Source organism: Streptomyces sp. NPDC054842 (assembly GCF_053611025.1).
Window position 1 is genome coordinate 171189 of record NZ_JBSGZN010000003.1, and the last position, 55492, is coordinate 226680.

Annotated in this window: 62 protein-coding genes and 1 tRNA gene (2 of these 63 only partly in view); 4 read left to right on the forward strand and 59 right to left on the reverse strand. The window is 68.6% G+C overall.

What is annotated here, in order from left to right; all coding sequences use genetic code 11:
* From alr to ACWGIS_RS03830, 5 genes are all read right to left on the reverse strand, one after another.
* Window positions 1-809: the 5' portion of an alanine racemase gene (gene alr, locus ACWGIS_RS03810; protein ID WP_453360807.1), read on the reverse strand. 343 nt of this gene lie to the left of the window's left edge; only the first 809 of its 1152 coding nucleotides appear in the window; the start codon lies at window positions 807-809; its stop codon lies beyond the left edge, outside the window.
* A gap of 327 nt (window positions 810-1136) precedes the next feature.
* Window positions 1137-2567, reverse strand: coding sequence for an NAD(P)H-hydrate dehydratase (locus ACWGIS_RS03815; RefSeq protein ID WP_453360808.1), 1431 nt, complete (start codon window positions 2565-2567; stop codon window positions 1137-1139).
* Between the two features lie 385 nt (window positions 2568-2952).
* Window positions 2953-3324, reverse strand: a complete 372-nt coding sequence (locus tag ACWGIS_RS03820; protein WP_453360809.1) for a holo-ACP synthase — start codon at window positions 3322-3324, stop codon at window positions 2953-2955.
* 49 nt (window positions 3325-3373) lie between these two features.
* Window positions 3374-5221: a glutamine--fructose-6-phosphate transaminase (isomerizing) gene (glmS, locus tag ACWGIS_RS03825; protein WP_453360810.1), complete on the reverse strand. Its 1848-nt coding sequence runs from the start codon at window positions 5219-5221 to the stop codon at window positions 3374-3376.
* Window positions 5222-5299: 78 nt separating this feature from the next.
* Window positions 5300-5539, reverse strand: coding sequence for a hypothetical protein (locus tag ACWGIS_RS03830; protein ID WP_453360811.1), 240 nt, complete (start codon window positions 5537-5539; stop codon window positions 5300-5302).
* A 170-nt stretch (window positions 5540-5709) separates the two neighbouring features.
* Between ACWGIS_RS03830 and coaA the strand changes: the two genes are divergently transcribed.
* Both coaA and ACWGIS_RS03840 read left to right on the forward strand, forming a co-directional pair.
* On the forward strand, window positions 5710-6699 hold the full coding sequence (gene coaA / locus ACWGIS_RS03835; RefSeq protein WP_453360812.1) for a type I pantothenate kinase: 990 nt from the start codon (window positions 5710-5712) through the stop codon (window positions 6697-6699).
* A 16-nt stretch (window positions 6700-6715) separates the two neighbouring features.
* Window positions 6716-7660 carry a DUF389 domain-containing protein gene (locus tag ACWGIS_RS03840; RefSeq protein WP_453360813.1) on the forward strand — a complete coding sequence of 315 codons (945 nt, stop codon included), beginning with the start codon at window positions 6716-6718 and terminating at the stop codon, window positions 7658-7660.
* An 11-nt stretch (window positions 7661-7671) separates the two neighbouring features.
* On the opposite strand, the gene glmM is transcribed toward ACWGIS_RS03840, so the two are convergent.
* From glmM to ACWGIS_RS03860, 4 genes are all read right to left on the reverse strand, one after another.
* A complete protein-coding gene (glmM, locus tag ACWGIS_RS03845; RefSeq protein ID WP_453360814.1) occupies window positions 7672-9030 on the reverse strand; it encodes a phosphoglucosamine mutase in 1359 nt (452 codons plus the stop codon).
* Between the two features lie 226 nt (window positions 9031-9256).
* Window positions 9257-9778 carry a 30S ribosomal protein S9 gene (gene rpsI / locus ACWGIS_RS03850; protein ID WP_355780867.1) on the reverse strand — a complete coding sequence of 174 codons (522 nt, stop codon included), beginning with the start codon at window positions 9776-9778 and terminating at the stop codon, window positions 9257-9259.
* 42 nt (window positions 9779-9820) lie between these two features.
* Complete coding sequence (rplM, locus tag ACWGIS_RS03855) at window positions 9821-10264, reverse strand: 50S ribosomal protein L13 (RefSeq protein ID WP_010986363.1); 444 nt, start codon at window positions 10262-10264, stop codon at window positions 9821-9823.
* A gap of 269 nt (window positions 10265-10533) precedes the next feature.
* A complete protein-coding gene (locus ACWGIS_RS03860; RefSeq protein ID WP_453360815.1) occupies window positions 10534-11745 on the reverse strand; it encodes a glycosyltransferase 87 family protein in 1212 nt (403 codons plus the stop codon).
* Between the two features lie 74 nt (window positions 11746-11819).
* Here ACWGIS_RS03860 and ACWGIS_RS03865 point away from each other — a divergent pair, with 74 nt between their 5' ends.
* Complete coding sequence (locus tag ACWGIS_RS03865; RefSeq protein ID WP_453360816.1) at window positions 11820-12686, forward strand: hypothetical protein; 867 nt, start codon at window positions 11820-11822, stop codon at window positions 12684-12686.
* 15 nt (window positions 12687-12701) lie between these two features.
* Here the strand turns inward: ACWGIS_RS03865 and truA are convergent, their stop codons facing one another.
* From truA to ACWGIS_RS04115, 50 genes are all read right to left on the reverse strand, one after another.
* Window positions 12702-13565 carry a tRNA pseudouridine(38-40) synthase TruA gene (gene truA / locus ACWGIS_RS03870; protein WP_453360817.1) on the reverse strand — a complete coding sequence of 288 codons (864 nt, stop codon included), beginning with the start codon at window positions 13563-13565 and terminating at the stop codon, window positions 12702-12704.
* Between the two features lie 91 nt (window positions 13566-13656).
* A complete protein-coding gene (gene rplQ / locus ACWGIS_RS03875) occupies window positions 13657-14175 on the reverse strand; it encodes a 50S ribosomal protein L17 (protein WP_453360818.1) in 519 nt (172 codons plus the stop codon).
* A 179-nt stretch (window positions 14176-14354) separates the two neighbouring features.
* On the reverse strand, window positions 14355-15377 hold the full coding sequence (locus tag ACWGIS_RS03880) for a DNA-directed RNA polymerase subunit alpha (RefSeq protein WP_003966937.1): 1023 nt from the start codon (window positions 15375-15377) through the stop codon (window positions 14355-14357).
* A gap of 139 nt (window positions 15378-15516) precedes the next feature.
* Window positions 15517-15921 carry a 30S ribosomal protein S11 gene (gene rpsK, locus ACWGIS_RS03885; RefSeq protein ID WP_003956432.1) on the reverse strand — a complete coding sequence of 135 codons (405 nt, stop codon included), beginning with the start codon at window positions 15919-15921 and terminating at the stop codon, window positions 15517-15519.
* Window positions 15922-16020: 99 nt separating this feature from the next.
* On the reverse strand, window positions 16021-16401 hold the full coding sequence (rpsM, locus tag ACWGIS_RS03890) for a 30S ribosomal protein S13 (protein ID WP_121405509.1): 381 nt from the start codon (window positions 16399-16401) through the stop codon (window positions 16021-16023).
* Window positions 16402-16614: 213 nt separating this feature from the next.
* On the reverse strand, window positions 16615-16728 hold the full coding sequence (gene rpmJ / locus ACWGIS_RS03895; protein ID WP_003998809.1) for a 50S ribosomal protein L36: 114 nt from the start codon (window positions 16726-16728) through the stop codon (window positions 16615-16617).
* A 57-nt stretch (window positions 16729-16785) separates the two neighbouring features.
* Window positions 16786-17007 carry a translation initiation factor IF-1 gene (gene infA, locus ACWGIS_RS03900; RefSeq protein WP_003948620.1) on the reverse strand — a complete coding sequence of 74 codons (222 nt, stop codon included), beginning with the start codon at window positions 17005-17007 and terminating at the stop codon, window positions 16786-16788.
* 143 nt (window positions 17008-17150) lie between these two features.
* On the reverse strand, window positions 17151-17987 hold the full coding sequence (gene map, locus ACWGIS_RS03905) for a type I methionyl aminopeptidase (RefSeq protein ID WP_453360819.1): 837 nt from the start codon (window positions 17985-17987) through the stop codon (window positions 17151-17153).
* 99 nt (window positions 17988-18086) lie between these two features.
* Window positions 18087-18737: an adenylate kinase gene (locus ACWGIS_RS03910; protein ID WP_453360820.1), complete on the reverse strand. Its 651-nt coding sequence runs from the start codon at window positions 18735-18737 to the stop codon at window positions 18087-18089.
* Window positions 18737-20056: a preprotein translocase subunit SecY gene (secY, locus tag ACWGIS_RS03915; protein WP_453360821.1), complete on the reverse strand. Its 1320-nt coding sequence runs from the start codon at window positions 20054-20056 to the stop codon at window positions 18737-18739. The genes ACWGIS_RS03910 and secY overlap by 1 nt, the downstream gene beginning before the upstream one ends.
* A 384-nt stretch (window positions 20057-20440) precedes the next feature.
* On the reverse strand, window positions 20441-20896 hold the full coding sequence (rplO, locus tag ACWGIS_RS03920) for a 50S ribosomal protein L15 (RefSeq protein ID WP_453360822.1): 456 nt from the start codon (window positions 20894-20896) through the stop codon (window positions 20441-20443).
* A gap of 2 nt (window positions 20897-20898) precedes the next feature.
* Window positions 20899-21081 carry a 50S ribosomal protein L30 gene (gene rpmD / locus ACWGIS_RS03925; protein ID WP_033319647.1) on the reverse strand — a complete coding sequence of 61 codons (183 nt, stop codon included), beginning with the start codon at window positions 21079-21081 and terminating at the stop codon, window positions 20899-20901.
* A 2-nt stretch (window positions 21082-21083) separates the two neighbouring features.
* Entirely contained in the window at window positions 21084-21689 is a 606-nt protein-coding gene (gene rpsE, locus ACWGIS_RS03930; protein ID WP_006376045.1) for a 30S ribosomal protein S5, read from the reverse strand.
* A gap of 41 nt (window positions 21690-21730) precedes the next feature.
* A complete protein-coding gene (gene rplR, locus ACWGIS_RS03935; RefSeq protein ID WP_121405505.1) occupies window positions 21731-22111 on the reverse strand; it encodes a 50S ribosomal protein L18 in 381 nt (126 codons plus the stop codon).
* 3 nt (window positions 22112-22114) lie between these two features.
* Window positions 22115-22654 (reverse strand): 50S ribosomal protein L6, encoded by a 540-nt coding sequence (gene rplF, locus ACWGIS_RS03940; RefSeq protein WP_121405504.1) that lies wholly within the window; start codon window positions 22652-22654, stop codon window positions 22115-22117.
* Window positions 22655-22678: 24 nt separating this feature from the next.
* Window positions 22679-23077, reverse strand: coding sequence for a 30S ribosomal protein S8 (gene rpsH / locus ACWGIS_RS03945; RefSeq protein WP_010986352.1), 399 nt, complete (start codon window positions 23075-23077; stop codon window positions 22679-22681).
* Window positions 23078-23286: 209 nt separating this feature from the next.
* Window positions 23287-23472: a type Z 30S ribosomal protein S14 gene (locus ACWGIS_RS03950; protein ID WP_003948630.1), complete on the reverse strand. Its 186-nt coding sequence runs from the start codon at window positions 23470-23472 to the stop codon at window positions 23287-23289.
* A 5-nt stretch (window positions 23473-23477) separates the two neighbouring features.
* Complete coding sequence (gene rplE, locus ACWGIS_RS03955) at window positions 23478-24035, reverse strand: 50S ribosomal protein L5 (protein ID WP_121405503.1); 558 nt, start codon at window positions 24033-24035, stop codon at window positions 23478-23480.
* Window positions 24035-24358: a 50S ribosomal protein L24 gene (gene rplX / locus ACWGIS_RS03960; protein ID WP_052839850.1), complete on the reverse strand. Its 324-nt coding sequence runs from the start codon at window positions 24356-24358 to the stop codon at window positions 24035-24037. The genes rplE and rplX overlap by 1 nt, the downstream gene beginning before the upstream one ends.
* Before the next feature lie 2 nt (window positions 24359-24360).
* Window positions 24361-24729, reverse strand: coding sequence for a 50S ribosomal protein L14 (gene rplN / locus ACWGIS_RS03965; RefSeq protein ID WP_003998823.1), 369 nt, complete (start codon window positions 24727-24729; stop codon window positions 24361-24363).
* A 135-nt stretch (window positions 24730-24864) separates the two neighbouring features.
* Window positions 24865-25152, reverse strand: a complete 288-nt coding sequence (gene rpsQ / locus ACWGIS_RS03970) for a 30S ribosomal protein S17 (RefSeq protein ID WP_095748091.1) — start codon at window positions 25150-25152, stop codon at window positions 24865-24867.
* Complete coding sequence (gene rpmC, locus ACWGIS_RS03975) at window positions 25149-25373, reverse strand: 50S ribosomal protein L29 (protein ID WP_003998824.1); 225 nt, start codon at window positions 25371-25373, stop codon at window positions 25149-25151. The genes rpsQ and rpmC overlap by 4 nt, the downstream gene beginning before the upstream one ends.
* A complete protein-coding gene (gene rplP, locus ACWGIS_RS03980) occupies window positions 25373-25792 on the reverse strand; it encodes a 50S ribosomal protein L16 (RefSeq protein ID WP_099500627.1) in 420 nt (139 codons plus the stop codon). Before rplP ends, rpmC begins: the two co-directional genes overlap by 1 nt.
* 5 nt (window positions 25793-25797) lie before the next feature.
* Entirely contained in the window at window positions 25798-26640 is an 843-nt protein-coding gene (gene rpsC, locus ACWGIS_RS03985) for a 30S ribosomal protein S3 (protein WP_356167229.1), read from the reverse strand.
* Window positions 26640-26987, reverse strand: a complete 348-nt coding sequence (rplV, locus tag ACWGIS_RS03990) for a 50S ribosomal protein L22 (RefSeq protein ID WP_003974262.1) — start codon at window positions 26985-26987, stop codon at window positions 26640-26642. The genes rpsC and rplV overlap by 1 nt, the downstream gene beginning before the upstream one ends.
* A gap of 41 nt (window positions 26988-27028) precedes the next feature.
* Window positions 27029-27310: a 30S ribosomal protein S19 gene (rpsS, locus tag ACWGIS_RS03995; protein WP_015035577.1), complete on the reverse strand. Its 282-nt coding sequence runs from the start codon at window positions 27308-27310 to the stop codon at window positions 27029-27031.
* A gap of 12 nt (window positions 27311-27322) precedes the next feature.
* Entirely contained in the window at window positions 27323-28159 is an 837-nt protein-coding gene (gene rplB, locus ACWGIS_RS04000) for a 50S ribosomal protein L2 (RefSeq protein ID WP_307027061.1), read from the reverse strand.
* A gap of 39 nt (window positions 28160-28198) precedes the next feature.
* The gene (gene rplW / locus ACWGIS_RS04005) at window positions 28199-28615 is read right to left on the reverse strand and encodes a 50S ribosomal protein L23 (protein ID WP_453360823.1); all 417 of its coding nucleotides are present in this window, start codon (window positions 28613-28615) and stop codon (window positions 28199-28201) included.
* Entirely contained in the window at window positions 28615-29271 is a 657-nt protein-coding gene (rplD, locus tag ACWGIS_RS04010) for a 50S ribosomal protein L4 (RefSeq protein ID WP_033280017.1), read from the reverse strand. The genes rplW and rplD overlap by 1 nt, the downstream gene beginning before the upstream one ends.
* Window positions 29272-29276: 5 nt before the next feature.
* Window positions 29277-29921, reverse strand: a complete 645-nt coding sequence (gene rplC, locus ACWGIS_RS04015; RefSeq protein ID WP_010986342.1) for a 50S ribosomal protein L3 — start codon at window positions 29919-29921, stop codon at window positions 29277-29279.
* Between the two features lie 17 nt (window positions 29922-29938).
* Window positions 29939-30247, reverse strand: coding sequence for a 30S ribosomal protein S10 (gene rpsJ, locus ACWGIS_RS04020; RefSeq protein WP_003948644.1), 309 nt, complete (start codon window positions 30245-30247; stop codon window positions 29939-29941).
* Window positions 30248-30857: 610 nt separating this feature from the next.
* Complete coding sequence (locus tag ACWGIS_RS04025) at window positions 30858-31211, reverse strand: DUF4333 domain-containing protein (protein WP_453360824.1); 354 nt, start codon at window positions 31209-31211, stop codon at window positions 30858-30860.
* 71 nt (window positions 31212-31282) lie between these two features.
* Window positions 31283-32467, reverse strand: coding sequence for a type VII secretion-associated serine protease mycosin (mycP, locus tag ACWGIS_RS04030; RefSeq protein WP_453360825.1), 1185 nt, complete (start codon window positions 32465-32467; stop codon window positions 31283-31285).
* A gap of 70 nt (window positions 32468-32537) precedes the next feature.
* The gene (locus tag ACWGIS_RS04035) at window positions 32538-34076 is read right to left on the reverse strand and encodes a translation initiation factor IF-2 (RefSeq protein ID WP_453360826.1); all 1539 of its coding nucleotides are present in this window, start codon (window positions 34074-34076) and stop codon (window positions 32538-32540) included.
* 47 nt (window positions 34077-34123) lie between these two features.
* Window positions 34124-34654 carry a hypothetical protein gene (locus ACWGIS_RS04040; RefSeq protein WP_453360827.1) on the reverse strand — a complete coding sequence of 177 codons (531 nt, stop codon included), beginning with the start codon at window positions 34652-34654 and terminating at the stop codon, window positions 34124-34126.
* A gap of 335 nt (window positions 34655-34989) precedes the next feature.
* A complete protein-coding gene (gene tuf, locus ACWGIS_RS04045) occupies window positions 34990-36183 on the reverse strand; it encodes an elongation factor Tu (protein WP_093905285.1) in 1194 nt (397 codons plus the stop codon).
* A 144-nt stretch (window positions 36184-36327) separates the two neighbouring features.
* A complete protein-coding gene (gene fusA, locus ACWGIS_RS04050) occupies window positions 36328-38454 on the reverse strand; it encodes an elongation factor G (RefSeq protein WP_453360828.1) in 2127 nt (708 codons plus the stop codon).
* 39 nt (window positions 38455-38493) lie between these two features.
* Window positions 38494-38964 carry a 30S ribosomal protein S7 gene (gene rpsG / locus ACWGIS_RS04055; RefSeq protein ID WP_003974303.1) on the reverse strand — a complete coding sequence of 157 codons (471 nt, stop codon included), beginning with the start codon at window positions 38962-38964 and terminating at the stop codon, window positions 38494-38496.
* Window positions 38965-38966: 2 nt separating this feature from the next.
* Window positions 38967-39338: a 30S ribosomal protein S12 gene (gene rpsL, locus ACWGIS_RS04060; protein WP_003948652.1), complete on the reverse strand. Its 372-nt coding sequence runs from the start codon at window positions 39336-39338 to the stop codon at window positions 38967-38969.
* A gap of 510 nt (window positions 39339-39848) precedes the next feature.
* Window positions 39849-43748 (reverse strand): DNA-directed RNA polymerase subunit beta', encoded by a 3900-nt coding sequence (locus tag ACWGIS_RS04065; RefSeq protein ID WP_453360829.1) that lies wholly within the window; start codon window positions 43746-43748, stop codon window positions 39849-39851.
* Window positions 43749-43847: 99 nt separating this feature from the next.
* A complete protein-coding gene (gene rpoB, locus ACWGIS_RS04070; RefSeq protein WP_355788069.1) occupies window positions 43848-47333 on the reverse strand; it encodes a DNA-directed RNA polymerase subunit beta in 3486 nt (1161 codons plus the stop codon).
* Between the two features lie 612 nt (window positions 47334-47945).
* Window positions 47946-48329, reverse strand: coding sequence for a 50S ribosomal protein L7/L12 (gene rplL, locus ACWGIS_RS04075; protein ID WP_453360830.1), 384 nt, complete (start codon window positions 48327-48329; stop codon window positions 47946-47948).
* A gap of 109 nt (window positions 48330-48438) precedes the next feature.
* Window positions 48439-48969, reverse strand: a complete 531-nt coding sequence (gene rplJ / locus ACWGIS_RS04080) for a 50S ribosomal protein L10 (protein WP_358852973.1) — start codon at window positions 48967-48969, stop codon at window positions 48439-48441.
* Between the two features lie 352 nt (window positions 48970-49321).
* Window positions 49322-50182, reverse strand: coding sequence for a DUF1396 domain-containing protein (locus tag ACWGIS_RS04085; protein WP_453360831.1), 861 nt, complete (start codon window positions 50180-50182; stop codon window positions 49322-49324).
* A 123-nt stretch (window positions 50183-50305) separates the two neighbouring features.
* The gene (locus tag ACWGIS_RS04090) at window positions 50306-51142 is read right to left on the reverse strand and encodes a hypothetical protein (protein ID WP_453360832.1); all 837 of its coding nucleotides are present in this window, start codon (window positions 51140-51142) and stop codon (window positions 50306-50308) included.
* 181 nt (window positions 51143-51323) lie between these two features.
* Entirely contained in the window at window positions 51324-52049 is a 726-nt protein-coding gene (gene rplA / locus ACWGIS_RS04095; protein ID WP_453360833.1) for a 50S ribosomal protein L1, read from the reverse strand.
* 79 nt (window positions 52050-52128) lie between these two features.
* Window positions 52129-52563: a 50S ribosomal protein L11 gene (rplK, locus tag ACWGIS_RS04100; protein WP_030359033.1), complete on the reverse strand. Its 435-nt coding sequence runs from the start codon at window positions 52561-52563 to the stop codon at window positions 52129-52131.
* A 190-nt stretch (window positions 52564-52753) separates the two neighbouring features.
* Window positions 52754-53656 carry a transcription termination/antitermination protein NusG gene (nusG, locus tag ACWGIS_RS04105; protein ID WP_453360834.1) on the reverse strand — a complete coding sequence of 301 codons (903 nt, stop codon included), beginning with the start codon at window positions 53654-53656 and terminating at the stop codon, window positions 52754-52756.
* A 77-nt stretch (window positions 53657-53733) separates the two neighbouring features.
* Complete coding sequence (gene secE, locus ACWGIS_RS04110; RefSeq protein ID WP_121405488.1) at window positions 53734-54021, reverse strand: preprotein translocase subunit SecE; 288 nt, start codon at window positions 54019-54021, stop codon at window positions 53734-53736.
* 107 nt (window positions 54022-54128) lie between these two features.
* Window positions 54129-54201 (reverse strand) — tRNA-Trp (locus ACWGIS_RS04115).
* Window positions 54202-54414: 213 nt separating this feature from the next.
* Between ACWGIS_RS04115 and ACWGIS_RS04120 the strand changes: the two genes are divergently transcribed.
* Window positions 54415-55492 carry the 5' portion of a pyridoxal phosphate-dependent aminotransferase gene (locus ACWGIS_RS04120; RefSeq protein WP_453360835.1) on the forward strand. Its footprint extends 149 nt past the window's final position, so only the first 1078 of its 1227 coding nucleotides appear in the window; its start codon is at window positions 54415-54417; the stop codon falls past the right edge of the window.

The following is a 55492-nucleotide window of genomic DNA, read 5'->3' on the forward strand; positions in this document are numbered from 1 at the left end:
CTGACGCCGTGACCGCCCGGTACGTGCTTCACCAGCGCGAGCGACGCGCTGAGCGTCATCACCGGACGCAGTCCGAAGTCGGCGGGCGTACCGATCTCGGGGCTGGGCGAGATCCCGTACACCGCGATCCCGGTGCGGACGAGGTCGAAGTGGCTCTCGGGCAGCGTCAGCGTCGCCGGCGAGTTGGCGATGTGCCGCACCTCGGGGTCGGCGCCGCGCTCCTCCGCGTACGCCACCATCTCGCGGAAAAGGGTGAGCTGGGCCTCGATCGAGGGGTGGCCCGGTTCGTCGGCGCGGGCGAAGTGGGACCAGAGCCCGGTGATCCGGACGAGGCCCGCCCGCTCGGCCCGCAGCGCCTCGGCGACCAGTTCGGGCCAGTCGGCGGGCTGGCAGCCGTTGCGGCCGAGGCCCGTGTCGGCCTTCAGCTGCACGCGTGCGGCGGCACCCGCGTCCCGGGCGGCCTCGACGACCTCCCGCAACGCCCACATCGCGCTCACCGACACGTCGATCCCGGCCTCCACCGCCTGCCGCCAGGGCCCGCCGGGAGTCCACAGCCAGCACATGATGCGCCCGTCCAGCCCGGCCGCGCGCAGCGCCAGCGCCTCCTCCGGCGTGGCGGTGCCGAGCCAGTCGGCCCCCGCCTCGGACGCGGCCCGGGCACAGCGCACCGCCCCGTGGCCGTACGCGTCCGACTTGACGACGGCCATGAGGGCCGCGCCGGGCGCGTGGGCGCGCAGGGTCCGCACGTTGGCCCGCAGTGCGGCCAGGTCGATCTCGGCGCGGGCGCGCAGATGTGCTGTCTCAGTCATGGCGCCCCCAGTGTCTCAGAGCCGACCCCCACCGCTGCCGCAGCCCCGACGAGCGTGGTTCAGCCGGTCCGGTTCGAGGACGAGCGCATGCCAAGAGCCCGCGGGGGCGGCTGTCAGCCCATCCGGCGTTTGAGGACGAGCGCGCAGCGCGACAGGGGGGTCCGGGGGCGCAGCCCGCGGGGACGGGAAGGGAAGGGGCGGAGGGGGCGAGACACCCTGTCCCGGCCCCGTTCACCGGGGGAAACTCGCCCGACGCTCGGGCACCTTCGCCCACCCCGGGGGACCTTCACCCACCTCGGGCGAAGGGACCCCCGGCAAGGCGGGCGGCTAGCCCCGTACGTCCCGCCACGCGTCCGGAATCGCGTCGGCGACATCGTGCGCCCCCGCGGGAGCCCCGCCGGAGGCGAACCTCCCCGCCAGCCCGTGCAGATACGCGGCGACACTCCCCGCGTCCACCGCGGAGAGCCCCGACGCGAGCAACGACCCGGCCAGCCCCGACAGCACGTCCCCGCTCCCGGCGGTGGCCAGCCACGACGTCCCCGTGGCGTTCACCCGCACCGCCCCGCCCGCCGCGTCGGCGACCAGCGTCGTCGACCCCTTGAGCAGCACCGTCGCCCCGTAGAGCCCGGCGAGTTCCCGCACCGAGGTCAGCCGGGACCGCTCGACCTCCTCGCGGGCGACCCCGAGCAGCGCGGCGGCCTCCCCGGCGTGCGGGGTCAGCAGGGTGGGCGCCGTACGCCCCCGTACGGCCTCGCGGTCGGCGAGCCGCAGCCCGTCCGCGTCGATCAGCACGGGCACGTCCGCCGCGAGCACCTCGGTCACCGCGGACGCGTCGTCCCCGGCGCCGGGGCCCACCACCCAGGCCTGGACCCGGCCGGCCTGCCGGGGCCCCCGGTCGGACACCAGCGTCTCGGGGAACCGGGCGATCACGGCGTCCCCGGCCGCCCCGACGTACCGAACGGCCCCCGCGCCGCCCCGCAGCGCGCCGGCCACGGCCAGCACGGCGGCGCCCGGATAGCGCGCGGAGCCGGCGGCGATGCCCACGACACCGCGCCGGTACTTGTCGCTCTCCGCGGAGGGCGCGGGCAGCAGGGCCGCCACGTCCGCGTGCTGCAACGCCTCCAGTTCGGGCGTGACGGGCAGGTCGAGCCCGATGTCGACGAGCCGTACGGAACCGGCGTACTCGCGCGCCGGATCGACCAGCAGGGCGGCCTTGTGGGTCCCGAAGGTCACCGTCAGGTCGGCGCGCACGGCCGCCCCGGACAGCTCGCCGGTGTCGGCCTCGACCCCGCTCGGCAGGTCCACGGCGACGACGGCCGCCCGGGACCTCGCGGCGTGTTCGGCCAGCACGGCGGCCTCGTCCCGGAGACCGCCCCTGCCGCCGATGCCGACGATGCCGTCGACCACCAGGTCGGCCCGCCGGATCAGCGGTTCGGCGGCACCGGGGGCGACCGTGCCGCCGCCCGCGCGCCGCAACGCCGTCAGGCCGTCCGCGTGGGTGCGTCCGGGTGCCGTCAGCACGGCGGTGACACCGGCGCCGCGGCGGGCGAGCCGGGCCCCCGCGTACAGGGCGTCCCCGCCGTTGTCCCCGCTCCCGACCAGCAGCACGATCCGGCTGCCGTACACCCGCCCCAGCAACTGAGCGCAGGCGGCGGCGAGTCCGGCCGCCGCGCGCTGCATCAACGCTCCTTCCGGGAGCCGCGCCATCAGCTCCCGCTCAGCAGTCCGCACGGTCTCCACGCTGTACGCAGTACGCATACGTCGAGTGTCCCGTACCGCCGTCGCCCCCGCGCCCTGCCCCGCCCGGCCGGCGTACGCAGACCAGGCCACCGGCCACAACCCACCGCCGTACAGGGCCCACACCACTACCGGACCCATCGCCGTGCGCGACCCGGCACCCCCACGTCGCACCGCGGTGCGCGCCCCTGCCCCGCCCGGCCGACGTACGCGACCCGGCCGACCACGACAACTCACCGCCGTACGCAGCCCGGCATCCCCACGCCCCACCGCCGCACGCAGCCCGGCACCACCACGCCCCACCGCCGCACGCGACCCGCCCCATCAGCAGGCACCGCTGGAGTCCGGACCCCCGGACGGGGAACCGGCACGATGACGCCCCGCCGGAGCGGTGCCGCCCTGCCGGCTATCCCTCCGCCACCACCACCGCCGACGCCACGCCCGCGTCGTGACTCAGCGACACATGCCAGGACCGGACGCCCAGTTCGGCCGCCCATGCCGCCACCGTCCCCGTCACCCGCAGTCGCGGCCGGCCGCTGTCCTCGACGTAGACCTCGGCGTCCGTCCAGTGCAGGCCCGCCGGGGCGCCCAGCGCCTTGGCGAGCGCCTCCTTCGCCGCGAAGCGCGCCGCCAGGGACGCGATGCCCCGGCGCTCACCGCTCGGCAGGAGCAGCTCCCGTTCCAGGAACAGCCGTTCGGCCAGTCCGGGCGTCCGCTCAAGCGACACCCGGAACCGGTCGATCTCGGCCACGTCGATGCCGACCCCGATGATGCTCATGCCCCGCACCCTAAGGCGCGGGGCACCGGCGCCGCCCGCGGGCCCCGCGTCACTCCACCGTCACGGACTTGGCGAGGTTGCGGGGCTGGTCGACCTCGTTGCCGCGGGCCGTGGCCAGCTCGCAGGCGAACACCTGGAGCGGGACCGTCGTCACCAGCGGCTGGAGCAGGGTCGGGGTGACCGGGACCCGGATCAGATGGTCCGCGTACGGCACCACCGCCTCGTCCCCCTCCTCCGCGATCACGATCGTGCGCGCCCCCCGCGCCCGGATCTCCTGGATGTTGGAGACGATCTTGTCGTGCAGGACCGAGCGGCCGCGCGGCGAGGGGACGACCACGACGACCGGCAGGTCCTCCTCGATCAGCGCGATCGGCCCGTGCTTCAGCTCGCCCGCCGCGAAGCCCTCGGCGTGCATGTACGCCAGCTCCTTCAGCTTCAGGGCGCCTTCGAGTGCCACCGGGTATCCGACGTGCCGGCCCAGGAACAGCACCGTGTTCTTGTCGGCGAGCGAACGGGCGAGCTCCCGCACCGGCTCCATGGTCTCCAGCACCCGTTCCACCGAACGGGCGATCTCCGCCAGGTCCCGGACCACCGCGCGGATCTCGTCGCCCCACTTGGTGCCGCGCACCTGGCCGAGGTACAGCGCCACCAGGTAGCAGGCCACGAGCTGGGTGAGGAACGCCTTCGTGGAGGCGACGGCGACCTCGGGGCCCGCGTGCGTGTAGAGCACCGCGTCCGACTCCCGCGGGATCGTCGACCCGTTGGTGTTGCAGATCGCCAGCACCCGCGACCCCTGCTCACGGGCGTGCCGCAGCGCCATCAGGGTGTCCATGGTCTCGCCGGACTGCGAGATGGCGATCACGAGGGACCGCGGGTCGAGGATCGGGTCGCGGTAGCGGAACTCGCTGGCCAGCTCCACCTCGCAGGGCACCCGGGTCCAGTGCTCGATGGCGTACTTGGCGATCAGCCCCGCGTGGAAGGCGGTACCGCAGGCCACGATGACGACCTTGTCGATCTCGCGCAGCACCGAGGCGGGGATCCGCACCTCGTCCAGCGACAGCGAACCGGACCCGTCGATGCGCCCCAGCAGGGTGTCGGCGACCGCCTTGGGCTGCTCGGCGATCTCCTTGAGCATGAAGTAGTCGTAGCCGCCCTTCTCGGCCGCCGAGGCGTCCCAGTCGACGTGGTACGACCGCACGTCGGCGGTACTGCCGTCGAAGCCGGTGACCGTCACCCCGTCCCGGCGCAGCTCCACCACCTGGTCCTGGCCCAGCTCGATCGCCGACCGGGTGTGGGCGATGAACGCGGCGACGTCCGAGGCGAGGAACGCCTCGCCCTCCCCCACGCCCACCACGAGGGGCGAGTTCCGCCGCGCCCCGACGACCACGTCCGGCTCGTCCGCGTGCACCGCGACCAGCGTGAACGCGCCCTCCAGCCGGCGGCACACCAGCCGCATCGCCTCCGCGAGGTCGGCGCACGAGGAGAACTCCTCGGCGAGCAGGTGCGCCACCACCTCGGTGTCCGTCTCCGAGGTCAGGTCGTGCCCGCGCTCGGCCAGCTCGGCGCGCAGCGCGGCGAAGTTCTCGATGATGCCGTTGTGCACGACCGCGACGCGGCCGGCGTTGTCCAGGTGAGGGTGGGCGTTCGCGTCCGTGGGGCCGCCGTGCGTGGCCCAGCGGGTGTGCCCGATGCCGGTCGAACCGCTCGGCAGCGGCCGGTCGACCAGCTCCTTCTCCAGGTTGACCAGCTTCCCGGCCCGCTTCGCGGCGGCGAGCCCGCCGTCCGCGAGCACGGCGACGCCCGCCGAGTCGTATCCCCGGTACTCCAGCCGCTTCAGGCCGGCCACCACCACATCGAGTGCCGACTGCGACCCCACGTATCCCACGATTCCGCACATGGCTGGCAGCCTAAGGGCCCGCCCCGGTCCCGGCCCGGCAGCGCGTGCCCGATATCGGAGATTGCGGCCCCGGCCGGGTCAGTCCCCGCGCTCGATCCGTTCGATCGCGTCCTGGACCATCCCCAGGTACTCGACCTCCTCGCAGCGCGGTTTGCTGCCCAGCTCGTACAGGGCGAGACAGTCGCCGAGGTCCTCGCCCAGGTCCTCGTCGGGCAGGTCGACGGCCAGTTCGCTCCACACGCGCCCGGCGAGATCGGCGGACGCCGCCGTAGTGGCGGGCGGCGCGGTCCTGCGGCGTGCGAAATCACGGATGTGCATGGCGTTCGCCACTCCCAACCCCCGCGCTTCCGGAGGGCGGCTCTGCCTCCCGGATGGCGGGAACCTATCCCCGCGGACGGCTCCGGTCCAGACCTGGGACAGGGCAGTCACCCGGGAGTGCGTGACGGATCCCACCTCACGCCCCGTTCAAATGCCCGTAACAATGGACTGTGATCTCTCCGGTCCCCGCGTCGCCGCGGAGCGCCCACCGGCCCAGGCCGGAGGCGACTCCCTACGTCGACCTCACCCGTGCCGAGTGGAGTGTGCTGCGTGAGAAGACGCCGCTCCCGCTGAACGCCGAGGAGGTCGAGAAGCTGCGCGGTCTGGGCGACGTCATCGACCTGGACGAGGTCCGGGACATCTACCTCCCGCTGTCCCGACTCCTCAACCTGTACGTCGGGGCCACCGACGGGCTGCGCGGCGCCCTCAACACGTTCCTCGGCGAGCAGGGCTCCCAGTCCGGCACGCCCTTCGTCATAGGCGTCGCGGGGTCCGTCGCGGTCGGCAAGTCCACGGTGGCGCGTCTCCTCCAGGCGCTGCTGTCCCGCTGGCCCGAGCACCCGCGGGTCGAGCTGGTGACCACGGACGGGTTCCTGCTCCCCACGAAGGAGCTCCAGGCGCGCGGCCTGATGTCCCGCAAGGGCTTCCCGGAGTCCTACGACCGGCGCGCCCTGACCCGCTTCGTCGCCGACATCAAGGCCGGCAAGGCCGAGGTCACCGCGCCCGTCTACTCGCACCTCATCTACGACATCGTGCCGGACCAGAAGCTGACGGTCCGACGCCCCGACATCCTCATCGTCGAGGGCCTGAACGTGCTGCAGCCCGCCCTCCCCGGCAAGGACGGCCGCACCCGCGTCGGACTCGCCGACTACTTCGACTTCAGCGTGTACGTGGACGCGCGTGCCGAGGACATCGAGCGCTGGTACCTCAACCGCTTCCGCAAGCTGCGCGCGACCGCCTTCCAGAACCCCTCCTCGTACTTCCGCAAGTACACCCAGGTCTCGGAGGAGGAGGCCCTCGACTACGCGCGCACGACCTGGCGGACCATCAACAAGCCCAACCTGCTGGAGAACGTGGCGCCCACGCGGGGCCGCGCCACCCTCGTCGTCCGCAAGGGCCCGGACCACAAGGTGCAGCGCCTGAGTCTGCGCAAACTCTGACCGTTACGCTGCCGCCATGCTGCATCTGCGCCTGATCACGCCCTCCGACGCGACCGACGACGTGGTCCGGCTCATCGAGCGGACGGTCGGCACCACGCATCTCGTCGTGGTGCCCGGCGCCGCGCGCAACCCCGCCGGGGACGTGGTGCTGTGCGACGTGGCGCGCGAGGCCGGTGACGGACTGCTCAGCGCGCTCCAGGGGCTGGGCCTCGACCGGAGCGGTTCCATCGCGGTGGAGAACATCGACCTGTCGCTGTCCAAGCGCGCCGACAAGGCGGAGGACGAGGCTCCGGGCGAGGGCGCCGACGCGGTGCTGTGGGAGCACCTGACCGACGCGACGCACGAGGAGTCGACGCTGTCGGTCACCTACGTCGCGTTCATCACGCTGGCGACGATGATCGCGTCCTGCGGTGTCGTGCTGGACAACGCGATCCTCATCGTGGGCGCCATGGCGGTGGGCCCGGAGTTCGGGCCGCTGGCCGGCATCTGCACCGCGATCGTGCAGCGCACCCCGCGTCTGGCGCTGCGTTCGCTGGTCGCGCTGCTGGTCGGGTTCGCGGTGGCGATGGCGGTGACGGTGGGCTTCAGCCACTTCATGGACGCCGTCGGCCTGTTCACCGAGGCGCAGTTGGAGGGCAAGCGGCCCAACACCGGCTTCGTGTACGCCCCCGACTGGTTCTCGTTCGTCGTGGCGGTCCTCGCCGGGGCGGCCGGCACGCTCTCGCTGACGTCCGCGAAGTCCGGCGCCCTGGTCGGCGTCGCCATCTCCGTGACGACCGTCCCGGCAGCGGCGAACGCGGCCGTGGCGCTGAGCTACGGGGACACCGGCCAGACCTGGGGATCGACGGAGCAGCTGCTGCTGAACCTGTTCGGCATCGTGGTGGCCGGCACGCTCACGCTGCTGGCCCAGAAGTGGTTCTGGGCCAGGCAGCGTGAGCGGGAGCCGGCGTCGATCGGCTGAGAGGTCGTGTCCTAGCCGAGCGCGGACTTCACCGCGTCGGCGAGGCGTCCGGCGACGGACCGGGCGTGGTCGATGTCGGCGGCCTCGACCATCACGCGCACCAGCGGCTCGGTGCCGGACGAGCGGAGCAGCACCCGCCCGGTGGAGCCGAGTTCGCGCTCGGCCTCGGTGACGGCGGCGGCCAGCTCGGCGGAGGTGTTCACGCGTGACTTGTCGACGTCCGGCACGTTGACGAGCACCTGCGGCAGCCGCTCCATGACGGACGCGAGGTCCCGGAGCGTACGGCCGGTCTCGGCGACCCGCGCGGCCAGCAGCAGCCCGGTCAGCGTGCCGTCGCCGGTGGTCGCGTGGTCGAGGATGATGACGTGGCCCGACTGCTCGCCGCCCAGGGCGTAGTCGTGCCGCTTCATCTCCTCCAGGACGTAGCGGTCGCCGACCGCCGTCTGCACCAGGGAGACCCCCTCGCGTTCCATGGCGAGCGTGAAGCCCAGGTTCGACATGACCGTCGCGACCACGGTGTCGGACCGCAGGGCCGAGCGCTCCCGCATCGCGAGCGCGAGCACGGCGAGGATCTGGTCGCCGTCGACCTCCGCGCCGGTGTGGTCCACGGCGAGGCAGCGGTCGGCGTCACCGTCGTGCGCGATGCCCAGGTGGGCGCCGTGCTCCAGGACGGCGGCCTTCAGCAGGTCCAGGTGGGTGGAGCCGCAGCCGTCGTTGATGTTGAGGCCGTCCGGCTCCGCGCCGATCGTCACGATCTCCGCACCGGCGCGCGTGAAGGCCTCCGGCGACACCCGGGCCGCGGCGCCGTGCGCCTCGTCCAGGACGACCTTCAGCCCGTCGAGCCGGTTCGGGAGCACGCTGATCAGGTGGGCGACGTACTTGTCGAAGCCCTCCTCGTACGACGACACCCGGCCGACGCCGGCGCCGGTCGGGCGGTCCCAGGGAGCGCCGGTGCGGTGCTCCTCGTAGACGGCCTCGATCCGGTCCTCCAGCTCGTCGGCGAGTTTGTGCCCGCCGCGGGCGAAGAACTTGACGCCGTTGTCGGGCATCGCGTTGTGGCTCGCCGAGAGCATCACGCCGAGGTCGGCGCCGAGCGCGCCGGTGAGATACGCCACCGCGGGGGTGGGCAGCACACCGACCCGCAGGACGTCCACGCCCGCGCTGGCCAGGCCCGCGACCACGGCGGCCTCCAGGAACTCCCCGGACGCGCGCGGGTCCCGCCCGACGATCGCCACCGGCCGGTGGCCCTCGAACGTACCCGCCTCGGCCAGTACGTGAGCCGCCGCGACGGAGAGACCGAGTGCCAACTCGGCCGTCAGATCCGCATTGGCGACACCGCGCACGCCGTCCGTGCCGAAGAGTCGTCCCACTTGCTGTCCTCCGAACTATCGGAAATCCCGAAGAAACCGTCCGAGACCCTCGACCCTGACGAGGACTCAGAAAGTAAGGGAAGCCGTTATGAGGCTTCTATAAGCATCCGAGCAGCCAAAGCTTTGAACGCCTTATGCCGTTATACGCCCACGGCTGTGATAAACGAACGCCCCGGCGGCACACAGCGTGCCGCCGGGGCGAACGAACGTACGAAGCAGGCAGCGATTAACGCTTGCTGTACTGCGGGGCCTTGCGGGCCTTCTTGAGACCGGCCTTCTTGCGCTCGACCGCACGGTCGTCACGCTTGAGGTAACCGGCCTTCTTCAGCGCCGGGCGGTTGTTGTCCACGTCCGCCTCGTTCAGCGCGCGGGCCACGCCGAGGCGCAGGGCACCGGCCTGACCGGAGACGCCGCCACCCGAGATGCGGGCGATGACGTCGTAGCGGCCGTCGAGCTCGAGCACCTTGAAGGGCTCGTTGACTTCCTGCTGGTGGACCTTGTTCGGGAAGTAGTCCTCGAGCGTGCGCCCGTTGACCTTCCACTTGCCGCTGCCCGGCACGATGCGCACACGCGCGATGGCGTTCTTGCGGCGGCCCAGGCCGGCGGCCGGCTGCGGGTCACCGAAGCGGGACGCCATCGACTCGGAGGTGTACTCGCCCTCGACGGGGACCTCGGACTCGGTGGTGTAGTTCTCGACGTCGACGAGCTCAGTCTCTTCGACCGGCTGCTCAACAGTGGTCTCGGCCACGATTCTCCTCAGATTCTCTTCAGTCTTAGGGGGTGGCCGGAACTACTGCGCGACCTGGGTGATCTCGAACGGCACCGGCTGCTGGGCAGCGTGGGGGTGCTGGTCGCCCGAGTAGACCTTCAGCTTCGAGAGCACCTGACGGCCCAGGGTGTTCTTGGGGATCATGCCCTTGATGGCCTTCTCGACGGCCTTCTCGGGGTTCTTCGCCAGCAGCTCGTCGTAACGGACGGAGCGCAGACCACCCGGGTAACCGGAGTGGCGGTACGCCAGCTTCTGGGTCTTCTTGTTGCCGGAGAGGTGCACCTTGTCGGCGTTGATGATGATGACGAAGTCACCAGCGTCGACGTGGGGCGCGTAGATCGGCTTGTGCTTGCCCCGCAGGATGTTCGCGGCGGTGGTCGCCAGACGGCCCAGGACGACATCCTGGGCGTCGATGACGTACCACTGGCGAGTGATGTCGCCGGGCTTGGGGCTGTACGTACGCACGGTCGTAGCCTTCGCTTCTTCAGTGAGTGGGTCCTGACATGGCCACCACGGACGATCACGACAGCCCTGACCGCACTGCGGTGACGCAAACCGCGTGCTGGTCGCTGGTCATCGGCCCGGTGGACCGGTGTAAGGGCCCCTCACGTGAGAATGAGCAAGCCAATACACATAACGAACTGCAAGAGTACCGTCCTGCCCCGGACGGGTCAAAACGCGCGTGCACCACCCGTCCGGCGGCTGTCGCCGCGACCGTGCCGGCCACTATGACGCTACCGCTGCGGACAGTCCTCCCGCCGCGCGGGGCGGACCGCGCCGACCCGCGTCGCCGGGCGCCCGGCCGGGGTCCGTGGGAGGAGCTCCGGCCGCACGGCCACCGAGGCGGCCAGCACGCACAGCGTGAGGCAGTCCTTGAAGGCCCGCCTGGTCTCCGGCTCCAGGTGGGGCCAGACGACGCCGGGGAGCTGCGGCACCAGCGCCAGCCAGAACCAGGGCCCGCGCGCCACCGACCCGGCCGACAGCGCCCCCGCCAGCAGCAGCGGCACCACGACCAGCAGATAGTGGTCGTAGGACGGCCGCGAGACCAGGAACGCCGACAGCATCAGCAGCACCGCCGTCTCCACCATCCGCAGCGGCCCCGCGTCACCGAGCCGCCACCGCCGGTACGCGCACCAGGTGCCGCAGGCCGCCGCCGCCGGCCCCAGCAGCGCCGCGACCCCGGCCGGCACCCCGAGCCGCGGCAGCACCGCCCCGGGCGACGCCTCGTAGAGCCGTACGAAGTCGTCGCCCCCGCCCAGCAGGAACGGCAGCGTCCGGGTGAAGAAGCCCGCCGGGTCCGGCATCAGCAGCGCCGCTCCGCCGGAGAGCACCGCAGGCACCAGCACCGCCGCGGCCAGCGCCCGCCATCGCCCGGCGAAGACGAACAGCAGGGCCACCGGCGCGAGCAGCGGCTTCAGCGCCACCGCCGCCCCGATCACCGCACCCGCCGCCACCCACCGCCCGCGCACCGCGCACAGCAGCGCCAGCGGCAGCGCCGCGGCCGCCGTCACCGTCCAGTTCCCGAGCCGCACCAGGTGCCCGAACGGCGCGAAGCCCACCGCGAGGGCCGTCAGGCCGAGCACGGCGAAACGGCTGCGCAACGGCACCCCGTGGATCCGCAGGGCGCACGCCCACCCCGCCGCCAGCAGCGCGGTGACCACCAGCGGGACCAGCACCGCCAGCACCCGCGCCGGGAGCAGCGCCTGCGGCACCGCGGCGAGGACCGCGCTCGGGAGATAGAGGAAGTGCGGGTCGGCGTACGGCGAACCGCCGTCCAGCCAGGTGCGCGCGGCCCGTACGACGATGGCGTTGTCCATCCCGCCGTCCGGCCGCCGCCGCACGACCCCCAGCACGCCCGCGCCGAGCACCGCCGCGAGCACCGCCCACGCGTGCCAGGACGCCCTGTGCACCAACCACCCGGAGATGTCACTTTTGCCCGTGTGCATTCAGGTCACGCTAGGGGCTCGGGTGCCCTCCGGGGCGGAACGGCACCCCCCGCGGCACGTCTAAGATGCGGCCCATGAGTTATGGGCAGGGGGAGCCCCCGTGGGATCCCTGGAAACCGGGTTCTCAGCAGCCGCAGTGGGACAACTCGACGCCCGACTGGGCCGCACTCGCCGAGGCGTCCGAGTCGCGCAACCGACGCCGCAGGCTGCTGCTCGTCGGCGGCGCGGCCCTGGCCACCGTCGCGGTGGGCGCCGCGGTCGCGGTGGCCATCGTCTCCTCGGACGGCGACAGCAGTGCCTCGCAGTCGCCCAGCGGGCTGCCCGCCACCGCGGACATCCCGAGCGGCACCGCCGAGCCGACGCCCTCGTTCGAGCCGACCTCGGCCCCTCCCCCGCTGGATCCGAAGGACTTCATATCCAGCGCGAAGAAGGACACCGCGCCACTCAGCCCGGACATCCTCTTCCCCGGCTCGCAGCTGACGATGGGCGAGCGCGTCTACCGCAAGGGCCCGACCGCCTCCACGACGAACTGCGCGTCCGCCGCCCAGAACACCCTCCCCGCGGTGCTCACGAAGAACGGCTGCACGCGCGTCCTGCGGGTCACCTACGCCAAGGACGGCGTCGCGGTGACCGTCGGGGTCGCCGTCTTCGACACCGAGGCGCAGGCGGCCAAGGCCAAGACCGACGCGGACAAGAAGAGCATCGTCGCCTCCCTGTCCGGCCAGGGCGTCCCCACGTTCTGCCGCACGGCGATCTGCCGCTCGACCACCAACTCCTTCGGGCGCTATGCCTACTTCACCCTCGCCGGGTTCACCGACGGCAAGGACGTGACCACGAAGGACGCCAAGGTCTTCACGACCGGCGACGACCTCGCGGAGTTCACGTTCCGTCAGATCCGGCGCCGCGGTGAGGCCCAGGCGTCCGCGGCGGCCAACCGGTAGCGGGGCGGCGGGAGTTCAGCAGCAGCCCGGCCCGCCGCCCGGCAGCGTACGGCGGTTGCGGGCCTCCTTGCTGCGCGCGGCGAGCAGCTCGTCGGCCGGGTAGCCGACCTCCTCCAGCGTCAGCCCGTGCGGCCGTACGACGTGCACGGCGGAGTCCCGCACACCGGCGGCCAGCACCTTCCCCGGCCACTCGGGCCCGCGGTGCCCGTCCCCCACGAACAGCAGCGCCCCGATCAGCGAGCGCACCATGTTGTGGCAGAACGCGTCGGCCCGGACGGTCGCCGTGATGACCCCGTCCTCGTCGCGCACCAGGCTCAGCTCCTGCAGCGTACGGATGGTGGTCGCGCCCTCCCGCTTCTTGCAGTAGGCGGCGAAGTCGTGCTCACCGACGAGCCGGGCGGCGGCCTCGTTCATGGCGTCGACGTCCAGCGGCCAGTCGTGCCACAGCACGTGTCCCCGCAGCAGCGGGTCGACGCCCCCGGGGTTGTCGGTGACCCGGTACGCGTAGCGCCGCCAGACCGCCGAGAAACGGGCGTTGAAGCCGCTCGGCGCCTCGGTCAGGGACCACACCCGGACGTCCTTGGAGAGCCGCCCCGCGAGCCGCTTGAGGAGCTTCTCGCGGTGCTCCTCCCACAGCTCCCCGGGCAGGTCGACGTGCGCCACCTGTCCGCGGGCGTGCACCCCGGCGTCCGTCCGCCCGGCCACGGTCAGCTCGTACGTGGTCTCCCCCGACCGCGTGACCGTGCGCAGGGCGTCCTCGATCTCGCCCTGCACGGTCCGCCGGCCGCTGGCCTGCTTGGCCCAGCCGGAGAAGGCGCTGCCGTCGTACGACAGATCCAGCCGCACCCGTACGAACCCGGGCTGTACTTCGTCACTCACTCGCTGATCCTCTCAGGGCCGGATCCTGTCCGGACACAGGGAAGCGGGCCCGCCCCCGAAGGGACGGACCCGCTCACAGCCAGGCTGAGCCTCAGGCGTCCTTGGACTCCTCGGCGGCGGCCTCGTCGGCCGGCTTGGCGTCCTCGACGGTCTCGTCGGACGTGGCCGGGGCCTCGTCCTTCTTGACCGCGTCCTCCTTGACGGCACGCTTGGTCGCCGCCTCGGCCTCACCGGTGGCCTCCTGGGCCACGGTCAGGGCCTCCACCAGCTCGATGACGGCCATGGGCGCGTTGTCGCCACGGCGGTTACCGATCTTGGTGATACGGGTGTAGCCACCCGGGCGGTTCTCGTAGCGCGGGCCGATCTCGGTGAAGAGCGTGTGCACGATGCTCTTGTCCGTGATCACCGAGAGCACCTGGCGGCGGTTGTGAAGGTCACCCTTCTTCGCCTTGGTGACCAGACGCTCCGCGTACGGGCGCAGGCGACGGGCCTTCGCCTCGGTGGTCGTGATGCGGCCGTGCTCGAAGAGCGACTTCGCGAGGTTCGCGAGGAGCAGCTTCTCGTGCGCGGCGCTGCCGCCCAGACGGGCACCCTTGGTGGGCTTCGGCATGGTGTTTCTCCTAGGTGTCTGCCCCGGCCGTATCAGGTACCGAGGTCAGTGTCCGAGCAGGCGATCGCCTGTCGAAGATCCGGGGCGGCCTCGGAGGAGGCGCCCCGGAGGAGGTGCGGGGAGCCGCGCGTACTGCCACAGCGCACCCGCACCGGGTACGGACCGTCGGGTCCGAGCCGTCAGTACTGCTCGGTCTCGACGAATCCGGCGTCCGCGTCGTCGTCGGCGCCGAAGGCGTCGGCGGCGGCGGTCGGGTCGAATCCGGGCGGGCTGTCCTTGAGGGCCAGGCCCATGCCGGCGAGCTTGGCCTTGACCTCGTCGATGGACTTCGCACCGAAGTTGCGGATGTCCAGGAGGTCGGCCTCGGAGCGGGCGACGAGCTCACCCACGGAGTGGATGCCCTCGCGCTTGAGGCAGTTGTACGACCGAACGGTGAGCTCCAGCTCCTCGATCGGCAGGGCGAGATCGGCGGCCAGGGCGGCGTCCGTGGGGGACGGGCCCATGTCGATGCCCTCGGCGTCGATGTTGAGCTCGCGGGCCAGACCGAACAGCTCGACCAGGGTCTTTCCGGCCGACGCCATGGCGTCACGGGGACGCATGGCCTGCTTGGTCTCGACGTCGACGATCAGCTTGTCGAAGTCGGTGCGCTGCTCGACACGGGTCGCCTCGACCTTGTACGTGACCTTGAGAACCGGCGAGTAGATCGAGTCGACCGGGATGCGCCCGATCTCCTGACCGACCTGCTTGTTCTGGACGGCGGAGACGTAGCCGCGACCGCGCTCGACGGTCAGCTCCATCTCCAGCTTGCCCTTGCCGTTGAGCGTGGCGAGGACGAGGTCGGGGTTGTGGACCTCGACACCGGCCGGGGGCGCGATGTCGGCGGCGGTGACCAGACCCGGGCCCTGCTTGCGCAGGTACATCACGACCGGCTCGTCGTGCTCCGAGGAGACGACCAGCTGCTTGATGTTGAGGATCAGGTCGGTGACGTCCTCCTTGACGCCCGGCACGGTGGTGAACTCGTGCAGGACACCGTCGATGCGGATGGACGTGACCGCCGCACCCGGGATCGAGGAGAGGAGCGTACGGCGCAGGGAGTTGCCGAGGGTGTAGCCGAAGCCCGGCTCCAGCGGCTCGATCACGAACCGGGAGCGGAATTCGTCGACGACCTCTTCGGTCAACGAGGGGCGCTGAGCGATCAGCATGTGTGAATCAGATCCTTCTTTCGTGGACGCCCGCTATTTGACGTCCGACGGTCCGCACGTTCGACGGTGCGGTTACTGCAAGGGTACGGGCGGCACGGCCGAAGAGCCGTACCGCCCGAATCCTCAAGACGACCGAGCCTCAGACGCGGCGGCGCTTGGGCGGACGGCAGCCGTTGTGCGGGGTGGGGGTGACGTCCTGGATCGAGCCGACCTCGAGGCCGGTGGCCTGGAGGGAGCGGATCGCGGTCTCACGGCCGGAGCCGGGACCCTTGACGAAGACGTCGACCTTGCGCATGCCGTGCTCCTGCGCGCGGCGGGCGGCCGACTCGGCGGCCATCTGCGCGGCGAAGGGGGTGGACTTGCGCGAGCCCTTGAAGCCGACGTGGCCGGCGGAGGCCCAGGAGATCACGTTGCCCGAGGGGTCCGTGATGGAGACGATCGTGTTGTTGAACGTGCTCTTGATGTGCGCGTGGCCGTGAGCGACGTTCTTCTTTTCCTTGCGGCGCACCTTCTTGGCGGCGCCCTGACGTCCCTTGGGGGGCATGTCTTGTTCTCCTACGGGAGGTGGTCGGTCCTACAGCGAAGACCGCTGGAATGCGGGCGTCCGGGACGCACCCGGACGCTCCGCAGCGTCCGCTGAGGACTACTTCTTGCCCGGCTTCTTCTTGCCGGCGATGGCGCGACGCGGGCCCTTGCGGGTACGGGCGTTCGTGCTGGTGCGCTGACCGTGGACGGGCAGGCCACGACGGTGGCGCAGACCCTGGTAGCAGCCGATCTCGACCTTGCGGCGGATGTCGGCCTGAACCTCACGACGGAGGTCACCCTCGGTCTTGATGTTGTTGTCCACGAACTCGCGGATCTTGACCAGCTCCTCCTCGGAGAGGTCGCGAACGCGGGTGTTCGGGTTGACGCCGGTCTCGGCCAGCGTCTTCTGCGAGAGGGTCCGGCCGATGCCGAACACGTAGGTGAGGGCGACCTCCACGCGCTTGTCGCGCGGGATGTCAACACCGGAAACGCGTGCCATTCAATGGCTCCAGTTGTCGTTCGGAGGTCTTCCGCAGAACCGGATCCCGCCCGCCGTCGTCCTCCCTCGGGAAGAGTCGGTACGGCCCGGGTCCCCGGCCTCCGACCGGGGGTGTCAGGGTCCCGTTGAGACTCGGGCCCTGGGCTCTGCGTATGAACATGTACTGCTTGCGTCGCGCGAAGTATCTGCGGATGCAGAAGGTGCGGTCGTGCGTCAGCCCTGGCGCTGCTTGTGGCGCGGGTTTTCGCAGATGACCATGACCCGGCCGTGACGGCGGATCACCCTGCACTTGTCGCAGATCTTCTTGACGCTCGGCTTGACCTTCATTGGTGAGGTTCTCCGGGTCAGTGCCACCGCCCCGCGGACACGGGGCACAGGCAAGATCTACTTGTACCGGTAGACGATCCGGCCACGCGTCAGGTCGTACGGAGACAGCTCCACCACGACCCGGTCGTCAGGGAGGATGCGGATGTAGTGCATACGCATCTTGCCGCTGATGTGTGCCAGGACCTGGTGGCCGTTCTGGAGCTCGACCTTGAACATGGCGTTCGGAAGAGACTCGACGACAGTGCCCTCGATCTCGATGGCACCTTGCTTCTTGGCCACGCTTCGCCCTTCGAATCGACTACCTTGATCGGCTCGCGTGGTGAGCGCATGCAGGCATGCGGGTGCACGAGAGCCGACGAGTCAGTCTACGTCAGCGCACCCGGAAAGACGAATCGAGGAAGTTTGCCCCACAGGGGTGATCTTTAAGCAAGGGGATCGGGAGCAGCTGTCACGCCGAGCTCGGCGAGCTTCGCCCGGCCGCCGTCGGGAGCGGTGAGCACCAGCGGGCCCTCCTCGGTCAGCGCGACGGAGTGCTCCCAGTGCGAGGACCAGGTGCCGTCGGTCGTGATGACCGTCCAGTCGTCCTCAAGCACCTCGGTCCGCGGGGTGCCCAGCGACACCATCGGCTCGATCGCCAGGCAGAAACCGGGGACGAGCTTGGGACCCTTGCCGCGCCGGCGCTCGACGTAGTTCAGCAGGTGCGGGTCCATGTGCATCTCGGTGCCGATGCCGTGGCCGCCGTAGTCCTCGACGATCCCGTACTTGCCGCCGCCGGGCTTCGGCTGCCGGCGGATGTACGTCTCGATGGCGCGGGAGACGTCGACCAGGCGGTTGCCGAGCTTCATGGCCGCGATGCCCGCCCACATCGACTCCTCGGTCACCCGGGAGAGCTCCACCAGCTCCGGGGCGTGCCCGGAGCCCACGAACGCGGTGTACGCGGCGTCGCCGTGCCAGCCGTCGACGATGGCGCCGGCGTCGATAGAGATGATGTCGCCGTCCTTGAGGACGGTCTTCTCGTCCGGGATGCCGTGGACGACGACCTCGTTGACCGAGGTGCAGATCGTCGCGGGGAAGCCGCCGTACCCGAGGAAGTTCGACTTGGCGCCGTGCTCCTCCAGGACCTTGCGGGCGACCTCGTCCAGGTCCTTCGTGGTGGCGCCGGGCACCGCCGCCTCGCGGGTGGCCGCATGGATGGCGGCGACGACCAGGCCCGCCTCACGCATCTTGGCGATCTGCTCGGGGGTCTTGATCTGCACCATGGCGGCCTGCGCCCTCCGTCTTCTGCGACATCCGTTACGTACACAACACTACGGCCGCGACGCCCGTCGAGGGCACCGCGGCCGCAGCAGCGTTCACATCTACTTGCTCTTGAGCGCGTCCATCGCCCGTGCGGTGACGTCCTCGACCTTGCCGAGCGCCGAGATCGTGACGACCAGGTTCTGCGCCCGGTAGTAGTCGATGATCGGCTCGGTCTGCGTGTGGTAGACCTCGAGTCGCTTGCGGACGGTCTCCTCGGAGTCGTCGTCGCGCTGGTACAGCTCGCCGCCGCAGACGTCGCAGACGCCCTCGGCGGCCGGCTTCTTGTACTGCACGTGGAACACGTGGCTCGAGTCCTTGCGGCACACGCGGCGGCCGGCGATGCGCTTGACCACCTCGTCCTCGGGGACCTCCAGGTCCAGGACCGCGTCCAGCTTCATGCCCTCGGCCTTGAGCATGGCGTCCAGCGCCTCGGCCTGCAGCACGTTGCGCGGGAAGCCGTCCAGCAGGAAGCCGTTCTCGGCGTCCGGCTGCTCCATGCGGTCCTTCGCCATGGCGATCGTGACCTCGTCCGGCACCAGGTTGCCCGCGTCCATGTAGGACTTCGCGAGCTTGCCCAGTTCCGTCTGCCGACTGATGTTGGCGCGGAACAGGTCGCCCGTCGAGATGTGCGGGATCGACAGGTTCGTGGCGAGGAACGCAGCCTGCGTTCCCTTGCCGGCACCGGGCGGCCCGACGAGGACGATTCGCATCAGCGGAGGAACCCTTCGTAATTGCGCTGCTGAAGCTGGCTCTCGATCTGCTTCACCGTCTCGAGACCGACACCCACGATGATCAGGATGCTGGTGCCACCGAACGGGAAGTTCTGGCTTGCCCCGAAGCCAACCAACGCCATCGTCGGTACGAGAGCGATCAGGCCCAGATACAGCGAACCCGGCCAGGTGATCCGGTTGAGTACGTAGCTGAGGTACTCAGCGGTCGGCCGGCCAGCCCGGATGCCCGGGATGAAGCCACCATACTTCTTCATGTTGTCCGCGACTTCCTCGGGGTTGAACGAGATCGCCACGTAGAAGAACGCGAAGAAAACGATCAGAAGGAAGTACATAGTGATGTAAATCGGGTGGTCGCCCTTGGTCAGATTCTGCTCGATCCACGTCTTCCAGCCGGAGTTGCCGTTGGAGAACTGCGCGATCAGAGCGGGAATGTAGAGCAGCGACGACGCGAAGATGACAGGAATCACACCTGCCTGATTCACCTTCAACGGGATGTACGTGGACGTACCGCCGTAGGACCGGCGACCGATCATGCGCTTCGCGTACTGGACCGGGATGCGGCGCTGCGCCTGCTCGACGAAGACCACCAGGCCGACCATGACCAGTCCGACCAGGATCACGGTGCCGAACTCGATCCAGCCGTCGGCCAGCGAGCCCTGCTGCTTGATCGCCCAGAGGGCGGCCGGGAAGGTGGCGGCGATCGAGATGAACATCAGGATCGACATGCCGTTGCCGATGCCGCGGTCGGTGATGAGCTCACCGAGCCACATGACGACGGCGGTACCGGCGGTCATCGTGATGACCATGGTGATGGTCACGAAGATCGACTGGTCCGGCACGATCTCGTTGGCGACCGGGCACGTGCTGAACAGCGCGCCGCTGCGGGCGGTGGCCACCAGGCCGGTGCCCTGCAGGATGGCCAGCGCCACCGTCAGGTATCGGGTGTACTGCGTGATCTTCGCGGTGCCGGCCTGGCCCTCCTTCTTGAGGGCCTCCAGGCGCGGGATCACCACCGTCAGCAGCTGAAGGATGATGCTCGCGGTGATGTACGGCATGATGCCGAGCGCGAAGATCGTGATCTGCAGCAGCGCGCCACCGCTGAACATGTTGACCAGACCGAACAGACCCTGGCTGCCGCCTTGCGACGCCGCATCGATACAGGTCTGGACGTTCTTGTAGTCGACTCCCGGGATCGGAATGTGGGTACCGACCCGGTAGACCACGATGATGCCGAGCGTGAAGAGCAGCTTCTTGCGCAGGTCGGGCGTCCTGAACGCCCGGGCGAACGCGGTGAGCACGGTGCCTCCTGCGACCCCCGCGTATCGTCGCGTGAGGTGATGGTCAAAAGGGATGATGGCCTGTCAAACGAGATTACGGCACCCCGGCAACGCATTGGGCACCAGCGGCACAGCCTACCGATACCAGAGGCTTCTCGGAACGACGATCTCCGCCTAAACGCTCTGACTCGGAATTCGGCCGCCCCGGGACGACGCGGCACAGGGCCCGCCGCTCCCGGGTGAGCCGTGACGCGCGGTGGTCCCGGCGGACCGCAACCACCGCGCGCCTGACGGCTTTCTCACAACCACCCGGACGGGGAACTCGCCGCGGATGGCACATACGCCGACCGGGGATGCCTCCAAGAGGCATCCCCGGTCGGGTCGTTCAGGTCAGCGAGACGTCGGTCAGACGAGCTCGGTGACGGTCCCGCCGGCGGCGGTGATCTTCTCCTTGGCGGAGCCGGAGACGGCGTCGACCGTCACCTGCAGCGCCACGGAGATCTCGCCCTGGCCGAGGACCTTGACGAGGCTGTTCTTGCGAACGGCACCCTTGGCGACGAGACCCTCGACGGTGACCTCGCCACCCTCCGGGTACAGCGACGACAGCTTGTCGAGGTTCACGACCTGGAACTCGGTCTTGAACGGGTTACGGAAGCCCTTCAGCTTCGGGAGACGCATGTGGAGGGGCATCTGGCCACCCTCGAAGCGCTCCGGAACCTGGTAGCGGGCCTTCGTGCCCTTGGTACCACGACCGGCCGTCTTACCCTTCGACGCCTCACCACGGCCCACACGGGTCTTCGCGGTCTTGGCACCGGGGGCGGGACGGAGGTTGTGGATCTTGAGCGGGTTGTTCTCCGCCATGATCAGTCGACCTCCTCAACCGTCACGAGGTGGCGGACGGTGTGCACCATTCCGCGGAACTCGGGGCGGTCCTCCTTGACGACCACATCGTTGATCCGCTTGAGGCCAAGCGAACGAAGGGTGTCACGGTGGTTCTGCTTGCTGCCGATGTACGACTTCGTCTGCGTGATCTTGAGCTGAGCCATGATTACGCACCCGCTCCCGCACGCGCACGCAGCAGAGCCGCGGGGGCGACGTCCTCGAGGGGCAGACCGCGGCGGGCCGCGATCTCCTCGGGACGCTGCAGGCCCTTGAGGGCCGCCACGGTCGCGTGCACGATGTTGATCGCGTTGGACGAGCCGAGCGACTTCGACAGGATGTCGTGAACGCCGGCGCACTCGAGCACCGCACGCACCGGGCCACCGGCGATGACGCCGGTACCGGGGGAAGCAGGCTTGAGCAGGACGACGCCCGCGGCCTTCTCGCCCGTGATCGGGTGCGGGATGGTGCCCTGGATGCGGGGGACCTTGAAGAAGTGCTTCTTGGCCTCCTCAACACCCTTGGCGATGGCGGCCGGCACCTCCTTGGCCTTGCCGTAACCGACACCGACGGTGCCGTCACCATCGCCCACCACGACCAGCGCGGTGAAGCTGAAGCGACGACCACCCTTCACAACCTTGGCGACGCGGTTGATCGCGACGACGCGCTCAACGTACGCGGTCTTCTCGGCGGCAGCAGCGCCGCCGTCACGGCCCTTCCGGTCCCGCCGCTCGCCGCCACCGGCACCGCTTCCGCGGCGCTGGGGTCCAGCCATTGGAATTACCTCTCTCTGTTTCCGCTAGCTACGGAACCGACTCAGAACTTGAGTCCGGCTTCGCGGGCGGCGTCCGCCAGAGCGGCAATGCGCCCGGCGTACTGGTTACCACCACGGTCGAATACGACAGCCTCGACGCCCGCGGCCTTGGCGCGCTCGGCGACCAGGGCGCCGACCTTGCCGGCCTGCGCGGACTTCTCGCCCTCGCCGCGGATCGACGCGTCCAGGGTCGACGCCGACGCCAGGGTGTGACCCTTGATGTCGTCGATGACCTGGGCCACGATGTGGCGGTTGGAGCGCGTCACGACCAGGCGCGGACGCTCAGCCGTACCCGAGATGTGCTTACGGATCCGGATGTGACGACGCTTGATGGCAGCACGCTTGTAAGCGTCGCCCTTAGCAATCTTGACACCGTATGCCATGGCTTACTTACCCGCCTTTCCGACCTTGCGGCGGATGACTTCGCCTTCGTACTTGACGCCCTTGGCCTTGTACGGGTCGGGCTTGCGCAGCTTGCGGATGTTGGCCGCAACCTCGCCGACCTTCTGCTTGTCGATGCCCTCGACCGAGAAACGGGTCGGAGCCTCCACCTTGAAGGTGATGCCCTCGGGCGCCTCGACAGTGATCGAGTGGCTGTAGCCGAGCGAGAACTCCAGGTTGGAGCCCTTCGCCAGGACGCGGTAACCGACACCGCTGATTTCGAGCTTCTTCACGTAACCCTGGGTCACGCCGGTGATCATGTTCGCCACCAGCGTGCGGGACAGGCCGTGGAGGGCCTTGTTCTGACGCTCGTCGTTCGGGCGGGTGACGTTCAGAACGCCGTCCTCACCCTTAGCGATCTCGATCGGCGCCGCGATGGTGTGGGAGAGGGTCCCCTTCGGGCCCTTCACCTGCACCGTACGGCCGTCGATGGTGACGTCCACGCCGGCGGGAACCGTGATGGGGAGCTTGCCAATACGCGACATAGCTGTTTCCTCCGTTCCCTTCCGCTACCAGACGTAGGCGAGAACTTCTCCGCCTACGCCCTTCTTGCCGGCCTGCTTGTCGGTGAGGAGCCCGTGAGACGTGGAGATGATCGCCACGCCGAGGCCGCCCAGCACCTTGGGCAGGTTGGTGGACTTCGCGTACACCCGGAGACCGGGCTTGGAGATCCGCTTGATGCCCGCGATGGAGCGCTCACGGTTCGGGCCGAACTTCAGCTCGAGGACGAGGTTCTTGCCGACCTCGGCGTCCTCGACCTTCCAGCCCGTGATGAAGCCCTCCTGCTGGAGGATCTCCGCGATGTGCGACTTGATCTTGCTGTGCGGCATACCCACGGTGTCGTGGTACGCCGAGTTCGCGTTACGCAGACGCGTAAGCATGTCTGCGATCGGATCAGTCATGGTCATGAATTGGCCTTCGGCCTCTCTCGCCGGGGTTTCCTGTATGCGCCATCCCTCTCCCCACTCAGTGGCGGGACGGGTGCGGTGCGGGGACCTACGGCGTAGTAAGTCGTACGGGCGGTCAGACGCCCAACCCTCCTAGCCTAAGCCATGGAGGGCCGGGCCCTGACCGAACCTCTACTTACCGAGAGCTTCCGGAATCCCGAAGTACGGGATTACCAGGAGCTCTTGGTCACGCCCGGGAGCTCGCCACGGTGAGCCATCTCACGAAGGCACACGCGGCAGAGGCCGAACTTGCGGTACACGGAGTGCGGACGGCCGCAGCGCTGGCAGCGCGTGTAGCCACGGACGCCGAACTTGGGCTTACGAGCAGCCTTGGCAATCAGAGCCTTCTTCGCCATCTCGCTTACGCCTCCTTGAAGGGGAAGCCGAGGTGACGGAGAAGGGCACGGCCTTCGGCGTCGTTGGTCGCCGTGGTGACCACGGTGATGTCCATACCCCGGACGCGGTCGATCTTGTCCTGGTCGATCTCGTGGAACATGACCTGCTCCGTGAGACCGAAGGTGTAGTTGCCACGGCCGTCGAACTGCTTGGGGGACAGGCCGCGGAAGTCGCGGATGCGCGGCAGCGCGAGCGACAGGGTGCGGTCCAGGAACTCCCACATGCGGTCGCCACGGAGCGTGACGTGGGCACCGATCGGCTGACCCTCACGCAGCTTGAACTGCGCGATGGACTTCCGGGCCTTGGTGACGGCCGGCTTCTGACCGGTGATCGTGGTCAGGTCACGGACGGCACCGTCCATGAGCTTCGAGTCACGGGCGGCGTCGCCGACACCCATGTTGACCACGATCTTGACCAGGCCGGGGATCTGCATGACGTTCTCGTACGAGAACTCTTCCTGCAGCTTGGCCTGGATCTCCTCGCGGTACTTCGTCTTGAGACGCGGAGTGGTGGTGGTAGCCATCAGATGTCCTCACCCGTCCGCTTGGCAACGCGGATCTTGTTGCCCTCGTCGTCGAAGCGGTAACCGACGCGCGTGACGACCTTGTTGCCGTCCTTCTCCACGACGAGCTGAACGTTGCTCACGTGGACAGGGGCTTCGGTGGTCACGATGCCGCCGGCCTGCGAACCGCGAGCGGTGGGGCCGGCCTTCGTGTGCTTCTTGACCCGGTTGACACCCTCGACCAGGACGCGGTCCTCGCGGGGGAAGGCCGCGATGACCTTGCCCTGCTTGCCCTTGTCCTTACCGGTGATGACCTGGACCAGGTCGCCCTTCTTGATCTTCATGCTTACAGCACCTCCGGCGCGAGCGAGATGATCTTCATGAACTTCTTCTCGCGCAGCTCACGGCCGACCGGGCCGAAGATACGGGTGCCGCGAGGGTCGCCGTCGTTCTTCAGAATGACGGCGGCGTTCTCGTCGAAGCGGATGTACGAGCCGTCCGGACGGCGGCGCTCCTTGACGGTGCGAACGATGACCGCCTTGACGACGTCACCCTTCTTCACGTTGCCACCGGGGATCGCGTCCTTGACGGTGGCGACGATGACGTCACCGATGCCCGCGTAGCGGCGACCGGAGCCACCGAGCACACGGATGCAAAGGATTTCCTTCGCACCAGTGTTGTCGGCGACACGCAGTCGCGACTCCTGCTGGATCACGTCTATCTCCTGATTGTCTGCCGGTTCCCGGCAGGGGCTGCCTCTTTACGAGGCGGCCCCTGCCGAGCCTGGCGGAACGAACCCGAGAGGGAAACCTCTCAGGTGTGTCGTTGGAATCCCCTCGCGGGGATTTCCTTACTTGGCCTTCTCGAGGATCTCGACGACGCGCCAGCGCTTCGTCGCGGACAGCGGCCGGGTCTCCATGAGGAGGACACGGTCGCCGACACCCGCGGCGTTCTGCTCGTCGTGGGCCTTGAGCTTGTTCGTACGGCGGATGACCTTGCCGTACAGAGCGTGCTTGACGCGGTCCTCGACGGCGACGACGACGGTCTTGTCCATCTTGTCGCTGACGACCAGGCCCTCACGGGTCTTGCGGAAACCGCGGTCCGTCTTGGTCTCTTCAGTCACGTTGTTCTCGCTCATGCGCTCTCCACCGTCTCGATGCCCAGCTCGCGCTCACGCATCAGGGTGTAGATCCGCGCGATGTCCTTGCGGACGGCCTTGAGCCGCCCGTGGTTCTCGAGCTGACCGGTCGCCGCCTGGAAGCGGAGGTTGAACAGCTCTTCCTTGGCTTCGCGAAGCTTCGCAAGAAGCTCCTCGTCACCCAGTTCGCGCAGCTCGGACGCCTTGGTACCGGCCGACATCACGCTTCACCTGCCTCGCGCTTGACGATCCGGCACTTCATCGGCAGCTTGTGGGCTGCGCGAGTGAGCGCCTCACGCGCAATCTTCTCGTTGGGGTAGGACAGCTCGAACATGACCCGGCCCGGGTGCACGTTCGCGACCCACCACTCGGGAGAACCCTTACCGGAACCCATGCGGGTCTCGGCGGGCTTCTTCGTCAGCGGGCGGTCCGGGTAGATGTTGATCCAGACCTTGCCGCCACGCTTGATGTGGCGGGTCATCGCGATACGCGCCGCCTCGATCTGGCGGTTGGTGACGTACGCCGGCGTGAGGGCCTGAATGCCGTACTCGCCGAACGAAACCTGCGTACCGCCCTTGGCCTGACCACGGCGCTTCGGGTGGTGCTGCTTGCGGTGCTTGACCCTACGGGGGATCAGCATTTCGGTCAGGCCTCCGTTCCGGTGCTCTCAGCCGGAGCGGCAGCGGCGGCGGGAGCGTCGGCCTTGGGGGCCTCGGCAGCCGGCGCGGACTGCTGCTGCGGCTTGCGGCCGCGACCGCCACGCTCGCCACCACGGCCACCACGGGCCGGGCGGTCGTTGCCGCCGCCACGGGCCGGGCGGTTACCCGCACGGGCAGCGGCGTTCTCGGCGCGGACCTCGGCGATGTTCTTGACGTCGCCCTTGTAGATCCAGACCTTCACACCGATACGGCCGAAGGTCGTCTTGGCCTCGAAGAAGCCGTAGTCGACGTTCGCGCGGAGCGTGTGCAGGGGCACACGGCCCTCGCGGTAGAACTCCGAGCGGGACATCTCGGCGCCGCCGAGGCGGCCACCGCACTGGATCTTGATGCCCTTGGCGCCGGCCTTCATCGTGCCCTGCATGCTCTTACGCATGGCGCGACGGAAGGAGACGCGGGAGGACAGCTGCTCGGCGACGGCCTGGGCGACCAGCTGAGCGTCGGTCTCGGGGCTCTTGACCTCGAGGATGTTCAGCTGGACCTGCTTGCCCGTGAGCTTCTCGAGGTCGCCGCGGATGCGGTCGGCCTCGGCGCCACGGCGGCCGATGACGATGCCGGGACGCGCGGTGTGGATGTCCACCCGCACGCGGTCACGGGTGCGCTCGATCTCAACCTTCGAGATGCCGGCGCGCTCCATGCCGGACGTCATCATCCGACGGATGGCGACGTCTTCCTTGACGTAGTCCTTGTACAGCTTGTCGGCGTACCAACGGGACTTGAAGTCCGTGGTGATGCCGAGCCGGAACCCATGCGGGTTAACCTTCTGGCCCATTACCGGGTTCCTTCCTTGCTGCTGACGACCACGGTGATGTGGCTGGTCCGCTTGCGGATCCGGTAGGCGCGGCCCTGGGCGCGCGGCCGGAACCGCTTCAGGGTCGGGCCCTCGTCGACGTAGGCCTCGGAGATGAAGAGGCTGTCGGCGTCGGTGTGGTCGTAGTTGTGCGCGGCGTTGGCAATGGCGCTGTCGAGCACCTTGCCCACCGGCACGCTCGCGGCCTGCGGGGCGAAACGCAGGACCGCCTGAGCCTCCGTGGCATCCATGCCACGGATAAGGTCCACCACGCGGCGGGCCTTCATGGGCGTAACGCGGATGTACCGCGCCTGGGCCCTGGCTTCCATGGTTGTCCTTCCAGTGTCTGTCATGGTCATTCCACCCCGCGTTAGCGGCGCTTCGACTTCCGGTCGTCCTTCACGTGACCCCGGAAGGTGCGCGTCGGCGAGAACTCGCCGAGCTTGTGGCCGACCATCGACTCGGTGACAAACACCGGAATGTGGGTCTTGCCGTTGTGCACCGCGATCGTGTGGCCGAGCATGGCCGGGATGATCATCGAGCGACGGGACCAGGTCTTGATGACGTTCTTGGTACCGGCTTCGTTCTGAGCGTCCACCTTCTTTACAAGGTGTCCGTCGACGAAGGGTCCCTTCTTGAGACTGCGCGGCATCTAAACCCGCTCCTAGCGCTTCTTGTTCGTCTTGCGGCGGCGGACGATGTACTTGTTCGAAGCCTTCTTCGGCGAACGAGTACGACCCTCCTTCTGACCCCACGGCGAGACCGGGTGGCGACCACCGGAGGTCTTGCCCTCACCACCACCGTGCGGGTGGTCAACCGGGTTCATCGCCACACCGCGAACGGTCGGGCGGACGCCGAGCCAGCGCTTGCGGCCGGCCTTGCCCCAGTTGATGTTCGACTGCTCGGCGTTGCCGACCTCGCCGACGGTGGCGCGGCAGCGCACGTCGACCAGGCGGATCTCTCCGGACGGCATGCGCAGGTGGGCCATCTGGCCCTCCTTCGCGAGCAGCTGCACGGAGGCACCGGCGGAGCGGGCGAACTTGGCACCGCCACCGGGACGGAGCTCGATCGCGTGGATCGTGGTACCGACCGGGATGTTGCGGAGGGCCAGGTTGTTGCCCGGCTTGATGTCGGCCCCGGGACCGTTCTCGACGCGGTCACCCTGCTGCAGGTTGCGCGGGGCGAGGATGTAGCGCTTCTCGCCGTCCACGTAGTGCAGCAGCGCGATGCGCGCGGTGCGGTTGGGGTCGTACTCGATGTGCGCGACCTTCGCCGGCACGCCGTCCTTGTCGTGACGACGGAAGTCGATCACGCGGTAGGCGCGCTTGTGTCCGCCACCCTGGTGGCGAACGGTCACACGACCGGCGTTGTTACGGCCGCCCTTGCTGTGCAGCGGGCGGACCAGCGACTTCTCCGGCGTGGACCGCGTGACCTCGACGAAGTCGGCGACGGAGGAGCCACGGCGGCCCGGCGTCGTCGGCTTGTACTTGCGGATTCCCATTTCTCAGTCCTCGTCCGATATTCGGACCAGGGCGCTCCGTTAGGAGGCCTGGCCGAAGATGTCGATACGGTCGCCCTCAGCGAGGGTCACGATCGCGCGCTTGCTGTCGGCACGCTTGCCGAAGCCCGTCTTGGTGCGCTTGCGCTTGCCCTGACGGTTGATCGTGTTGACCCCGGTGACCTTGACCGAGAAGACCGCCTGGACGGCCTCCTTGATCTGCGTCTTGTTGGAGCCGGGCGCGACGATGAAGGTGTACTTGCCCTCGTCGAGAAGCGCGTAGCTCTTCTCCGAGACGACCGGCTTGAGCAGCACGTCACGGGGGTCCGTGAAGGACTTGCTCAGCGGGGTCTCGACGGTGTTCTTGCCCTCGGTGGCGTGGCGCTTCGCCTTGGCGACGCGCGCGGCCTTGGCCGCCTTGGCGGCCTTCGAGGCGATGCTCGGGTGACGCGTAGCCATCAGGCTTCGCTCCCTTCGGTGTCAGCGGCCTGGGGGCCAGACACGAAGGACTCGAAAGCGGCCTGGGTGAAGACCACGTCGTCCGAGACGAGAACGTCGTACGTGTTCAGCTGGCCCGGCTCCAGGATGTGGACCTGGGGCAGGTTGCGCGCGGAAAGCAGCGCGGCCTCGTCCGAGCGCTCGATGACCAGGAGCACGTTCTTGCGCTCGCTGACCTTGCCGAGGAAGCTCTTCGCGGCCTTGGTGGAGGGGGTCTCGCCCTCGATCACGCCGGTGATGACGTGGATGCGAGCGTTGCGGGCCCGGTCGGTGAGGGCGTGGCGCAGGGCCGCGGCCTTCATCTTCTTCGGGGTCCGCTGCGAGTAGTCACGCGGGGTGGGGCCGTGGACGACGCCACCGCCGGCGAACTGCGGCGCACGGGTCGAACCCTGACGGGCGCGGCCGGTGCCCTTCTGGCGGTAAGGCTTCTTGCCACCACCGCGGACCTCGCCACGACGCTTGACCTTGTGCGTGCCCTGACGGGCGGCGGCCAGCTGCGCGACGACGACCTGGTGAAGCAGCGGAATGCTGATCTTCTCTACGTCGAAGATCTCGGCCGGGAGCTCGACGGTCCCGGCGTTGTCGCCGGAGGGCGACAGAATGTCAATGGTGCTCATAGTCCTCAGGCCCCCTTGGCCGCGGTGCGGACCAGGACGAGGCCGCCGTTCGGACCAGGAACCGCGCCCTTGATAAGGAGCAGGCCCTTCTCCGCGTCAACGGCGTGAACGGTCAGGTTCTGGGTGGTGACCCGCTCGTTGCCCATGCGACCCGCCATGCGGAGGCCCTTGAACACACGGCCCGGGGTGGCACAGCCACCGATGGAGCCGGGAGAGCGGTGCTTGCGCTGGGTGCCGTGACCGGCGCCGAGGCCCTTGAAGTTGTGACGCTTCATGACACCGGCGAAGCCCTTGCCCTTGCTCTTGCCGGTCACGTCCACCTTGACGCCGGCCTCGAAGGTCTCGGCGGTGATCTCCTGGCCGAGGGTGTACTCGCTGGCGTCAGCGGTACGGATCTCGACGAGGTGGCGGCGGGGAGTGACGTCAGCCTTGGCGAAGTGACCCTTGAGGGGCTTGTTCACCTTGCGAGGGTCGATCTCGCCGAAGGCGATCTGGACCGACTCGTAGCCGTCGGAGTCATTGGTACGGACCTGGGTGACGACGTTGGGGCCGGCCTTGACGACGGTGACCGGAACAACACGGTTGTTCTCGTCCCACACCTGCGTCATGCCGAGCTTCTCGCCCAGGATGCCCTTGATCTGCTTAGCCATCTTCAGATCACCGGCCTTCAGAGCTTGATCTCGATGTCGACACCGGCCGGGAGGTCGAGTCGCATCAGAGAGTCAACGGTCTTGGGGGTCGGGTCGAGGATGTCGATCAGGCGCTTGTGCGTGCGCATCTCGAAGTGCTCGCGCGAGTCCTTGTACTTGTGCGGCGACTTGATGACGCAGTACACGTTCTTCTCAGTGGGCAGCGGCACCGGGCCCGCGACCGACGCACCAGTACGCGTCACCGTCTCGACGATCTTCTTCGCCGAGCTGTCGATGACCTCGTGGTCGTAGGCCTTGAGCCGGATGCGGATCTTCTGTCCCGCCATGGCTACTCAGTAGTCCTTTGTCTCGAATAAACGCTCTGGTACTCGGGGGGTTCGCGTCCCGCCTCCGACCCACGCGGTCGGGCGTGTCGCGTCCTCGCTGACAGAGATCTCCACGAATGGATTTCCCTACCGAGGGACGCGGCCCTGAGACCGCAGATCGGGGGCTGAACACCCACCGAGCGCCTGGTCGGCACCCCGCTGACACTTCCCGGAAGATTCCCGTACGTCCGCCCCAGCGCTGCCTCTCGGCAGTTGGAGCGACGAGTACTGTGGGACTCGCTTCCGGTCCTCCCGGCGGGAGGCGCGCAGCATCGGCACTCGACCGAGCAACCCCGCTAGTCTGCCATACGGGGCATGTCGCTGGCCAATCGGGCCGAGGACTTTACCCCGAAGGTGACGCAGGTCAAACCCTGACGGGGTTGCGGCGCCCTTCGCGCCCTCCAGGCCCCCTGTACATGTGAGGGGTTCCACACCCGCGTACGAGAACGCCCGCCCGATCACGGACGGCGCCACGCCGGGCAGGGCACGTATGCCGCCCAGAATTCACCCTCCCGAGTGACCACTTTCTCCCCGGCACGGTGGACGCCCCCCCTTGCCGGGGGTCGCGCCGTCAGCTGGGCGCCGGGGACGCGGTCTTGTCGGCCTCGATGTCGAACTTGATCCGCTCGTCCTCGACGGACGTGACCGTGACCGTGACACCCAGGGTGCTGCCGTCGCCCGCGGTGAGGGTGCACCGGGTCGTGGTACCGACCTCACCGGCCAGGTCCTCGGGACAGGAGACGTCCGGCTTCGGCTGCCCGGTCGCGGCGGCGAGTTTCCTGGCGACCTCGTCGGACAGCTTGCCGGCGGACAGCTCCGGCTCGGACGCCCCCACGTCGACCGAGGCGGAGCACCCGACGAGCAGCAGGCTCACGGCTACGGCGGAGAGGCCGAGGAACGCGAGCGGACGAACGAGGTGGGGCATGAGGGAATCCCTTCGGGAAGGTTGATCGGCTCCGGGGTACGGCCGCGCGCCGCTGGAGTGCCGTACGTCGGTCACCCGGCCGCCGGCCGTCGGCGCTTCCTTGCGGTGACCACCGCCGCGGTCACGGCGAGACCGACCCCGGCAACGATGCCCGCCGCGATCCAGAGGCCGCCGGCACCTCCGTCGTCCCGGGCGGCGGCCTCGCCCTTCTCGGGAGCGTTCGCGCCGACGCCCTTGGACGCGTGCGCACTCGGGGACGCCGAAGCCGCGGTCAGGTCCGGGAGCGGATAGACGTCCGGCGGGCCCGGGTCGCCCGGGTTCTGCAGGGCCACCCGGGGACGCACGATCCCGTACCCGATGGAGTCGTTCCGCTCGGCACCGTCCGTCGGCCCCCCGAGGGTGTTCAGCAGGACGCGCAGCACCTGGTTGTTGGTCCAGGAGGGATGCGCGGCCCAGACGAGAGCGGCGCTGGCGGAGGCGAGGGCGGTGGCGTCGCTGGTGCCGTTCGTCTTGCACAGGCCGGTCTTGTCGCCGCAGGCGTGGACCATGCCCTCACCTGGAGCGGCGAGGTCCACCTGGGGGCCGTACTGGGACCAGGCGGCGCGCCGGAGGTTCTTGCCGACGGCGGCCACGCCGACGACACCGGGCGTGGCGGCCGGATAGTCGACGTGCCGCGCCTTGTCGGCGTCGTTGCCGACCGCGGCGAAGACCAACGCACCCTTGCCGAGGGCGTATTCGACCGCGTCCGACAACTCGGGACTGCTGACGCCGCCGCTCATGGACACGTTGATGACCTTGGCTCCCGCGTCAGCCGCGTAGCGGATGCCCTTGCCGAAGTACGTGGACACGGCGAAAGGGCTCACGTCATCGGCGTCTGGCATCCGCACGGGCAGGATGTCCGCCCCGGGGGCCAGTCCGAACGCGCCCTCGCCACCTCCGTAGGCGCCCGTGCCGGCGATCAGGCCGGCCATGCCCGTGCCGTGGCCGTCGTAGTCCGTGTGCTCGTCGCCCGCCCGGCTCGACGGGGCGAAGTCCTTGCCGTCCAGGACTCGCCCCTTCAGGTCCGGGTTGCCGGGATCCACTCCGGTGTCGATGACGGCGACCGTGACGCCCTTGCCTGTACTCGTCCGCCACATCCGTTCGGCTCGCATGGCGTCCAGATGCCATTGCTGCGCGCGGGTGGAGTCCGTCGAGTCGGCGTGGGCCTGAGCGGGTGCGCTCACGGCCAGCATCACGGCGATGGTGGTCGAGGCCACGGCTGCCCGAAGGCCCCCGTGCCCCCTGGTGCCGGCGAGCATGTACATCCCTCTCGTCTCTGTCTGCGGCTCAGTCGGCGTTCGGGTGTTCGCGTCGGGACGCGGACTGCCGTTCTCGCTGTAGCGACGGTCCCGGACCCGGGGAGCCGGCAGGACGCGCCCGGGAGACGTCCCTCGCTCCGGCACGACCGGGGGTGCCTCCCGAGATGCCGCCTCGCGTCGGCGTGGACGGCACCGGCGTGCCGGGCGGAGTCGGCGGACGGCCGTTCCGCTGGGCCGTACCGCCCACGATGCCGTCGCGTGGTGCGGGTCCGGTGCCTCTGGCGGGCACGGCAGCACGGGCACCCGGGTGACTCGCTCCCGTGGCCGCCGCACGTGCGGCGGAACCACGGCCGTCGCCGGTGCCCGTCCCGCCGCCGACGGTCGTCCCTGCCGGCATCCGGCCCACCGGGCTGCCGGCACCGGGGCTCGCGGTCGGGCGGCCACCGGTGATCGCCGGTGCCGACGGGACCGTACGGCCCACCGCCGGCCCTCGTCCGGAGACGGGACCGGTCCGGCCGGTGGACGCAGCGGAGCCCGGGACACCCCGGCCGACGACCTGCCCGGGGCCCGCGGCTCCGCGACCGGATGCGGACGGGGCGCCCACGCCCTGCCCGGGCGGGGAGGAAACTCGACCGGCGACCGTCGCCCGGCCCGGGACACGGGAGGCGATGGGCGTGACGGCCGTACCTCCGGCCGGCGGGGTGACGCCGATCGCAGGGACAGACACCGCGGCATCCGCACGGCCGGACGAAGGCGCCGGGCCCGCGGCGGCCGCCGACGGTTCACGCAGGTCCGGAAGCGCAGCCACCGAGTCGATACCGACCCGCGTGCCGGCTTCGGTGCCGGAGGCGCGCGGAGCGTGCAAAGCCCCGTCGTAAGAGGCCGATCCGGTGGACGCGCGCATCGAGGCCGTGTCGCGTCCGTGCTGTCCGCTCGCGCCACCGGCTCCGCCCAGCCCCGGGCCACTGTCGTCCACGGCACCGGCGGGCGGGTCCCCCGGACGTGCGAGGTCGGTGCCCTGGTCCGTCCCCCGCGGCACGATGGCCGCGGGCGGCGGAGGAAACCGCGGCCTCTCCAACCCCTCCATCTGCGAAGCCGACAGCCGGTACGCCTGCCCCAGCTTCCTCATCTCCGCGGCGGCCTCCTGGCGGACCTTCTCCTCGGCCGCGTCGAGCGCCGCCAGCTCCCGGAGGGACTTGGCGCCGATCGACGCCGCGTCCGGATCGTTCGGCGCCGACGTCGCCGCGTCCAGGTTGGCCCGCGCACCCGCCCGGTCCCGGGGGATCGACGCCTGGGCCCTGGCGATCGCGCCGGACGCCTCCCCCAGCCACTCCGCCGCCCCGTCGCCGAAGTCACCGAGCCGCAGGGTGGCGTTCGCGAGGTCGCCGCTCCAGGTGCGGAAGGCGTCCGCGCCCTCGCCCTTCCACTCCACCCACTGGGGGCGGATCTTGAGCTCCTCCCCGATGGAGCGGATCTCCCGCGCGGCCGCGGCGAGGCGGTCCGCGGCGGCCTGCACCGTGCCGGCGTTCGCCTGGTCGAGCCACTGGAGCATCTGCTCATGGCTCATACCGTCGAACGACGTGCTCGCGCCTGTCCCCTTGCCGTCGCCGCCCATCAGATCGTGCCTCCCGCGTCGCCCTCGGCGGGCGTCGGCTGCGCCTTCGGCGGGGGACCGGAGTGTCCCTGCCCCTTCGCGGCCTCGGGGTCGTGGCCGCCGCCGTAGTGCTGGGTGGTCTCGGCGCTGATCTGCCGCATCCGGTCCCGGACGTCCAGGTCGATGTTCCGGTAGCCCCTGTGCGAGGCGAGGACCGCGATGTTCATGCCCTCCATGGAGTCGGACAGCAGCCCGGACAGCTTCTCCAGCTCGTCGATCACCGTCTCGTACGAGGTGAACAGCCCGGACGCCTCGGTCCAGGCACCGTCCCCGCCGCCCAACTGACAACGCACGAGCCGCTGTTGGCCCACCTCGCCGGGGCCGGCCGGGGAGCCCTTGAGGTCGTGGATGAGAGCGTCGACGCGCTTCTGGAACGCGGTGAACGAGGACAGCTCGGTGGCGACGTCGGCGACGGCGTCCCGCGCCGCGTCGAACACGTCGGCGTACCACGGCGAAGCCGCGGCCCCCGTTCCGCCCTCACTCGCCAACACGCCGTACCTCTCCCCCGTACCGCCCACACGCCCGACCCACACTCACCGGCAACCCTAGCCACGGTCAGTGACACTCCCCGCGCGCCCAGTCACAGATGGCACCCGAACCCGGCCACTCCCCACCCAACACCCCAGCCACAGACAGCACATGAGTGCCGGTACTCAGATACGGCACTCGGGATGAGCCCCCGCCGCCCGCCGTAGCGAACCAGCCCCCTCCCCCGCCGAGCCCGCCCCCCAACGCAAAGAGGCCCGCCCGACCGAAGTCGTGCGGGCCCCTTCAAGGAGCTCAGGGAAGAGCTACCAGGCGTTCAAGCCCAACAGGCAAGCGTTGCTTACTTGTTGATCTTGGTGACCTGGCCGGCGCCGACGGTCCGGCCACCCTCACGGATGGCGAACTTGAGGCCCTCCTCCATGGCGACGGGCTGGATGAGCTCGACCTTCATCTCAGTGTTGTCGCCCGGCATGACCATCTCCGTGCCCTCGGGGAGGGTCACAACACCGGTCACGTCAGTCGTACGGAAGTAGAACTGCGGACGGTAGTTGTTGAAGAACGGCGTGTGGCGGCCACCCTCGTCCTTGGACAGGATGTAGGCCTGGGCCTCGAACTCGGTGTGCGGCGTGACCGAACCGGGCTTGATGATGACCTGGCCGCGCTCGACGTCCTCGCGCTTGATGCCACGGAGGAGCAGACCGACGTTCTCACCGGCCTGGCCCTCGTCGAGCAGCTTGCGGAACATCTCGATGCCGGTGACCGTGGTGGTGGTCTTCTCCTGCTTGATGCCCACGATGTCAACGGTCTCGTTGACCTTCAGGACACCACGCTCGATACGGCCGGTGACGACCGTACCGCGACCGGTGATCGTGAAGACGTCCTCGATCGGCATGAGGAACGGCTTGTCGACGTCACGCTCGGGCTGCGGGATGTTCTCGTCGACGGCCTTCATCAGGTCGAGGACGGACTGGCCCCACTCCTTGTCGCCCTCGAGGGCCTTGAGCGCCGAGACCTTGACGACCGGCAGGTCGTCGCCCGGGAACTCGTACTCGGAGAGGAGCTCACGAACCTCGAGCTCGACGAGCTCCAGGATCTCCTCGTCGTCCACCATGTCGGCCTTGTTCAGGGCGACGACGATGTAGGGAACACCGACCTGGCGGGCCAGGAGCACGTGCTCCTTGGTCTGCGGCATCGGGCCGTCGGTGGCGGCGACCACGAGGATGGCGCCGTCCATCTGCGCCGCACCCGTGATCATGTTCTTGATGTAGTCCGCGTGACCGGGGCAGTCGACGTGGGCGTAGTGACGCGTCTCGGTCTGGTACTCGACGTGCGCGATCGAGATGGTGATACCGCGCTGGCGCTCCTCAGGAGCCTTGTCGATCTGGTCGAAGGCCGAGGCCTCGTTCAGGTCCGGGTACGCGTCGTGCAGCACCTTGGTAATGGCGGCCGTGAGGGTCGTCTTACCGTGGTCAATGTGACCGATGGTGCCGATGTTGACGTGCGGCTTAGTCCGCTCGAACTTCGCCTTCGCCACTGGGTCCTCCTGTGGAGTGGTTCTGGTACGCCTTACTCATCGGCGCCAGGTGATCTTTGCTGGGATGCCGCCCGCCGGGGTTCTCCCTTACCGGGGTGATCCCCGGCGGTCGGTGTCAAGCCTAAAGCGTGTAAACGGGGTGTGTTACTCGCCCTTGGCCTTCGCGATGATCTCCTCGGCGACGTTCCGGGGAACCTCGGCGTAGGAGTCGAACTGCATCGAGTAGCTTGCGCGACCCGAGGTCTTGCTGCGGAGGTCGCCGACGTAGCCGAACATCTCCGAGAGGGGCACGAGGCCCTTCACGATCCGAGCGCCCATCCGCTCCTCCATGGCCTGAATCTGACCACGGCGGGAGTTGATGTCGCCGATGACCTCGCCCATGTAGTCCTCGGGCGTGGTGACCTCGACGGCCATCATCGGCTCGAGCAGCACGGGGCTGGCCTTGCGCGCGGCCTCCTTGAACGCCTGCGAACCGGCGATCTTGAAGGCGAGCTCGGAGGAGTCGACCTCGTGGTAGGCACCGTCGAGAAGCGTGACGCGGACGCCCGTCATCTCGTACCCGGCGAGGATGCCGAACTGCATGGCCTCCTGCGCACCGGCGTCGACCGAAGGGATGTACTCCTTCGGGATACGGCCACCGGTCACCTTGTTCACGAACTCGTACGAGGCGTCGCCGCCCTCGATGGGCTCGATCGCGATCTGCACCTTGGCGAACTGACCGGTACCACCGGTCTGCTTCTTGTGGGTGTAGTCCACGCGCTCGACGGCCTTGCGGATCGTCTCACGGTACGCGACCTGCGGCTTACCGACGTTGGCCTCGACCTTGAACTCACGGCGCATACGGTCGACCAGCACCTCGAGGTGCAGCTCGCCCATACCACCGATGATGGTCTGGCCGGTCTCCTCGTCCGAGTGGACCTGGAAGGAGGGGTCCTCCTCCGCGAGACGCTGGATGGCGACACCCAGCTTCTCCTGGTCACCCTTGGACTTGGGCTCGATGGCGACCTGGATGACCGGCGCCGGGAAGTCCATGGACTCCAGGATGACCGGGTTCTTGTCGTCGCTCAGCGTCTCACCGGTGGTGGTCTGCTTGAGGCCCATCACGGCGACGATGTCGCCGGCGCCCACCGACTCGATCTCCTCACGCTTGTTCGCGTGCATACGGTAGATCTTGCCGATGCGCTCCTTCTTGCCCTTGACGGAGTTCAGCACCGCGGTGCCGGACTCCAGGCGGCCCGAGTACACCCGGACGAAGGTGAGCTTGCCCAGGTGCGGGTCGCTCATGATCTTGAACGCGAGCGCGGAGAGGGGCTCCTCGTCCGACGGCTTGCGCTTGACGACGAGCTCCGGGTCCTTCACGTCGTGGCCCTCGATGGCCTCGACGTCGATCGGAGTCGGCAGGTAGCGCACGACCGCGTCGAGCAGGGGCTGGACGCCCTTGTTCTTGAACGCGGTACCGCAGAACACCGGGGTGACCGTGACGTCGCTGGACTTGCCGGACGCGATGGTGACCCGACGAATCGCGGCGTACAGCTGCTCCTCGGTGGGCTCCTGGCCCTCCAGGAACAGCTCCATGATCTCGTCGTCGTGCTCCGCGACGGTCTCGACCAGCTTGCCGCGGTACTCCTCGGCAGCCTCGGTGTGCGTGGCCGGGATGTCGACGACGTCGTACATCTCGCCCTTCGCCGCCTCGGCGGACCACACGAGCGCCTTCATGCGGACCAGGTCCACAACGCCCTTGAAGTCCATCTCGGCACCGATCGGCAGCTGCATGATGATCGGAACGGCACCGAGCCGGTCCTTGATCATGTCGACGCAGCGGTGGAACTCCGCGCCGGTCCGGTCGAGCTTGTTGACGAAGCAGATGCGCGGCACGCCGTAACGGTCGGCCTGACGCCACACCGTCTCGGACTGCGGCTCGACACCGGCGACACCGTCGAACACCGTGACGGCACCGTCGAGGACGCGGAGCGAACGCTCCACCTCGACCGTGAAGTCGACGTGCCCCGGGGTGTCGATGATGTTGATCGTGTAGTCGTTGTCCTCGAGCGGCCAGTGACAGGTGGTGGCAGCAGAGGTGATCGTGATGCCACGCTCCTGCTCCTGCTCCATCCAGTCCATCGTGGCGGCGCCGTCGTGGACCTCACCGATCTTGTAGCTGACGCCGGTGTAGAAGAGGATCCGCTCGGTGGTGGTCGTCTTGCCCGCGTCGATGTGGGCCATGATCCCGATGTTGCGGACCCTGGCCAGGTCAAGTGAAGTGGTAGCCATAAGGCTTCAGTCTTCTCTCGGTCTCGATGTGGGTAGCGACTACCAGCGGTAGTGCGCGAAGGCCTTGTTGGACTCGGCCATCTTGTGGGTGTCCTCACGCTTCTTCACAGCGGCACCAAGGCCGTTGGAGGCGTCGAGAAGCTCGTTGAGCAGACGCTCGGTCATGGTCTTCTCGCGACGGGCGCGGGAGTAACCGACCAGCCAGCGCAGCGCGAGCGTGTTGGCACGACCGGGCTTGACCTCGATCGGGACCTGGTACGTCGCACCACCGACACGGCGGGACTTGACCTCGAGGGTCGGCTTGATGTTCTCAAGCGCGCGCTTCAGCGTGATGACCGGGTCGTTGCCGGTCTTCTCGCGCAAGCCCTCCATGGCGCCGTACACGATGCGCTCGGCGGTGGAGCGCTTGCCGTTCAGCAGCACCTTGTTGATCAGGGAGGTGACAAGAGGAGAACCGTAGACCGGGTCGATGATGACCGGGCGCTTCGGGGCGGGGCCCTTACGAGGCATTCTTACTTCTCCTTCTTGGCGCCGTAGCGGCTGCGGGCCTGCTTGCGGTTCTTGACACCCTGGGTGTCGAGCGAGCCGCGGATGATCTTGTAGCGAACACCCGGCAGGTCCTTCACACGGCCGCCGCGCACGAGCACGATGGAGTGCTCCTGCAGGTTGTGTCCCTCACCCGGAATGTAAGCGGTGACCTCGATCCCGCTGGTCAGACGCACACGCGCGACCTTACGCAGGGCCGAGTTCGGCTTCTTCGGGGTGGTCGTGAACACACGCGTGCAGACGCCGCGACGCTGGGGCGAACCCTCGAGTGCGGGCGTCTTGTTCTTCTCGACCTTGTCCTGCCGGCCCTTCCGGACCAGCTGCTGGATCGTAGGCACTACTTCTCCGGTTTCTGTGTGCCGAATGGTGAAGCTAACCTGGAACGCCACCGACCCACGCGGTCGGGTGTGTCGAATACTGCAGATTCCCGCCGCGAGGCGAAAAGGGCGCAGATTACGGTGGCCGCTGACGGCTTCCCCTGCGGTTCGAAGGCACGCACGGGAGCCAGGGCACACCCCAGGCACAAGGTCTGAGCGTACCTATCGCATCCACTCCGGTCAAAACAAATGCTCTCGCGCAGGACACGCCGGGTCCGCCACACGATCGCCACACCGCCGCAACACCCCGGCCGGCGGCTCCCGGCAGGGCCCTGAGCGGCCCCAGCGGCCCTCCAGACGCCCCCGCGCCCCCATGCGGAGCCGGGGTGCCCCGAGCCCTCGCGCCGCCCTGAGAGGCCACCACGCGGGCGCCGGAGAACGGTGGGTCCCGCGCCGGCGCCGCGGCACTCCCCCGTACACGCCGACGGGCGGCCACCCCCGAAGGGATGGCCGCCCGCCGTGACCCGCGCCTTACTGGTTGTACGGACCGTAGTCGTAGTCCTCCAGCGGAACGGCCTGGCCGGAGCCCGTGCCGAACGGCGAGTAGTCGATGTCGTCGTAGCCGACGGCCGAGTACATCGCGGCCTTGGCCTCCTCGGTCGGCTCGACCCGGATGTTGCGGTAGCGGGACAGACCCGTACCGGCCGGGATGAGCTTACCGATGATGACGTTCTCCTTGAGGCCGATCAGGGAGTCGGACTTGGCGTTGATCGCCGCGTCCGTCAGAACCCTGGTCGTCTCCTGGAAGGACGCCGCCGACAGCCACGACTCGGTGGCGAGCGAGGCCTTGGTGATACCCATCAGCTGCGGACGGCCGGAGGCCGGGTGGCCGCCTTCCTGCACCACACGACGGTTCTCGGTCTCGAACTTGCCGCGCTCGACCAGCTCGCCCGGCAGCAGCTCCGCGTCGCCGGACTCGATGATCGTCACCCGGCGGAGCATCTGCCGGATGATGATCTCGATGTGCTTGTCGTGGATCGACACACCCTGCGAGTTGTAGACCTTCTGGACCTCGCCGACCAGGTGGACCTGGACCGCGCGCTGACCGAGGATCCGCAGCACGTCGTGCGGGTTGGTGGCACCCACGGTGAGCTTCTGGCCCACCCCGACGTGGTCGCCCTCGCTCACCAGCAGACGGGCACGCTTGGAGATCGGGAACGCCGTCTCGTCGCTGCCGTCGTCGGGAGTGATGACGATCTTCTTGGTCTTCTCCGTCTCCTCGATGCGGACACGGCCGTCCGCCTCGGAGATCGGGGCGACACCCTTCGGCGTACGAGCCTCGAAGAGCTCGACGACACGGGGCAGACCCTGGGTGATGTCGTCACCGGCCACACCACCGGTGTGGAAGGTACGCATCGTCAGCTGGGTACCGGGCTCACCGATGGACTGGGCGGCGATGATGCCGACCGCCTCACCGATGTCGACCAGCTTGCCGGTGGCCAGCGAGCGGCCGTAGCACATGGCGCAGGTACCGACGGCGGACTCGCAGGTCAGGACCGAACGGGTCTTGACCTCCTCGATGCCGTGCCTGACCAGCTCGTCGATGAGGACGTCGCCCAGGTCGGTGTTGGCCGGGGCCAGCACCACACCGTCGACGACGATGTCCTCGGCCAGCGCACGTGCGTACACGCTGGTCTCGACGTTGTCCGCCTTGCGCAGGACGCCGTCGGCGCCGCGCTCGGCGATCGCCAGGCGCAGACCGCGGTCGGTGCCGCAGTCCTCCTCGCGGATGATGACGTCCTGGGAGACGTCGACCAGACGACGGGTGAGGTAACCCGAGTCGGCGGTACGCAGAGCCGTGTCGGCCAGACCCTTACGGGCACCGTGCGTGGAGATGAAGTACTCCAGCACGGACAGGCCCTCACGGAACGACGCCTTGATGGGACGCGGGATCGTCTCGTTCTTGGCGTTCGACACCAGACCACGCATACCGGCGATCTGACGCATCTGCATCATGTTTCCGCGGGCACCCGAGTCGACCATCATGAAGATGGGGTTCGTCTTCGGGAAGTTCGCGTTCATCGCCTCGGCGACCTCGTTGGTCGCCTTGGTCCAGATCGCGATGAGCTCCTGCGTGCGCTCGTCCTTGGTGATCAGACCGCGCTCGTACTGCTTCTGGACCTTCTCGTCCTGCGCCTCGTAGCCCTTGACGATCTCCTTCTTCGCCTCGGGAACGACGATGTCGGAGATGGCCACGGTCACGCCGGAGCGGGTCGCCCAGAAGAAGCCGGCCGCCTTCAGGTTGTCGAGCGTCGCCGCCACGATGACCTTGGGGTAGCGCTCGGCGAGGTCGTTGACGATCTCGGAGAGCTGCTTCTTGCCGACCTCGTAGTCGACGAACGGGTAGTCCTCGGGCAGCAGCTCGTTGAAGAGCGCACGGCCCAGCGTCGTACGGAGGCGGAAGGTGTCACCCTGCTGCCACTCCGGCTCGCCCTCCTCGCGCTCCGGCGGGGTCCAGCCGCGCGGCGGGATGGTGCCCACCGGGAAGCGGATGTCCACGCGGGACTGCAGCGAGAGCTCGCCGGCGTCGAACGCCATGATCGCCTCGGCGACGGACGCGAAGGAGCGCTCCTCGCCCTTGACGTCGCGCAGGGCGCCGTCGGTGGTCAGGAAGAACAGACCGAGGACCATGTCCTGGGTCGGCATCGTGACCGGGCGGCCGTCGGCCGGCTTGAGGATGTTGTTCGAGGACAGCATCAGGATGCGGGCCTCGGCCTGCGCCTCCGCGGAGAGCGGCAGGTGCACGGCCATCTGGTCACCGTCGAAGTCCGCGTTGAACGCGGTGCAGACGAGCGGGTGGATCTGGATGGCCTTGCCCTCGACCAGCTGCGGCTCGAAGGCCTGGATGCCGAGGCGGTGCAGCGTCGGCGCACGGTTCAGCAGAACCGGGTGCTCGGCGATGACCTCTTCCAGGACGTCGTACACGACCGTGCGGCCGCGCTCGACCATCCGCTTGGCGCTCTTGATGTTCTGCGCGTGGTTCAGGTCCACCAGGCGCTTCATCACGAACGGCTTGAAGAGCTCCAGCGCCATGGCCTTGGGCAGACCGCACTGGTGCAGCTTCAGCTGCGGACCGACGACGATGACGGAACGCGCGGAGTAGTCCACACGCTTGCCGAGCAGGTTCTGACGGAAACGACCCTGCTTGCCCTTCAGCATGTCGCTGAGGGACTTCAGCGGGCGGTTGCCCGGACCGGTGACCGGACGGCCACGACGGCCGTTGTCGAACAGCGCGTCCACGGCCTCCTGGAGCATGCGCTTCTCGTTGTTCACGATGATCTCGGGCGCGCCGAGGTCGAGAAGCCGCTTCAGGCGGTTGTTGCGGTTGATCACACGGCGGTACAGGTCGTTCAGGTCGGAGGTCGCGAAGCGGCCACCGTCCAGCTGCACCATCGGACGCAGGTCCGGCGGGATGACCGGCACGCAGTCGAGCACCATGCCCTTGGGGCTGTTGCTGGTCTGCAGGAACGCGGAGACGACCTTGAGGCGCTTGAGCGCGCGGGTCTTCTTCTGGCCCTTGCCGGTGCGGATGATCTCGCGGAGGCGCTCGGCCTCCTCGTCCAGGTCGAAGGACTCCAGGCGCTTCTGCAGCGCCGCGGCACCCATCGAACCGTCGAAGTACGTGCCGAAGCGGTCACGCAGCTCGCGGTAGAGGAGCTCGTCGCCCTCCAGGTCCTGGACCTTGAGGTTCTTGAACCGGGTCCAGACCTCGTCGAGGCGGTCGATCTCGCGCTGCGCACGGTCGCGCAGCTGCTTCATCTCGCGCTCGGCACCCTCGCGCACCTTGCGGCGCACGTCGGCCTTCGCACCCTCGGCCTCCAGCTCGGCCAGGTCGGTCTCGAGCTTCTTGGCGCGGGCCTCGAGGTCGGCGTCGCGACGGTTCTCGACCTGCTGACGCTCGACGGAGACGTGCGCCTCCAGCGAGGGCAGGTCACGCGTGCGGCGCTCCTCGTCCACGTACGTGATCATGTACGCGGCGAAGTAGATGACCTTCTCGAGGTCCTTCGGGGCCAGGTCGAGCAGGTAGCCCAGGCGCGACGGGACGCCCTTGAAGTACCAGATGTGGGTGACGGGAGCGGCCAGTTCGATGTGGCCCATCCGCTCACGACGCACCTTGGCGCGAGTGACCTCGACGCCGCAGCGCTCGCAGATGATGCCCTTGAAGCGGACACGCTTGTACTTGCCGCAGTAGCACTCCCAGTCCCGGGTCGGACCGAAGATCTTCTCGCAGAAGAGTCCGTCCTTCTCGGGCTTGAGGGTGCGGTAGTTGATGGTCTCGGGCTTCTTGACCTCGCCGTGGCTCCACTGACGGATGTCGTCAGCGGTTGCCAGACCGATCCGGAGCTCATCGAAGAAGTTGACGTCGAGCACTATGCGTCAATCCCTCTCAGGGTTGTAAGTCTTAGGGGTCTGAAACGGGGGTCCTGGGGCCGGCCGGGGCTCATCGCTGAGCCCCGGGCCGGACTCCCGTCAGACCTCTTCGACGCTGCTCGGCTCGCGCCGGGACAGGTCGATGCCGAGCTCTTCCGCAGCGCGGAAGACGTCCTCGTCGGTGTCGCGCATCTCGATGGACATGCCGTCCGAGGACAGCACCTCCACGTTGAGGCACAGGGACTGCATCTCCTTGATGAGCACCTTGAAGGACTCGGGGATGCCGGGCTCGGGGATGTTCTCGCCCTTGACGATGGCCTCGTAGACCTTCACGCGGCCGGTCACGTCGTCGGACTTGATGGTCAGCAGCTCCTGGAGGGCGTACGCGGCGCCGTATGCCTCCAGCGCCCACACCTCCATCTCACCGAAGCGCTGGCCACCGAACTGGGCCTTACCACCCAGCGGCTGCTGGGTGATCATCGAGTACGGACCGGTCGACCGGGCGTGCAGCTTGTCGTCGACCAGGTGGTGGAGCTTGAGGATGTACATGTAGCCGACCGAGATCGGCTCCGGGAACGGCTCGCCGGAGCGGCCGTCGAACAGCCTCGCCTTGCCGGACGGGAGCACCATGCGCTCGCCGTCGCGGTTCGGGATGGTGTGCTGCAGCAGACCCGCGAGCTCGTCCTCGCGCGCACCGTCGAAGACGGGGGTCGCGACGTTCGTGCCCGGGTCGACCTGGTCGGCACCGATGGCCTGCAGGCGCTGCGCCCACTCCTCGCCGAGCCCGGAGACGTCCCAGCCGCGGCTGGCGAGCCAGCCGAGGTGGATCTCCAGGACCTGTCCCGGGTTCATTCGGGACGGGACACCCAGCGGGTTGAGGATGATGTCGACCGGGGTGCCGTCCTCCAGGAACGGCATGTCCTCGATCGGCAGGATCTTGGAGATGACGCCCTTGTTGCCGTGACGGCCGGCGAGCTTGTCACCGTCGGTGATCTTGCGCTTCTGCGCCACGTACACGCGCACCAGCTGGTTCACACCGGGGGGAAGCTCGTCGCCCTCCTCGCGGTCGAAGACGCGGACGCCGATGACCTTGCCGATCTCGCCGTGCGGCACCTTCAGCGAGGTGTCGCGCACCTCGCGCGCCTTCTCACCGAAGATCGCGCGGAGCAGGCGCTCCTCGGGGGTCAGCTCGGTCTCGCCCTTGGGCGTGACCTTGCCGACGAGGATGTCGCCGGCGACGACCTCGGCACCGATCCGGATGATGCCGCGCTCGTCGAGGTCGGCGAGGACCTCCTCGGAGACGTTCGGGATGTCCCGGGTGATCTCCTCGGGGCCGAGCTTGGTGTCACGGGCGTCGACCTCGTGCTCCTCGATGTGGATCGAGGAGAGGACGTCGTCCTGCACGAGGCGCTGCGACAGGATGATCGCGTCCTCGTAGTTGTGACCCTCCCACGGCATGAACGCCACGAGCAGGTTCTTGCCGAGCGCCATCTCGCCGTTCTCGGTCGCCGGGCCGTCGGCCAGGACCTGGCCGGCGATGACCCGGGCGCCCTCGTCCACGACAACCTTCTGGTTGACCGAGGTGCCCTGGTTCGAGCGCGAGAACTTGGCGAGGCGGTACGTGGTGTACGTGCCGTCGTCGTTGGCGGTGGTGATGTAGTCCGCGGAGACCTCCTGGACCACACCGTCCTTCTCCGACTTCAGGACGTCACCGGCGTCGACCGCGCAGCGGTACTCCATGCCGGTGCCGACCAGCGGCGCCTCGGACTTGATGAGGGGCACGGCCTGGCGCATCATGTTCGCGCCCATGAGGGCACGGTTGGCGTCGTCGTGCTCGAGGAACGGGATCATGGCGGTCGCGACCGACACCATCTGGCGCGGCGAGACGTCCATGTAGTCGACGTCGTCACCGGGGACGTAGTCGACCTCTCCGCCACGACGGCGGACCAGGACGCGCGACTCCTCGAACCGGAAGTCCTCACCCAGCGGCGCGTTGGCCTGGGCGATGACGAAGCGGTCCTCCTCGTCGGCAGTCAGGTAGTCGACCTCGTCGGTGACGACACCGTCGGTGACCCGGCGGTAGGGCGTCTCGACGAAACCGAACGCGTTGACCCGGCCGTAGGAGGCGAGCGAGCCGATCAGGCCGATGTTCGGGCCTTCGGGGGTCTCGATCGGGCACATGCGGCCGTAGTGCGAGGGGTGCACGTCACGGACCTCGAAGCCGGCCCGCTCACGCGACAGACCACCGGGACCCAGCGCCGAGAGACGACGCTTGTGCGTCAGACCCGACAGCGGGTTGTTCTGGTCCATGAACTGCGAGAGCTGGCTGGTGCCGAAGAACTCCTTGATGGAGGCGACGACCGGCCGGATGTTGATCAGGGTCTGCGGCGTGATCGCCTCGACGTCCTGGGTCGTCATCCGCTCGCGGACGACGCGCTCCATACGAGCCAGACCCGTGCGGACCTGGTTCTGGATGAGCTCGCCGACGTTGCGCAGACGACGGTTGCCGAAGTGGTCGATGTCGTCGGTCTCGACGACGATCGACGTGCCGTTGTCGCCCACGGTCTCGGTCTCACCGGCGTGCAGCTTCACCAGGTACTTGATCGTCGAGATGATGTCCTCGACGGTCAGGACGCCGGCGTCGAGCGGGGCTTCGCCGCCGAGCTTCTTGTTCACCTTGTAGCGGCCGACCTTGGCGAGGTCGTAGCGCTTGGGGTTGAAGTAGAGGTTCTCGAGCAGGGTCTGCGCCGCCTCACGGGTCGGCGGCTCGCCCGGACGCAGCTTGCGGTAGATGTCGAGCAGCGCGTCGTCCTGGCCCTGGGTGTGGTCCTTCTCCAGGGTGGCGCGCATGGACTCGTACTCGCCGAACTCCTCGAGGATCTGCTCGGTCGTCCAGCCGAGAGCCTTCAGGAGAACGGTGACGGACTGCTTGCGCTTGCGGTCGATGCGGACACCGACCATGTCGCGCTTGTCGATCTCCATCTCCAGCCAGGCACCCCGGGAGGGGATCACCTTGGCCGAGAAGATGTCCTTGTCGGACGTCTTGTCGATGGAGGAGTCGAAGTAGACACCCGGCGAACGGACCAGCTGCGACACCACGACACGCTCGGTGCCGTTGATGACGAAGGTGCCCTTGTTGGTCATGAGCGGGAAGTCGCCCATGAAGACCGTCTGGGACTTGATCTCGCCGGTCTCGTTGTTGGTGAACTCAGCGGTGACGAAGAGCGGGGCCGCGTACGTGAAGTCGCGCTCCTTGCACTCGTCGATGGAGTTCTTGGGAGGCTCGAAGCGGTGGTCGCGGAAGGTCAGCGACATCGACCCGGAGAAGTCCTCGATCGGGGAGATCTCCTCGAAGATCTCCTCCAGACCGGACTTGGTGGGGACGTCCTGTCCGTTGTCCAGAGCCGCCTCGACACGAGCCTTCCACGCGTCGTTGCCGAGCAGCCAGTCGAAGCTCTCGGTTTGCAGCGCAAGAAGGTTCGGAACCTCGAGGGGCTCCTTGATCTTTGCAAAGGAGATGCGCAGCGGGGCGGTGCTGGCGCCGTTGTTCGTATTCGCGGTCGAGGCAGTGCGCGAGGCGGCCAAGAGGGGGTCCTTCCGAGGGCTCGGACTCACTACGCGCGTACCGGTCCCCAGCTGGGGCACAGACCCGGACCTTTCCTGATTCGGCCGAGACGGCCAGGTCAGAGATGGTTCGATCGTCGGTGCTCAAGCGAGGGTATGCCCCTGGTGACGGGCAGGAGGCAGCTAACAGGCAGCGCAAAGGGTCAGTGTAGCCACTAGGCCCACTGATGTCCAGTGCGGGTTTTTGAAGACCCTCGTTGCTCTCAACCCCTGCTGCAAGCCATGCCCTCGATGCACATCGATACTGCCCTCTTCGCCGCCGATCCATGCCTCGGATCCGGATCGTTGTGACGACGCGTCCTGAGAATTGCGCGCTCCGTGCAGTTCGTCAAGGCCCCCCATGCCCGAACAAGATGCTGCCAACGTCACTCGCCGCTGTCCCAGGCTCCGTCGGAGGCACGACGAAGATCACCATACTCGTCGCGACCGGCGGCGCAAGGCAGCCGCTCTGGCACCCCCTGAACGCCGAAGAGCGACCACCCAAGTGGGTGATCGCTCCTCGGTGCGTCAGCGTTACAGCGCTCTGCGAGCGGCTGTGTCGGCGCGCGTGAGCCCCTTGCGGGACTCGTGGTGTTACTTGACCTCGACGGAGGCGCCGGCGCCCTTGAGGGACTCGGCGGCCTTCTCGGCGGCTTCCTTGGCGACCTTCTCGAGGACCGGCTTCGGAGCGCCGTCCACGAGGTCCTTGGCCTCCTTCAGACCCAGGGAGGTCAGCTCACGCACGACCTTGATGACCTGGATCTTCTTGTCGCCGGCACCCGTGAGGATGACGTCGAACTCGTCCTGCTCCTCAGCGGCCTCGGCCGGGGCGCCGGCAACCGGACCACCGGCAACGGCGACCGGGGCGGCGGCGGTGACGTCGAACTTCTCCTCGAAGGCCTTCACGAACTCGGCGAGCTCGATGAGGGTGAGGTTCTCGAACTGCTCGAGCAGCTCTTCCTGGGACAGCTTCGCCATGATGGCGTCCTTCCACTAATTCGGCAGGTGCCGGATGTACTGGTGAGGCGGGCGTACGTTCGGCCCGCTGCGACCGTCGCCTCAGGCGGCGGTCAATGCGCGAGCCGAATTACTCGGCACCGCCCTGCTCGGCCTGCTTGGCACGAAGCGCCTCCGCGGTGCGGACGAACTTCGAGGGAAGCGCCTGGAAGAGCGCGGCAGTCTGGGACTGCTTGCCCTTCATGGCGCCCGCCAGCTTGGCGAGCAGAACCTCGCGGGACTCGAGGTCCGCAAGCTTCTTGATCTCGTCGGCGGACAGCGCCTTGCCGTCAAGGACACCGCCCTTGATGACGAGGTTGGGGTTGTCCTTGGCGAAGTCACGAAGACCCTTCGCCGACGTCACCGGGTCACCGGTGATGAAGGCAACCGCCGTCGGACCGTTGAACAGGTCGTCGAGCTGGTTGATCCCGGCCTCGTTGGCCGCGATCTTGGTCAGCGTGTTCTTCACCACGGCGTACTGGGCGTCTTCACCGAGCGAACGGCGCAGCGTCTTGAGCTGCGCCACGGTGAGACCCCGGTACTCGGTCAGCACGGCGGCGTTCGAGCTGCGGAACTGGTCCGCGAGCTCGGCTACCGCGGCAGCCTTGTCGGGCCTTGCCATAAGCGTGGCCTCCTTCCGGGTGATGAGGACCGCTCAGAAGAGGCCGACAAAACAAAACGCCCCGGCGCAGGCGCAGGGGCGTGGCTCAACCGTTTTGCTCGCGAGCGAACGAACGGGAACACATCCACAGTCACCTACGCGGGTCGTCCGCAGTTTCAGCGGATCCTTCGGCCGCCGCACTCTCTGACGAGCGCACGGCAACGACCAGCGGTCTTTGGCTTCTGTAGGAGAGTACGCGACCGCATCGCCGTCGAGCAAATCCGCCCGGAAGGCCACCGTCCGGACTCCGGCGCCCCCGCCCGGCGGGGCGGGGAGCACCTGGTCCGGCTGCCCGGCGGCCGCCGGAGCGGGCTCAGCCCTCCTGGGCGTCGCGCAGGGTCTCGGCCAGGTCGAAGGTGTCGCCGGCGGCCGGGGCGCGCACCGTCACGGGCTTGTTGAGGTCGAGGAAGGTGATGGTCATGTCGAGCGGGCCCTTGTCCGCGTCACCGCGCATCCGGAACTGCTTGGTGTGCTCGTCCTCGTCGATCCACATGTCCATGGTGAGCTTGTCGACGCCCATGTCCTCGTACTGCTTGAGGCTCTTCTCGCGCGTCTTGCGCGTGGCCTTGTCCTCGTCCTTGAGCCCGTCGCGGAACTCGTCGAGCGTGACCGTGCCCTTGTAGTGGGTGGTCTCGACGCCGTCCACCTTCTCGGTGCCGACCTTCTTCACGTCGTTGGAGCCGGTCAGGAACGTTGACTCCTGGGCCGGGTTCTTCTCGACCTGGTCCTGCATGCCGAGGCCGCCGGCACCGGAGGCGCCGCCGTCCTTCTCCGAGACGCCGAACTTCATCCAGTGCTTGCCGTCCATCTCCTCGGCGGCCTCGGCGCCACCGTTCACGTAGAGCGCGCCGTCGACGAAGCGGAGCTCCACCTCTCCGCTGTCGGGCCCCGCGTCCTTCGCCGACATCTTCATGCTCATGGCCATCGGCTTCATGCTCATCGAGGCCTCGGCCTCCACCCGGCCCTGCTCGGGGACCTCGCCCTTCATCCGGTACCGCAGGGAGGTGATGTCCTCCGTGTTCTCCGCGGCCTTCGCCACGGCGGCCGCGGGCGCCATCGACGGCGACTCCTCGCCGCCCTTGGTACACGCGACAGCTCCCCCGCCGAGGGCGAGGGCGGCGAGCGCCACTCCGGTCGTCCCGCGTCGTACGGTTGTGCGCACAGTCGTCAGCATGGTTCCCCCCAAGGAACGGATGGCCGTCTCACAGCAAGAGCGGAGAGCGTAACTCAGCGGTGTCGGCGCGGTCTTGCGAGTTCCGCGAGCCCGACGGGTGCCGTGGAGCCCGGGTTCGGCCGGTCAGTCGGTCTTCGTGTCCGTGAGGTCCGCGAAGTCGACGGTGTCGTCGGCGGGAGGCCGCTCGGGGACCCGGACCGGCGTCCCGAAGTCCCGGTAGTACGCCGTCGTCACGGAGGTGCCGTTCGCGGTCTCGCCCCGCTCCGACCGCTTGACCAGCAGGCCCTCGGCGTCGACCCAGATGTCGACCTTCTCCTCGGTGACGCCGGCCTGGGTGAACCACTTCCGCAGGCCGGCCAGCTCGGCGCCGGTCAGCCCCGAGTGCGGGCCGCGCAGCCCGGCCGCGGTCACGGTGCCCGAGTAGTGCGTCGTACGGGTGCCGCGGACCCGTTCGGTACCGACCTCGCGGGCGTCGGGCGCCGCGAGGAGCAGTTCGACGGACTGGGCCGGGGTGAAGTTCACGGAGGCGTCGTAGTCGTACCGGATCCAGTGCCTGCCGCTGCCCGAGACGGTGGCGAACCGGTCGCTCATCCTGGCGTAGTAGGCGCGGGAGACGAAGCGGGCCGGGGTGGAGGTGTTGCCGAGTTCCCGCATCGTCCGGGCCCAGCTGCCGCCGGTGTAGGTGATGGTCAGGGTGCCCGAGAGGCCGTCGCTCCAGCCGAGGGTGCCTTCGGAGCGGGTGGCCACCGTGTCGCCCGTTGCCATGGTGCAGTCGACGCGGGCCGATCCCGCCCGGTGCGTCCTGCTCCGGGCCTCTTTCAGGGCCGCGGTGACCGTGGGGCTCACGGCGGCGCCCCGGTGGTCGTCCCGGCCCTCCGGGGAGCCGTCCGGGCCGCAGGCGGTCAGGGCGCCGAGCACCGCCAGCGACAGGCCGGCACGCCGCAGCACGGTGCTGATCATGTCCCCCACCCCTGAGCGATGACTGTGATCCGCACGTTAGCGCAGGCCACCGGCGCGGGTGCGGGGTTCGCACATCCCGTGGGAGCCGGGAAAAAAAGGGGGACGGGCCCCGCACCTCGAAAGGTGCGGGGCCCGTCCTGGGTTCGCGTGCGCGACGCGGCTGCCTCGGTGAGCGGTGGGCTCAGACGGCGGCCGGGTCCTCCTCGACGAGGAGGTTGCGGGTGCGGTTCGGGTCGACCGGAACGCCGGGGCCGATCGTGGTGCTGATCGCGGCCTTCTTGATGTAGCGACCCTTGGCGGCCGACGGCTTCAGACGAAGGATCTCGTCCAGCGCGGCGCCGTAGTTCTCCACCAGCTGGGCGTCGTCGAAGGACGCCTTGCCGATGATGAAGTGCAGGTTCGAGTGCTTGTCGACGCGGAACTCGATCTTGCCGCCCTTGATCTCGGTCACGGCCTTGGCCACGTCCGGGGTCACGGTGCCGGTCTTCGGGTTCGGCATCAGACCACGCGGGCCGAGGACTCGGCCGAGGCGGCCGACCTTGCCCATGAGGTCCGGGGTGGCGACGACGGCGTCGAAGTCCAGACGGCCCTTCGCCACCTCGTCGATGAGCTCGTCGGAGCCGACGATGTCGGCGCCCGCGGCGGTCGCGGCCTCGGCACGGTCACCGGTCGCGAAGACCAGGACCCGGGCGGTCTTACCGGTGCCGTGCGGGAGGTTCACGGTGCCACGGACCATCTGGTCGGCCTTGCGCGGGTCGACACCCAGGCGGAAGGCGACCTCGACGGTGCCGTCGAACTTGGTCGTGGAGGTCTCCTTGGCGAGACGGACGGCCTCGAGCGGGGCGTAGAGCTTGTCCCGGTCGATCTTGGCGTCCGCAGCGCGGAGAGACTTGCTGCGCTTGCTCACTACTGCTCCTGTGTGTTCTGAGGAGTCGTGGTACGGGCCGAGCAGGCCCTTCCACGGTTCAAGGCGTACGAGGTGGGCTTCAGCCCTCGACCGTGATGCCCATGGAACGGGCGGTGCCGGCGATGATCTTCGACGCGGCGTCCAGGTCGTTGGCGTTCAGGTCGGGCATCTTGGTCGTGGCGATCTCGCGGACCTGCGCCTGGGTGATCTTGGCGACCTTGGTCTTGTGCGGCTCGCCGGAGCCCTTCTCCACACCCGCGGCCTTGAGGATCATCTTCGCGGCCGGCGGGGTCTTGGTGATGAAGGTGAAGGAGCGGTCCTCGTAGACCGTGATCTCCACCGGGATGACCCAGCCACGCTGCGACTCGGTCGCGGCGTTGTAGGCCTTGCAGAACTCCATGATGTTGACGCCGTGCTGGCCCAGCGCGGGGCCCACCGGCGGAGCCGGGTTGGCGGCACCGGCCTGGATCTGGAGCTTGATAAGCCCCGTGACCTTCTTCTTCTTGGGAGGCATTCCGGGTCCTCTTTCGTTTTCGCCTTCCTACGTCCGAGTCGCCCCAGACGGCTGCCCCGACCGGACCAATGATCCGGATGGAGGCATACCGCACAACGATAACGGGTATCTGTGCGCGGCCAAAAACCGAGCAGGTCAGACGGGCTGCGAGAGCCTGTCTGACCTGGTCGGAGGCATCTGTTCCAGAGAGCTAGTTCTTCTGGATCTGGTCGAAGGAGAGCTCGACCGGGGTCTCGCGGCCGAAGATCTCGACGAGGCCCTTGACCTTCTTCGAGTCGGCGTTGATCTCGTTGATCGTCGCCTGCAGCGTCGCGAAGGGGCCGTCGGTGACGGTGACCGAGTCGCCGACCTCGAAGTCCAGCACCTGGACCTCGACCTTGCGGGCCGGAGCCGGCTTGCCCTCGGCCTCGGCGGCCTCGCGGGCGGCCTTCTCCTCGGCCTCCGGGGCGAGCATCTTGACGATCTCGTCCAGGGTCAGCGGGTACGGGTCGTAGGCGTTGCCCACGAAGCCGGTGACGCCGGGGGTGTTGCGGACGACGCCCCAGGACTCGTTCGTCAGGTCCATGCGGACCAGCACGTAGCCGGGCAGCTTGTTCTGGCGAATGGTCTTGCGCTCGCCGTTCTTGATCTGCGCGACCTCTTCCTGGGGCACCTCGGCCTGGAAGATGAAGTCCTCGACGTTCAGCGAGACGGCACGCTGTTCGAGGTTGGTCTTCACGCGGTTCTCGTAGCCGGCGTACGTGTGGATGACGTACCACTCGCCGGGGAGGGTGCGCAGTTCCTCGCGCAGCGCGGTGACCGGGTCGACCGGCTCCGCCTCTTCCTCGGCGTCCTCGGCGACGGGCTCGTCCTCGTCCTCGGCGTCCTCGGCGGACACCTCGTCGTCGGTGTCCTCGGCGCTCTCGACGCCTTCGGTGGACTCGTCGGACTCGTCCTCGACCTGCAGGGACGCCTCCTCGGCGGGCTCGCCCGCCTCGGCGTCGGCAGCCTCGGCCTGGTCCGGGTCCTCGGCGTCCGCCGCCTCAACGATGTCGAGCTCGTCCTCAGCGGACTCGACCGACTCGGTGGCGTCGTTCAGGTTCGGGTCAGACACGGTGGCTGCTTCTTCCTGGATACATGGGGGTGGAACACGCGAAAGGGGCGCCGGTGACGGCGCCCTTCGCTCTTGGCTCAGCCGAAGACGTACTTGGCGGCGTGATCGAGTCCATAGTCAATCACGGTGACCAGACCGATCATGATGATGACGAAGACGATCACCACGGTCGTGTACGTCGTCAGCTGATTGCGAGACGGCCAGACGACCTTGCGGAGTTCCGCGACGATCTGGCGGTAGAAGAGGGCAAGGCGCTTCAGCGGGCCCTTCTTGGCACGCTTCCCGCCCTTGCGGGTCTTCTTCTTGGACTCCGGCGCCTCATCCTGGGCATCAGGCATGTCGATGGAGCCCACGGCGTCCGTCACTCGTCCTCACCTGATTCCGGGTCGTGGCCGCGCCGCGCCCGGTTGAGCCGCACGGCGGTGCAAAGCAGTACGTACATGCGCACACATCCTGGCGAAGGAGTGTGTAGCAGGGCCGGAGGGACTTGAACCCCCAACCGCTGGTTTTGGAGACCAGTGCTCTACCAATTGAGCTACGACCCTTTGGTTCCCCCAACGTACCGCATCCACCCGGGTGCTCGGTGTGTGCACCGGGAGAGCGGGCCGGTGAAGGCCAACGAGGTGAGAGTGTACGTGCTCGGCGGCCGGGCGTCGAACAGAAAGTGGCCGTGCGGGCTTCGACCGTGGTTGATCCATGGGTGTTCAGTCTGTGAAACCCGCGTGCCGGGGGAGTTTCCGGTCTGGAACGATGGGCCCATGAGCGCTGCAACCCCTCCCACCGAGCGCCGGGTCTCCGCCCGGATCGGTGCGATCTCCGAGTCCGCCACCCTCGCCGTGGACGCCAAGGCGAAGGCCCTCAAGGCCGCCGGGCGTCCGGTGATCGGCTTCGGCGCCGGTGAGCCCGACTTCCCGACCCCGGACTACATCGTCGAAGCCGCCGTCGAGGCGTGCAAGAACCCGAAGTACCACCGCTACACGCCGGCGGGAGGCCTGCCCGAGCTGAAGGCCGCGATCGCCGCCAAGACGCTGCGCGACTCGGGTTACGAGCCCGACGTCTCCCAGGTCCTGGTGACCAACGGCGGCAAGCAGGCCATCTACGAGGCCTTCGCCGCGATCCTCGACCCGGGCGACGAGGTGATCGTCCCGGCGCCGTACTGGACGACCTACCCGGAGTCGATCCGGCTCGCGGGCGGTGTGCCGGTCGAGGTCGTCGCGGACGAGACCACGGGCTACCGGGTCTCCGTCGAGCAGCTGGAGGCGGCACGCACGGAGAAGACGAAGGTCGTCCTCTTCGTCTCCCCCTCCAACCCGACCGGCGCGGTCTACACCGAGGCCGAGACCGAGGCCATCGGCCGCTGGGCGGTGGAGCACGGGCTGTGGGTGCTCACCGACGAGATCTACGAGCACCTGGTCTACGGGGACGCGGTCTCCGTCTCGCTGCCGGCGCTCCTGCCCGAGCTGCGCGACAAGTGCATCGTGGTCAACGGCGTCGCCAAGACGTACGCCATGACCGGCTGGCGCGTGGGGTGGATCATCGGCCCGAAGGACGTCGTCAAGGCCGCGACCAACCTCCAGTCGCACGCGACCTCGAACGTGTCCAACGTCGCCCAGGTCGCCGCGCTCGCCGCCGTCTCGGGCGACCTGGAGGCCGTCGCGAAGATGCGCGAGGCCTTCGACCGCCGCCGCAAGACCATCGTGCGGATGCTCAACGAGATCGACGGCGTGCTCTGCCCGGAGCCCGAGGGCGCCTTCTACGCGTACCCGTCGGTGAAGGCCCTGATCGGCAAGGAGATCCGCGGCAAGCGCCCCCAGGACACGGTCGAGCTGGCCGCGC

What these genes read in the sequence shown, in the direction of transcription:
- rplX (WP_052839850.1), bottom strand. Translation starts at nt 24,358, where the DNA reads ATGAAGATCAAGAAGGGCGACCTGGTCCAGGTCATCACCGGTAAGGAC.
- rplB (WP_307027061.1), bottom strand. Translation starts at nt 28,159, where the DNA reads ATGGGAATCCGCAAGTACAAGCCGACGACGCCGGGCCGCCGTGGCTCC.
- rpsS (WP_015035577.1), bottom strand. Translation starts at nt 27,310, where the DNA reads ATGCCGCGCAGTCTCAAGAAGGGACCCTTCGTCGACGGACACCTTGTA.
- rplF (WP_121405504.1), bottom strand. Translation starts at nt 22,654, where the DNA reads ATGTCGCGTATTGGCAAGCTCCCCATCACGGTTCCCGCCGGCGTGGAC.
- rplP (WP_099500627.1), bottom strand. Translation starts at nt 25,792, where the DNA reads ATGCTGATCCCCCGTAGGGTCAAGCACCGCAAGCAGCACCACCCGAAG.
- rpmC (WP_003998824.1), bottom strand. Translation starts at nt 25,373, where the DNA reads ATGTCGGCCGGTACCAAGGCGTCCGAGCTGCGCGAACTGGGTGACGAG.
- ACWGIS_RS03840 (WP_453360813.1), top strand. Translation starts at nt 6,716, where the DNA reads ATGCTGCATCTGCGCCTGATCACGCCCTCCGACGCGACCGACGACGTG.
- rpsC (WP_356167229.1), bottom strand. Translation starts at nt 26,640, where the DNA reads ATGGGCCAGAAGGTTAACCCGCATGGGTTCCGGCTCGGCATCACCACG.
- rplR (WP_121405505.1), bottom strand. Translation starts at nt 22,111, where the DNA reads ATGGCATACGGTGTCAAGATTGCTAAGGGCGACGCTTACAAGCGTGCT.
- rplV (WP_003974262.1), bottom strand. Translation starts at nt 26,987, where the DNA reads ATGGAAGCCAGGGCCCAGGCGCGGTACATCCGCGTTACGCCCATGAAG.
- rpmJ (WP_003998809.1), bottom strand. Translation starts at nt 16,728, where the DNA reads ATGAAGGTCAAGCCGAGCGTCAAGAAGATCTGCGACAAGTGCAGGGTG.
- ACWGIS_RS03830 (WP_453360811.1), bottom strand. Translation starts at nt 5,539, where the DNA reads ATGCACATCCGTGATTTCGCACGCCGCAGGACCGCGCCGCCCGCCACT.
- fusA (WP_453360828.1), bottom strand. Translation starts at nt 38,454, where the DNA reads ATGGCTACCACTTCACTTGACCTGGCCAGGGTCCGCAACATCGGGATC.
- rpsK (WP_003956432.1), bottom strand. Translation starts at nt 15,921, where the DNA reads ATGCCCCCCAAGGGACGTCAGGGCGCCGCCAAGAAGGTGCGCCGCAAG.
- ACWGIS_RS03860 (WP_453360815.1), bottom strand. Translation starts at nt 11,745, where the DNA reads ATGCACACGGGCAAAAGTGACATCTCCGGGTGGTTGGTGCACAGGGCG.
- rpsG (WP_003974303.1), bottom strand. Translation starts at nt 38,964, where the DNA reads ATGCCTCGTAAGGGCCCCGCCCCGAAGCGCCCGGTCATCATCGACCCG.
- rplE (WP_121405503.1), bottom strand. Translation starts at nt 24,035, where the DNA reads ATGGCTACCACCACCACTCCGCGTCTCAAGACGAAGTACCGCGAGGAG.
- rplJ (WP_358852973.1), bottom strand. Translation starts at nt 48,969, where the DNA reads ATGGCAAGGCCCGACAAGGCTGCCGCGGTAGCCGAGCTCGCGGACCAG.
- rplO (WP_453360822.1), bottom strand. Translation starts at nt 20,896, where the DNA reads ATGGCGGAGAACAACCCGCTCAAGATCCACAACCTCCGTCCCGCCCCC.
- rpsH (WP_010986352.1), bottom strand. Translation starts at nt 23,077, where the DNA reads ATGACCATGACTGATCCGATCGCAGACATGCTTACGCGTCTGCGTAAC.
- ACWGIS_RS03815 (WP_453360808.1), bottom strand. Translation starts at nt 2,567, where the DNA reads ATGCGTACTGCGTACAGCGTGGAGACCGTGCGGACTGCTGAGCGGGAG.
- rpsM (WP_121405509.1), bottom strand. Translation starts at nt 16,401, where the DNA reads ATGGCACGCGTTTCCGGTGTTGACATCCCGCGCGACAAGCGCGTGGAG.
- map (WP_453360819.1), bottom strand. Translation starts at nt 17,987, where the DNA reads ATGGTGCAGATCAAGACCCCCGAGCAGATCGCCAAGATGCGTGAGGCG.
- rpsE (WP_006376045.1), bottom strand. Translation starts at nt 21,689, where the DNA reads ATGGCTGGACCCCAGCGCCGCGGAAGCGGTGCCGGTGGCGGCGAGCGG.
- rplD (WP_033280017.1), bottom strand. Translation starts at nt 29,271, where the DNA reads ATGAGCACCATTGACATTCTGTCGCCCTCCGGCGACAACGCCGGGACC.
- glmS (WP_453360810.1), bottom strand. Translation starts at nt 5,221, where the DNA reads ATGTGCGGAATCGTGGGATACGTGGGGTCGCAGTCGGCACTCGATGTG.
- ACWGIS_RS04035 (WP_453360826.1), bottom strand. Translation starts at nt 34,076, where the DNA reads ATGAGCCATGAGCAGATGCTCCAGTGGCTCGACCAGGCGAACGCCGGC.
- ACWGIS_RS03865 (WP_453360816.1), top strand. Translation starts at nt 11,820, where the DNA reads ATGAGTTATGGGCAGGGGGAGCCCCCGTGGGATCCCTGGAAACCGGGT.
- ACWGIS_RS03880 (WP_003966937.1), bottom strand. Translation starts at nt 15,377, where the DNA reads ATGCTGATCGCTCAGCGCCCCTCGTTGACCGAAGAGGTCGTCGACGAA.
- rplC (WP_010986342.1), bottom strand. Translation starts at nt 29,921, where the DNA reads ATGGCTAAGCAGATCAAGGGCATCCTGGGCGAGAAGCTCGGCATGACG.
- rplL (WP_453360830.1), bottom strand. Translation starts at nt 48,329, where the DNA reads ATGGCGAAGCTGTCCCAGGAAGAGCTGCTCGAGCAGTTCGAGAACCTC.
- rpsJ (WP_003948644.1), bottom strand. Translation starts at nt 30,247, where the DNA reads ATGGCGGGACAGAAGATCCGCATCCGGCTCAAGGCCTACGACCACGAG.
- rplW (WP_453360823.1), bottom strand. Translation starts at nt 28,615, where the DNA reads ATGGCTACGCGTCACCCGAGCATCGCCTCGAAGGCCGCCAAGGCGGCC.
- ACWGIS_RS04025 (WP_453360824.1), bottom strand. Translation starts at nt 31,211, where the DNA reads ATGCCCCACCTCGTTCGTCCGCTCGCGTTCCTCGGCCTCTCCGCCGTA.
- rplK (WP_030359033.1), bottom strand. Translation starts at nt 52,563, where the DNA reads ATGCCTCCCAAGAAGAAGAAGGTCACGGGGCTTATCAAGCTCCAGATC.
- ACWGIS_RS04085 (WP_453360831.1), bottom strand. Translation starts at nt 50,182, where the DNA reads ATGCTGACGACTGTGCGCACAACCGTACGACGCGGGACGACCGGAGTG.
- rpmD (WP_033319647.1), bottom strand. Translation starts at nt 21,081, where the DNA reads ATGGCTCAGCTCAAGATCACGCAGACGAAGTCGTACATCGGCAGCAAG.
- ACWGIS_RS04090 (WP_453360832.1), bottom strand. Translation starts at nt 51,142, where the DNA reads ATGATCAGCACCGTGCTGCGGCGTGCCGGCCTGTCGCTGGCGGTGCTC.
- rpsQ (WP_095748091.1), bottom strand. Translation starts at nt 25,152, where the DNA reads ATGAGCGAGAACAACGTGACTGAAGAGACCAAGACGGACCGCGGTTTC.
- ACWGIS_RS03820 (WP_453360809.1), bottom strand. Translation starts at nt 3,324, where the DNA reads ATGAGCATCATCGGGGTCGGCATCGACGTGGCCGAGATCGACCGGTTC.
- ACWGIS_RS03950 (WP_003948630.1), bottom strand. Translation starts at nt 23,472, where the DNA reads ATGGCGAAGAAGGCTCTGATTGCCAAGGCTGCTCGTAAGCCCAAGTTC.
- rplQ (WP_453360818.1), bottom strand. Translation starts at nt 14,175, where the DNA reads ATGCCGAAGCCCACCAAGGGTGCCCGTCTGGGCGGCAGCGCCGCGCAC.
- ACWGIS_RS03910 (WP_453360820.1), bottom strand. Translation starts at nt 18,737, where the DNA reads ATGCGAATCGTCCTCGTCGGGCCGCCCGGTGCCGGCAAGGGAACGCAG.